We start from the raw sequence: 57671 nt of genomic DNA, 5'->3' as shown, positions 1-57671 counted from the left end.
TCAAGAAGCGCACGGTCGGCAAACCGGGCGAATGGTACTACTGCCTGGAGCACAAGAAGGTCGAGGAGGGCCCGGAGTGCCCTGCCCAGAACCGGTTCGGCCCCTACACCTCCCGCGAGGCGGCGCAGCACGCGATGGACACGGCCCGCGACCGGAACCTGGAATGGGACACCGACCCCAAATGGCACGACGAGGACAAGGGCAGACCAGGCCCGTCCGGCGATTGAGGGCATCTTTCAGCCTCTCCGGGGCCTGAGGCCGCACGTCAGCCTCTCCGGCCCCTGAGGCCGCACGTCAGCCCCTCCGGCGCTGGAGAGGCGGGGTACGGAGCAGAGCCCCGGGTCACCCCTCCACCCGGGTCTCCCGCCTCCGCACCGCGTCCTCATCCGTCTCCGAGTCGTACCGCACCAGCTTCGGCAGCGCCGCCGTCAGCAGCACCACCGACGCCACGCACGCCACCCCGCCCGTCCAGATCGCCGACCGGGTCCCGGTCCAGCCCGCCATCGCCCCGGCCCGCACCTGCCCCAGCTGCGGCCCCACGCTGTACGAGAGCACCTCGATGCCCGCCAGCCTCCCCCGCAGCTCCTCCGGGATCGTCTGGTTCCAGATGGTCGAGCGCCCCAGCCCGCTCAGCATGTCCCCCGCCCCGGCCACGCCCAGGCAGACCAGCACCACCCACACGCTGGAGAACCAGCCCGCAGCCGCGATCGCCAGCCCCCAGACCGCCGCCCCGAACACCACGAACAGCCCGTGCCTGCGCACCCGGGACGTCCAGCCGCTGGTCAGCCCGAGCGCCAGCGAGCCCACCGAGCCCGCCGCGTACATCAGCCCCAGCGACCACTCCGCGTCCAGGTCGTCCGCCAGGAACGGGAAGACGGTGTTCGGGAAGGCGAAGAACATCGCCGCCAGGTCGATCGCGTACGTCCCCAGCAGCACCGGCCGGCTCCAGGCGTACCGGGCCCCCTCCACGATCCCGCGCAGCGACGGTCCGGCCGCGTCCCCGGCGGGCGGCGCGGGGGAGAGCCGCAGGCAGAGCACGACGGAGGCGGCGAACGTGCACACCGTCACCGCGTACGCCGTGCCGTGACCGGCGTACGCCACCACCAGACCGGCCAGCGCCGGGCCCGCGATCGCCCCGATCTGCCAGCGCAGCGAGTTCAGGGCGGCCGCCGCCGTCTGCTGGGCGTGCGGCACGATCCGGGCCGTCAGGGAGTCCAGCGCGGGCCGCTGGAGCCCGGCCAGCGCGGCAACCCCGCCGGCCACCACGTACAGCGGCCACAGCAGCGGCTCCGGGAGCAGCGCGTTGACCAGCAGGATCGCGGCGAGCACGCCGAGCCCCGCCTCGGTGAGCAGGATGACCCGGCGCCGGTCCACCGCGTCGGCGAGCGCCCCGCCGTACAGTCCGAAGACCACGAGCGGCACCAGCTCCACCGCCCCCATCGCCCCGACCGCGAGCGGCGAGCCGGTGAGGTGCTTGATCTGGAGCGGCAGCGCGATGAGCGCCATGAAGCTGCCGAAGTACGTGATCAGCCCCTGGATCCACAGCAGCCGGAAGTCGGGCGAGGAACGCCACGGCGAGAGGTCCGGCAGCAGGGCGCGGAGCCGCGACGGGGAAGGGGAGGCAGGGGGAGCGTCGGTCACGAGGGGCCATGATCGGTACCAGGGGGCGCTCCGGGCAAACCGATTTCCACGTCGGCCGTACGGTGAGGGCGACCGGGCCTCCGGGGCGGGATTCCGGGCCCTACCTGGCAGTAGGGTCGGCCCATGACTACACAGGACAGCGGCAGCGCGCCCAAGCCCCCCGCCAAGGACCCCTGGGACCTCCCCGACGTCTCCGCCCTGAGCGTCGGCGTACTCGGCGGAACCGGCCCGCAGGGGCGCGGCCTCGCCTACCGGCTCGCCCGCGCCGGTCAGCGGGTCACCCTCGGCTCCCGGGACGCCGGACGCGCCGCCGAGGCGGCCGCCGAGCTCGGCCACGGCGTCGAGGGCACGGACAACGCCGAGTGCGCCCGGCGCAGCGACATCGTGATCGTCGCCGTGCCGTGGGACGGCCACGCCAAGACCCTGGAGTCCCTGCGCGAGGAGCTCGCCGGCAAGCTCGTCATCGACTGCGTCAACCCGCTCGGCTTCGACAAGAAGGGCGCCTACGCCCTCAAGCCGGAGGAGGGCAGCGCCGCCGAGCAGGCCGCCGCCCTGCTGCCGGACTCGCGGGTCACCGCCGCCTTCCACCACCTCTCGGCGGTGCTGCTCCAGGACGAGTCCATCGAGGAGATCGACACCGACGTGCTGGTCCTGGGCGAGGCGCGGGCCGACACGGACATCGTGCAGGCGCTGGCGGGCCGTATCCCCGGGATGCGTGGCATCTTCGCGGGCCGGCTGCGCAACGCGCACCAGGTCGAGTCGCTGGTGGCGAACCTGATCTCGGTCAACCGCCGCTACAAGGCCCACGCGGGACTGCGCACCACCGACGTCTGACCGGCCCCCTCCCGGATCCAGAGGTCCGGGCCCGAGGCGGGGCACAACGGGGCATGGGGGACACTGGACGGGACCGTGACCGTTCCCCGACAGGAGCCGCCCCCCATGCCCCGCCTCGCTCTCTACGCTCTCGTCGTCTGCGTCCTCGCCGCCACGGCGGCCGTGGTCTCCTTCGTCCAGGGCAGCCTGCTCGGCATCATCTGGGTGCTGATCGCGGGGCTCTCGTCGAACATGGTGTGGTTCTACGTGCGCAAGCAGCGCGTGGAGGCCGCCGCCGACGCCGGCTGACCCCTCCCCGCCGCACCCTTCGCGGGCCCTGAGCCGTATGGGTCGAGGGCCCTTCCTCGTGGGCGTGTCCCGGTGACCGGACGCCGCCCGGGGCCGACCATGTGACGGCCTCGCCACGGCCGTGGCGCGCACGACGAGGGAGGACCGCGTGGCAGACGCGAGGGACGACGGCGCGAGGAACGACGGCGCGGGGTCGACCGCACAGGCCGGCAGCGGGAACAGGGGCCTCCTGGGGGAGGTACGCGACGCCGTCTCCACCCGGTCCGCGCTCGTCATGCTCGGGGTGCTCCTGCTGCAACTCGGCTTCGCCCTGTCCTACATGGGCGCCTTCCACGCGCCGAAGCCGCACCAGGTCCCGATCACCGTCGTCGCACCGCCCGCCGTCGAGCGGGACATGGTGGCCCGCCTCGACGCGCTCCCCGGCGACCCCCTCCGCGTCACCCCCGTCGCGACCCGCGCCGAGGCACGGGCACGGCTGCTGGACCGGCGCACCGACGCCGCCCTCGTCGTGGACCCGGCCGGACGCACCGACACCCTGCTCGTCGCCTCGGCGGGCGGCCCGTCGGCCACCACGGCGGCCGCGGAGATCCTCCAGGCGGTCGCGCGGGCGCAGAACCGCACGATCGTCGTGAGCGACCTCCGCGCGCCCTCGGCGGGCGACTCGCGGGGCCTGTCGTCCTTCTACCTCGTCCTCAGCTGGACCATCGGCGGCTACCTCGCCGCCTCGGCCCTGAACATGGCGGCCGGCTCCAAGAAGCCCACCCTGCGCCGCACCCTGGTCCGGCTGACGGCGATGCTCCCGTACGGCTTCGTCTCGGGCATCGGCGGCGCGATCATCGTGGGCCCGGTGCTGGACTGCCTGCCGGGCGCCTTCTGGGAGCTGGTCGGGCTCGGCACCCTGGTGGTGTTCGCCTCCGGCGCGGTGGGCGTCGCCCTCCAGTCGGTGGCGGGGACGGTCGGCCTGGGCCTCACCATCCTGATCTTCACGGTCCTGGGCAACCCCAGTTCCGGCGGGGTGTACCCGTCCTCGCTGCTGCCACCGTTCTGGAGCGCGATCGGCCAGGCGCTGCCTCCGGGGGCCGGTACGACGGTGGTCCGCAACACCGTCTACTTCGACGGCAACGCCACCACCGGTGCCCTGTGGATCCTCGGCGCCTGGGCGTTCGGCGGTGTGGCCGTGGCGATCCTCGCCGCCGCCCTGCGCGAGGGGCGGAAGCGGCGAGGACCCCGTACGGAGCCGGCGGCCGCCGCCGTGTGAGGACGGCCGCGCGGTCACCCCACCGCGCACACCGGGTTCTGCTCGCCGAAGAACGCCTTCCAGAAGCGGTAGAGGTCGTAACCGCAGTACCGCTGTGCGTCATCGACGCCGAGGGCGCCCAGCAGCCCGTCGATCACGTCGAAGAACGCGATGTTCACCCCGGGGATCCACAGGAGCCCGAACACGGCGATGAGCCCGAACGGCGCGATCGGCTCGACCTGACGCCGGATCCTGTACGACAGCCAGGGCTCGATCACCCCGTAGCCGTCCAGCCCCGGGATCGGCAGGGAGTTCAGGATGGCCGCCGTCACCTGGAGCATCGCCAGGAACGCCAGCGCGTACCGGAAGGCGAGCGGGACCCCGTCGAGCGCGTCCAGCCAGAACGGGGCCGTGCACACGACGGCGAACGCCACGTTCGTCAGCGGGCCGGCCGCGGAGATCAGACTGTGCTTCCACCGCCCGTGGATCCGGGCCCGCTCGATGTAGACGGCGCCGCCGGGCAGGCCGATCCCGCCCATGACGACGAAGAGGACGGGCAGCACGATGCTGAGCAGGGCGTGGGTGTACTTCAGCGGGTTGAGCGTCAGATAGCCCTTCGCACCCACCGAGAGGTCCCCGCTGTGCAGTGCGGTGCGGGCGTGGGCGTACTCGTGGAGACAGAGCGAGACGATCCATGCCCCGGTGACGAAGAGGAAGACCGCGAAACCGGTGGCGCCTCCGGAGCCGGCCCACACGGCCCAGCCCGCGACGGCGGTGACGGCGGCGATCCCGAGGAAGACCGGGCTGACTCTCCGGTCGCCACGGGTGGCTGCGGTGGTCATCGGCACACAACTCCTGGGGCTGGGGGAACGGCGACGGTCGTACGTGCGCCGTCACGGCGGGAACAGCGACGAGCGAAGACGGCCGACACGGCCGACACGGCCGACACGGCGGGAACGACGACGACCGGGGCAGGAGTTCCACCCGGTCGACACCGTGACCGTGTCCGTCGCGGACAATGGGCCCGTGCGCTACTGCATCCTCGGCACCACCCGGGCACTCCGTGACGACGGTACGGCCGTCGTCCTCGGCGGGGCGCGGCTGCGCGCCCTGCTCACCGCCCTCGCCCTGCACCCGGGACGGACCGTCCCGGCCGGGGTCCTCGTGGGCGAGGTGTGGGACGGCGACCTGCCCGCCGACGCGGCCGGCGCACTCCAGGCGCTGGTCGGGCGGCTGCGGCGGGCGCTGGGCCGGAACGCCGTCGAGTCGGTGGAGAACGGCTACCGGCTGGCCGCCGAGCCGGACGCCGTGGACCTGCACCGGTTCGAACGGCTGGCGGGGGAGGGGAGCCGGGCACTGGAGCGGGGCGACGCGGAGAAAGCCGTCACCGTCCTCGACGAGGCCCTCGCACTCTGGGGCGGGCCGCCGCTCGACGACCTGCCCGACCGCGCGGCGCCCGCCTCCCGCCTGGAGTCCCGCAGGCTCGCCGCCCGGCGGGCCCGGCTGGAGGCGCTGCGTGTCCTCGGGCGGGCGGACGAGGCCCTGTGGGAGCTGGCCGCGCTCTGCGCCGCCCACCCGCTCGACGAACCGCTCCAGGCCCTGCACATCAGGGCCCTGCGCGACGCCGGGCGCACGGCCGAGGCGCTGGCGGCGTACGACGAGGTGCGCACCGTCCTCTCCGACCGCCTCGGCACCGACCCCGGGCCGGAACTGCGCGGCCTGTACGCCGAACTCCTCCACCAAGGACCGGCCGCGCCCGAGTCCGCGAAGCCGCCCGCCCCGCAGCCCGCACCGGCCCCCCAGCAGTCACCGGCCCCTCAGCCGACCCCCGCCGCCCGGAAGCCGCCCCCGCCCGCCCCCGGCAACCTCCGCGCCCGGCTCACCAGCTTCGTCGGCCGGGACGGCGACATCGCGGCCCTGAGCGAGGACCTCACCCACGCCCGGCTCGTCACCCTCCTCGGTCCCGGCGGCGCGGGCAAGACCCGGCTGTCGCAGGAGACCGCGGAGGCCGTCGCCGACGCCTGGCCCGACGGCGTCTGGCTGGCGGAGCTGGCGCCCGTGGACGACCCGGAAGCCGTGCCCGAGGCCGTCCTGAGCGCGCTCGGCGCCCGGGAGACCGTGCTGCGGGGGGCCGGCGCCGAGGAGCTGCGGGCCGTCGACCGCACCGGCGACGACGCCCTCGTACGTCTCACCGAGCACTGCGCCCCACGCCGGATGCTGCTGCTCCTCGACAACTGCGAGCACGTCGTCGGGGCGGCGGCCGCCCTCGCCGACCACCTGCTCACCCACTGCCCGCAGCTCACCGTCCTCGCCACCAGCCGCGAACCCCTCGGCGTACCGGGCGAGTTCGTCCGCCCCATCGACCCGCTGCCCGACCCGATGGCGCTGCGCCTGCTCGCCGAGCGCGGGGCGGCGGCCCGGCCCGGGTTCCGTACCGACACGGACGAGGGGACCGCGGCCGCCTGCGCCGAGATCTGCCGACGGCTCGACGGGCTGCCGCTCGCCATCGAACTGGCCGCCGCCCGGCTGCGGATGCTCACCCCGCGCCAGATCGCCGACCGGCTGGACGACCGCTTCCGCCTCCTCACCAACGGCAGCCGGACCGTGCTGCCCCGCCAGCAGACCCTGCGCGCGGTCGTCGACTGGTCCTGGGAGCTGCTGGACGGAGCCGAACGGGCCGTACTGCGCCGCCTGGCCGTCTTCGCCGGCGGCTGCTCCCTCGCGGCCGCCGAGGAGGTCTGCGCCCTGCCAGGGCAGGACGGGAGCGTCGCCGTGGACTCGCTCGACGTCGCGGACCTGCTCGGCTCGTTGGTCGACAAGGCGCTCGTCGTCGCCGCGCCCGGCGAGGACGCGGAGATGCGCTACCGGCTCCTGGAGACGGTCGGGGAGTACGCCGCCGAACGCCTCGCGGAGACCGGGGAGCGGGCGGCGGTGGAGCGAAGCCACCTCGTCCACTACCGGGAGCTGGCCCGTACGACCGGGCCGGCCATGCGCGGGGCGGGGCAGCGCGCGGCCATCGCGGTCATCCGCCGCGAGTACGAGAACCTGCGCACCGCGTTCCGCCACGCCGTCGCCGCCCGGGACGAGCACGAGGCGCTGTGCCTGGTGCTCTCGCTGTCCTGGTACTGGATGCTGCGCGACCTGCGCTCGGACGCCCGCCAGTGGGCCGAGGCCGCCTCCTCGCTCGGCCCCGACCCGTTCGCCCGGCCCGGCGTCCGGGCTCCCTCGCTGCCGGAGCCGGCCATCGACCGGCCGCCGCCGATGGACGGCAGCCAGCTCGCGGAGGCACGGCGCGGGTCCGCCCTGATCCAGGTGGCCAGCGTGGACGACGCGATCTCCGCGTGGTCGGACGCCGCGGGGCAGGAGCGGCTGATGATCATCGCCGACGCCTACCGGCCGGGCCAGCCGCAGACTTGCCGCATGCCCGGTACCTTCTGGATGTACGCGATCATGTTCACCGGGGACATGGACCGGACGCGCGAGGCCCTCGACGAGACGGTCCGGGCCTCCCGCGCCTACGGCTACGAGTGGGAGCTGGCGGCCGCCCTCCAGCTGCGCGCCAACTTCCTGGCCGGTCACTCCGGCCACGCGGACCTGGCACGCGCCGACGCCGAGGAGAGCCTGGGAATCTTCACCCGGCTCGACGACGACTGGGGCACGGCCGAGGCGCTGGCGTCCCGGGGCGAGGCCAACGAGCGGACCGGTCACTTTGCCGAGGCCCTGGACGACTACGCCGCCGCCGTGGAGTACGCGCGGAAAATCGGCGCCAGCTCCCAGGTGGCGCTGTTGCGCGCCCGGTACGCCGGGCCGCTCGCCGAGCTGGGCCGACTGCCGGAGGCCGAGGCCGCGCTGCGGGAGGTGTGCGAAGGAGGACCGCCCCCGAGCCCCGAGTCCGTGGCGATCGCCCGGATGCATCTGGCCTTCGTCCTCGGCGCGCAGGGCCGGACGGCGGAGGCCCGCGAACAGGTGGACATGATCCGCGCGCGCCTCACCTTCGGCGATGTAGCCGTCTTCGACGGGTTCGTCTTCGGGGTGCTGGCCTGGCTGGACAACCTGGAGGGCGGGTACACCGCCGCCCTGGGCAACGCGTTGACGGCGCTGCGGTGTTCGCGGGAACGGCTGTCGATGATGATCGCCCCGCACATGCCCTCGGGCCATCTGGCGGCGATCGCCCGCGCCCTGGCCGGGTCCGCCGCCGCGGGTGCGACCGGGGCCTGCGCGGACGCCGCCCGGCTGCTGGGCCTCCAAGCGGCGCTGCTGCCCGGAGGGTATGTTCCGACCACGGTCGAGCGCCGCACCTTGACCGAGGCCGAGGAGGCCGCCCGGGTCCACCTCGACGAGGCGGCGTACGCCCGGGCGTACGAGGAGGGCGGCGGCCTCACACTCGACGAGGCCACCGCCCTGGCGGAGGCGTACCGGCAGGTGCCCCCGACGTGACGACGCGCGACGAGGCGCACCGGTCGGCGCCTCCGCGTTCAGGTCTTCTTGCGGAACTTGGCCACCGCCAGCGGAGCCATCACCAGCGTGATGCCGGCGGCCCAGGCCAGCGTCGTCCAGACGGAAGCGGCGACCGGGCCGCCCATCATCAGACCCCGCACCGCGTCCGCCAGATTGGACAGCGGGTTGTAGTCGGTGAAGGTCTGGAGCCAGCCCGGCATGGTCTGCGGCGGCGCGAAGATCGAGGAACCGAACTGCAGCGGCATCAGCACCAGCATCCCCATCCCCTGGACCGCCTGAGCCGTCTTCATGGCCAGCCCGAGCACGATGAAGATCCACATGATGGCCGCGCCGAACACCGCCGCCAGCGCGACGGCCCCCAGGAGTCCGAGCACGGACGTCCCCAGCGTCATACCGAGGGCGAAGCCCATCGCGAGCAGGATGACGATGGCGACCGTCATCCGGCCCAGCTCGACCACGATCTTGGCGATGAGGACCGAGGAGCGGGCGATCGGCATCGTCCGGAACCGGTCCATGACCCCCTTGCGGAAGTCGTCGTTGACCCCGGTGCCGACGGCCATGGCGATGTTCATGCCCATCATCGCCATCAGCCCCGGCACCAGGTAGTTCAGGTAGTCCTGCCGGTCACCGCCGAGGCTGCCGCCGACCGAGCCGCCGAAGACGTACACGAACAGCAGCGTGAAGATGATCGGCATCAGAAGGACGTCGAACATCGACTCCGGGTCCTTCTTGATCTGGAGCAGATTGCGCCGTACCAGGGCCCCGATGTGCCGCAGGTCGGCCCGCAGCCCGATCCGGCCCTCGCCGGCCACAGCGGCCTTCGTCGGTACAGGGCCCGCGGGGCCGGCAGGCGCGGGAGTCAGCGTCGTGGTGGTGCTGCTCATGCGGCGACCTCCTGGGGAACGGCGTCGGTGAGGGGAGCGGCCTTGTCGCCGGTGATCGCGAGGAACACCTCGTCCAGGCTGGGCAGGGCGGTGGAGACGTGGGCGAGGGAGATCCCCCGGGCGCCCAGCAGCCCGATGACGGCGGTCAGCTGCTCGTCGGTGAGGATGGGCACGTACAGCAGCCCCTCGTCCGGTACGGTCTGCGCCCCGGCGACGCCGTCGAGTCCGGCTTCCCGGATCGCCTGGCCCATCGCGGCCAGCTCCGCAGGGTCCGAGGGCCGCAGGTGCAGGGTGCGGCCGCCGACCTTGGCCTTCAGCTCGTCGACCCCGCCGCGGGCGATGATCTTCCCCTTGTCGATGACCGTCAGCTCCTTGGCGAGCTGCTCGGCCTCCTCCATGTACTGGGTGGTCAGCAGGACGGTCGCACCCTCGGCCACCATCCGCTGCACCTCGTCCCACACTTCGTTACGGGTCCGGGGGTCGAGGCCGGTCGTCGGCTCGTCGAGGTACAGCACGGACGGGCTGCCGGTCATCGATGCGGCCAGGTCGAGGCGGCGGCGCATCCCGCCGCTGTACTCCATGCAGGCCCGCTTGGCGGCCTCGGTGAGCGAGAACCGCTCCAGCAGCTCGTCGGCCCGGGCCCGCGCCTGCTTGCGGGGCAGATCGAGCAGCCGCCCGATCATGTAGAGGTTCTCCCAGCCGGAGAGCTTCTCGTCGACCGAGGCGTACTGCCCGGTCAGACCTATCCGGCGGCGCAGCTGGCGGGGCTGCTTCACCACGTCGTAGCCCGCGACGACCGCGTGTCCGGCGTCGGGGGTGATCAGCGTGGAGAGGCAGCGTACGAGCGTGGTCTTGCCGGCGCCGTTGGGGCCGAGCACGCCGAGGACGGTGCCTTCGCGGACGTCGAGGTCCACGCCGTCCAGTGCCTTGGTCTGGCCGTAGTGCTTGACCAGCCCCCGTACCTCGACGGCGTTGGTGCCGCTCCTGGGGTTCTTGTCGATTCGTTCCATGTCCACCATGGGACCAGCGCCCGCCGACAGCTCGCCGACAGCCGGCCGACACGGACCGGCACCCGCTTCCCCACGCGCGACAGCCCGCCGGTGGGGGTGTCGGCGGGCTGTCGGTGGTGCGGGAAATGGTCGATGAGGACCGGGTGGGTCAGTGGAAGGAGTGAGGGACCGGGTGGGTCAGTGGAAGGGGTGAGGGACCGGGTGGGTCAGTGGAAGGTGTGCTCCGGCGCGGGGAACGTACCGCCCACGACCTCCTCGGCGAACTCCTTCGCCGCGTCCCCGAGCACCTTGCGCAGGTTCGCGTACTGCTTGGTGAAGCGCGGTACCTTGCCGCCGGTCAGCCCGACCATGTCGGTGTAGACGAGCACCTGGGCGTCGGTCCCGGCACCGGCGCCGATGCCGACGGTCGGGATGTGCAGGGTGCGGGTGACCTCGGCGGCCAGCTCCTCGGGGACGAGCTCCAGCACGACGGCGAACGCGCCCGCGTCCTGGACCGCCTTGGCGTCGCGCAGCAGCTGGTGGGCCGCCTCGTCGCCGCGGCCCTGCACCCGGTAACCCATGGCGTTGACGGACTGCGGGGTCAGGCCGATGTGGGCCATGACCGGGATGCCGGCCTCGACCAGCAGCCGGATCTGCTCCAGGGACCGCTCCCCGCCCTCCAGCTTGACCGCGCCGACGCCCGACTCCTTGATCAGCCGGGTGGCGTTGCGCAGCGCCTGGACGGGGCCTTCCTGGTACGAGCCGAAGGGCAGGTCCGCGACGATGAGGGCGCGCTTGGTGCCCCGTACGACGGCGGCGGAGAGGATGGCGATCTCGTCCATCGTGACGGGCACGGTGGTCTCGTAGCCGAGGTGGACGTTGCCCATCGAGTCGCCGACGAGCATGACCGGGATCCCGGCCTCGTCGAAGACGGAGGCGGTCATCGCGTCGTAGGCGGTGAGCATGGGCCACTTCTCGCCGCGCTCGGTGGCAGCGGCGATGTCGTGGACGGTGACGCGGCGGGTGGACTTCCCTCCGTACAGTGCCTTGCTGCTGTCGGGGGACGCACCCGCGGGGGCGGACGGGCTCTGTGCAGACGGATTCTGTGCAGCCGAAGGTGACATGGCTGGTGAACTCCTTCGTCATCTCGAGGCGCCCTGACGGCGTCCCCGGATCGCTTCCATGGTGGCATCCCGCCCGGGCATACGGGAAGTGGGCCCGCACCGGCCGTCCGTTCGGCGATGCGTCGGACGGTTCTTCGCCGGCCTCGTACGGAACGTGGAACCCGTCGGTCCGCCCGTCTCCGGCACCGTTGGCCTCCCCGGCGACCTCGTCGACCGCGTCATCACGACGCTGCTCCAGGGGCCGGCCCCGGAAGCCCGGCGAGTGTGATCGTTCTGTCACAGACGTCCACCGGCCGGGCCCGAACCGGAACCTCCCGTCCCGCTCCGCTCGTCCTGCTGACGGAGAGCCGCCGTCGACGGCACGGAAGTCGGCGGCGGGAAAGACGCCGCCCATCACCTAGGGTCGGGGGGCGCGGCGATGTGTACGGCAAGGCAGTGAGGACGAGCGCGATGGTGCAGGCGTACGGGGCGGACACGGGCAACGGCAGCGCGGAGCGGCCGCAGCCCGACGGGAGCCGCTTCCGGAGCCTTCTGAAAAGAGCCGCCCGGGACCGGGGAATCTGGCGGCGCGGGATCGTGCTGGCCCTCTGCTCGGTGGTGCTGACCCTCGTGATGGTCGTCCACGCGCAGATTCCCAACCGGGTCGGCAACCTCGGCAGCCTCGTCGAGACGTTCCTGCCGTGGATAGCGCTCTTCATCCCCTTCCTGCTGCTCCTGGCCCTGCTGCGCCGCTCCGCCACCGCGCTGATCGCCCTGCTGCTCCCCGCGGTGATCTGGCTCAACATCTTCGGCGGTCTGATCACCGACAAGTCCGGCACGGGCGGCGACCTCACCGTCGCCACCCACAACGTCAACGCGGGCAACCCCGACCCCGCGGGCACCGCCCAGCAGGTCGCGGGCTCCGGGGCTGATGTCGTCGCCCTGCAGGAACTGCCGGGCGGGCAGGTGTCCACGTACGAGAAGTCGCTGGCCGCCCGCTACCCGTACCACTCGGTCCAGGGCACCGTCGGGCTGTGGAGCAAGTACCCGCTCAGCAACACCAGGCCGGTCGACATCAAGATGGGCTGGACTCGGGCCATGCGTTCCACGGTCAAGGCGCCGCAGGGCGAGGTGGCGGTGTACGTGGCCCACCTGCCGTCGGTCCGGGTGAAGCTGCACGCGGGCTTCACCGCCAACCAGCGCGACAACAGCGCCGACGCCCTCGGCGAGGCCATCGCCGACGAACCGGTCAAGCGCGTCGTCCTGCTCGGCGACCTCAACGGCACGATGAACGACCGTTCCCTGAACGCGGTCACCTCCCAGATGCGCTCCACCCAGGGCGCGGCGGGCGACGGCTTCGGATTCAGCTGGCCGGCGTCGTTCCCGATGGCCCGGATCGACCAGATCATGGTCAAGGGTGTCGAGCCGAAGTCCTCCTGGACCCTGGCGGCGACCGACAGCGACCACCTGCCGATCGCGGCGCGCGTGGAGCTGTGACCACGGTCGCGCAACCGTCCGTTCACCTCGCGGCATAAAACGTCTGCGACAATTTGTTCCAGTCGCATACATAAAGAAGACGCAGCCGTCGCCCGGCGTCCACGCCGAGGCGACGGCTCTCTGTTCTGCCCGCCCCCGCGTGATCGTGAAAGGTTCTCCCCCATGCCCCTGGCCCTGCTCGCCCTGGCCGTGAGCGCCTTCGGCATAGGCACGACCGAGTTCGTCATGATGGGCCTGCTGCCCAACGTGGCGGACGACCTCGGAACCTCCGTGCCGACCGCCGGATACCTCGTGTCGGCGTACGCGATCGGCGTCGTCCTGGGTGCACCGCTGCTCACCGGCCTCGGCTCCCGCGTCCCGCGCAAGAAGATGCTGCTGCTCCTGATGGCGCTGTTCACCGTCGGCAATCTGGCCTCGGCGCTCGCCCCCGACTTCGGCTGGCTGCTCGCGGGCCGCTTCCTCGCCGGGCTCCCGCACGGCGCGTTCTTCGGCGTCGGCGCGGTCGTCGCCGCCCGGCTGGTCTCCGAGGGCCGACAGGCGCGGGCGGTGGCGACGATGTTCCTCGGCCTGACGGTCGCCAACATCGTCGGCGTACCCGCCGCCACCCTGCTCGGCCAGCACCTCGGCTGGCGGGCCACCTTCCTCGTGGTCGCCGTGATCGGCCTGACCGCGATGGCGGCCCTGGCCCGCCTGGTGCCCCGCATCCCGGTCGAGGCCCACCAGGACGTACGCCGCGAGCTCCGCGCCCTCGGTGACCGTCAGGTGCTCCTCGGCCTGCTCACCGCGGTCTTCGGCTTCGCCGGGGTCTTCGCGGTGTACTCGTACCTCTCGGCGATGACCACGAAGGCGATGGGCTTCGGCGAGTCCTCGGTCACCGTCGTCCTCGCCCTCTTCGGCATCGGGATGACACTGGGCGCCCTGGCCGCTGGCCCCCTCACGGACCGGGCGCTGCGCCCGACCCTGTACGGCTCGCTCGGCGCCCTCGCGGTGGTGCTGGTGGCGTTTCCGTTCACGGTGCACGTGCAGTGGGCGGCGCTGGTGATGGTGGTGCTGCTGGGCGGAGTCGGGTTCATGACGACGACCCCGCTCCAGATGCTGGTCATGAACAAGGCGAAGGACGCCCCGACCCTGGCCTCCGCCTCCAACCACTCGGCCTTCAACCTGGCCAACGCGGGCGGCGCATGGCTGGGCGGCGTGGCGATCGCGGCCGGCTGGGGCTGGACGTCCCCGGCGCTGGTGGGCGCGGTGCTCGCGGTGATCGGCCTGGCGGTGGCGGCGACGGCGGGCTTCCTGGACCGGGGGCCGGGGAGGGCGTCGCGGGTGGTGGCGGGCACGTCCACGACCCCGCCCGGGACGGACCGGGCATCCGTTTCCAGCGGGACCGGCACCTTTTCCGGCCCGTCCGGCGCTTGAGGGCCAACGAAGCGCCGGACGAGCCAGGTCCACACCCGGCCCGTCCGGCGTTTGAGGACCAAGCGGCCACCGGACGCCCCCGGTAACCACCCGCCCCGCTAAGACGACTCGCGCCACCGGTTCGTGATCGGCAACCGCCGGTCCTTCCCGAACCCCTTGGGCGAGATCTTCGTCCCCGGCGGATACTGCCGCCGCTTGTACTCCGCGGTATCCACCATCCGCAACGTCTTGGCCACCAGCTCCGCATCGAACCCGGCCGCCACAATGGTGTCCATGCCCTGATCCCGGTCGACATACATCTCCAGGATCGCGTCCAGCACGTCGTAGTCCGGCAGCGAGTCCGTGTCGACCTGCCCCGGACGCAGCTCCGCGCTCGGCGGCTTGGTGATCGAGGCCTCGGGGATCGGCGGCGTCTGCCCGCGCTCCTCGGCGGCCCGGTTGCGCCACTTCGCCAGCCGGAACACCGACGACTTGTAGACGTCCTTGATGGGCCCGTACGCGCCGACCGCGTCGCCGTACAGCGTGGAGTAACCGACGGCCAGCTCCGACTTGTTGCCGGGCGCCAGCACGATCTGCCCCTCCTGGTTGGAGATGGCCATCAGCGTCGTACCGCGCAGCCGCGCCTGGAGGTTCTCCTCGGCGAGCCCGGTGAGCTCCAGCGACCCCATGTACGCGTCGAACATCGGCGCGATCGACACCGTACGGAAGTTGAGCCCGGTCCGCCGGGCCAGCTCGGCCGCGTCGCCCTTGGAGTGGTCCGAGGAGTACTTCGACGGCATGGACACGCCGTACACGTTCTCCGCGCCGAGCGCGTCGCACGCGATGGCCGCACAGATCGCCGAGTCGATCCCGCCGGAGAGCCCCAGCAGCACACTGCTGAAACCGTTCTTCGCAGCGTACGCACGCAGACCCACGACCAACGCCGAGTAGACCTCCTCGTCGTCGTCCAGCCGCTCCGCGTACCCGCCCGCGAACTCCGGCTCGTACGCGGCCACGGGCCGGTCGGAGAGCACCACATGATCGATGCGCAGCCCGTCGTCCACCACACCCGAGGGCGCGACGGCCTCGGCGGCGGGCAGCTCCAGATCGAGGATCACGCTGCCCTCGGAGAACTGCGGGGCACGGGCGATGACCTCGCCCTCCTTGTCGACGACGATCGAGTCGCCGTCGAAGACCAGCTCGTCCTGCCCGCCGATCATCGCCAGGTACGCGGTCGTGCAGCCGGCCTCCCGGGCCCGCTTGCGGACGAGGTCGAGCCGGGTGTCGTCCTTGTCCCGCTCGTACGGCGAAGCGTTGATCGAGAGCAGCAGCCCGGCCCCGGCGGACCGGGCGGCCGGGACGCGCCCGCCGTCCTGCCAGAGGTCCTCGCAGATCGCGAGGGCCACATCGATGCCGTGGACCCGTACGACGGGCATCGAGTCGCCCGGCACGAAGTACCGGAACTCGTCGAACACCCCGTAGTTGGGCAGGTGGTGCTTGGCGAAGTTGAGCGCGACCCCGCCGCGGTGCAGCACGGCCGCCGCGTTGCGCGGGGACCCGGCGGGCTGCCCGTACCGCGCGGCGGCGTACTCGGAGCGGTCCAGGTAGCCGACGACGACCGGCAGCTCGCCGAAGCCCTCCGCGTCGAGCCGGGCGGCGAGCGCGCGCAGCGCCTGCCGCGAGGCCTCGACGAAGGACGACCGCAGGGCCAGGTCCTCGACGGGGTATCCGGTCAGTACCATCTCGGGGAACGCCACGAGGTGGGCGCCCTGCTCGGCGGCGTGCCGGGTCCAGTGGACGATCGCCTCGGAGTTGCCGGCGAGGTCGCCGACGGTCGAGTCGATCTGATTCAGTGCGAGGCGTAGTTGAGGCACGCCGCCCAGTGTAATCGTCTTTCTGACGCGATGTCCCGGTGGCCCGGGCAAAATCTGCCCGGGCCGACCGAAACCGCAGGTGGGACCCACTGCCGGCGCCGACCCGCTGAGGCCTTGAGGCTCCGAGGCGCTGACGGTCCCGAGGCGCTGACGGTCCCGAGGCGCTGACCGTGCTGAGGCCCCGAGGTCTGAGGCTCAGCTGCGGTATCCGAGGACCGTCATCATCCCCGCCTCCGCGTGGTAGACGTTGTGGCAGTGGACCATCCACAGCCCTGGGTTGTCGGCGTCGAACTCCACGGTCAGCGACCGGTGCGGCAGGACGATCGCGGTGTCCTTGCGGGCCCCGGCGGCGTTCCCGCCCAGTGCGAACGTGTGCCCGTGCAGATGGAGGGGATGCCACATGGCGGTCCCGTTGTCGAAGACGACCCGCACCCGCTCCCCGGCCTCCACCGGCCGCCGCTGCCCGGCGGTGTACGGCTGCCCGTCGAAGGCCCAGTCGTAATCCGCCATCCCGCCGGTGAGCCGCATCCGGATGGTCCGGTCCGGCGCACGGTCGGCCAGGGCCACCGACGGATCCGGCACCAGCCGCCCCGCCTCGACGAGCTTCCCGTCCAGCTCCTCGGGCCGTACGGAGGCGCCGGGCGCCGCACCGCTCCCGGTCCGCAGCACGGCGAGGGCGGCCGCCTTCTTGCCCTCCGCCAGAGCGACGAGCGGGAAGACCCCGTCCCCGGCGGTGACGAGGACGTCGTACCGCTCGCCCATCCCCAGCAGCAGCGCGTCCCCCTCGGCGTGCCGGACGGGGAAGCCGTCGGTGTGGGTGACGGTCAGCCGGTGCCCGCCGAGCGCGACGCGGAAGGCGGTGTCGCCACCGGCGTTGATGATCCGCAGCCGGATACGGTCACCGGGGCGAGCGCGACACGTCTCCGGATCGTCCGCGACCCGCCCGTTGGCGAGGTAATGCGGATAGGCGACATCACCCGCGTCCCCGCCGAGCAGCTCACTGCGGGCACCCATCATCATCCGCGAGGGCCCGTCACCGCCCTCGTCCTCCTCGGCCCCCGACATGCCGTGCGCGCCATGATCCATCCCGGCTCCGCCGTCACCCATCCCCCCGGACAGCTCCTTCAGTACGGCCTCAGGCGTCGACCCCGCCACCCCGTCGACCCAGTCGTCGAGGACGACGACCCATTCCGTGTCGTACGCCAATGGCTCCTTCGGGTCCTCCACGATGAGCGGCGCGTAAAGCCCCCGGTCCTGCTGGACGCCGGAGTGCGGGTGGAACCAGTACGTCCCCGGGTGCGGCACCGCGAACCGGTACCGGAAGTCGGCCCCCGGCGCGATGGCCCGCTGGGTGAGCCCGGGGACGCCGTCCATGTCGTTGCGCAGGGCGAGCCCGTGCCAGTGCATCGAGGTGGGCTGGGGCAGGTGGTTGGCCAGGGTGAGGTCGATGGTGTCCCCGGCGTTCACCCGCACCTCGCGCCCGGGCAGCCGGCCCCCGTACGCCCAGGAGGTGACGGTGGTGCCGCCGCCCAGATCGAGCCGGGTGCGGGTGGCGGTGAGGGAGACCTCGCGTACGGGACCGGAGCCGCGCGCCGCCTCGGCCGCCGCGACCTCCTCGCCGCCGGGAGAAACGTACGTACCGGAGTCCTGGGCACCGCCGGGGGCGTGGGAACCGCCGAGGCCGCCGCCGTCGGAACAGGCGGCGAGGGCTCCCGTACCGGCGACGGCGAGAGCGGCGCCGAGCACGGCGCGTCGGGTGGGTTGCGTGGGCATGCTGGAATACACCTCTGGGAACTGCTGGTCGGTCAGATCAGGGAGAAGGGCGGAGGTGAACGCCCACTCCTAGATACGCAGCACCGAAACGCTGGCGAGCACCGATATCGGGGGAGGCGGATCCGGCCGCAGCACCCGCCGGAGCCCCGAACCCACCGGCGTACCGAGGGGCCGTCCGTCCGCGCGCCGCCCGAGCAGCCAGGCGCCGACGAGGCCCCAGGCGCCGAGAACGGCGAGGCAGACGGAGAGCGGATCCATGCCGCTCATGGGGGAGTCGCCGGGGGAGCGGTGTGCGGGATGCGCGGCGTCGGAGGAGGCCCCGGGCACGGTCACGGCGTCGGACGTTGCCACAGGTGCCGAAGGCGAGGGGGCGTGCTCAGCCGGATGCCCGACCGTATGCATGGTGACGATGCCGAAGAGCAGCGCGGCGAGCAGCAGGAGCTGCCCGTGCATCACGCTCCCGTTCCGGACTCCGCCGACCCTGCCAGCCATGCAGGCCACCCTACCCCCGGTGGGTATACGGGCGAACAGTGGCCCGACGCCTCAAGGGGCACCGGGCCACTCAGGGGAACTTGGCTTCTCAGCTGCGGGAGTAGACCTTCTCCGCCCAGGCCGCGATCTGCTCCTCGGTGAGGTGCTGCGCGAGATCGGCCTCACTGATCATGCCGACGAGCTTCTTGTTCTCGATGACGGGGAGCCGACGGATGCGGTGGTTCTGCATCTCCTCCAGGACCGCGTTCACATCCGCCTCCGCGTCGATCCAGCGCGGCGTGCCCTGGGCGAGGTCGCCCGCGGTCACCGTCGACGGGTCGTGGCCCTTGGCCACACAGCCGACGACGATGTCCCGGTCGGTGATGATGCCGACCATCCGGTCCGAGTCACCGTTGGCGGAGACGGGCAGCGCGCCCACGTTGTGCTCACGCATCAGCTGCGCCGCACGGTCGAGCGTCTCGTGGGCGGGGATCCAGCGGGCCCCGCTGTGCATGATGTCTTTGGCGGTCGTCATGGGGGATTTCCTCCTGCGTGCCGATGGCACTGCCGTGCGGCCCCGAGCGCAACCATCGTCATCGGCCCGCACGGGGCGCGCGACCGCAATCACCCGTTCGGGTGTGCTGGTACGGGGGTGGGGGCTGACACAGGGCTGATACGGGCCCCGCTCAGGTACGGGGCTTCGCCCCACGCGCGGCGAGCATGTCGTGCATGAGCCCCAGCTCGGACTGCTGGCCCTCCACCATGCCCGAGGCGAGCCGCTTCTCCACCGGCACGGCACACAGCGACACGCACGCCTCGGCCATGGCGACGCCACCGGTGTGGTGGTCGGTCATCAACTGGAGGAAGATGACCTCCGCCTGCTTACCGCTCAGCCCCCCGAGCCGCTTGAGCTCGTCCTTGGTAGCCATCCCCGGCATGAGCGCAGAGCCGGCACCGGCGCCGGACCCGTGCCCGGCCGCATGATCACCGTGCCCTTCCCTACTCTCCATCCACGCCATGGGCCCGGCTCCGCCCGGAGCGACCTTCGGCAGCTCCCACAGATCGAGCCAGCCGAGCAGCATGCCGCGCTGGTTGGCCTGGGTGTTGGCGATGTCGTAGGCGAGACGGCGTACGTCCTCGTCGTCCGTGCGGTCGCGGACGATGAAGGACATCTCCACGGCCTGCTGGTGGTGGACGGCCATGTCCCGGGCGAACCCGGCATCGGCGGAATCGACGGCCGGAACACCGCTCTCCCCGCCCCCGCGGGCGGAGGCGACGACGGCGGCCCCGGCGAAAAGGAGGGCGAGAACGGCACCCCCGGCGACCCACCGCACACGGCGCGTCCTGCGCCGCTCCTCGTTCCCGGCTTCGCTCCCGGTCCTCCGTACGGCCATGGCGGTCACCGCGGAACCGTGGCCAGCCCGCCGGTGCAGGGGGCGCCGGGTTCGGGGGTCTGCGCACCCCGGACGTACCGCGCGAGGAACTGGTCCACGCGCCGGTCCTCGGCACTGTCGACGGTGACCTGCTTGCCCCAGGCGGTCAGCACGACGGCGCCCTCCTGCTCCGCGTACGGGCTCATGAGGGTGAACGGGGTGCTCCGGACCCGCTCGGTGGCGTACAGGGGATCGCTGGGGCCGAAACGCATGACGTCGAGTCCTTCTGCGAAGGGGCGGGAGGGTGAAGGCCGGTCCGGTGACCGACGCGCGCAGGCGGGCGGGGGAGCCACCGCCGACCCCGGGCGCCATGGTCGCCGATCGTAGTGTGTGGCCGAGTGCTCTCTCTCACACCGTGTGCGTAATCTGGGGGAAATCCCGGGTCGCGATACTGAAGTGTCCCCCCTACCCCGGGCGGTGGTGCACGGACCGTCTGAACTGCAAGGATGTGGCAATGGACAAGCAGCAGGAATTCGTCCTCAGGACCCTTGAGGAGCGCGACATCCGCTTCGTGCGGCTGTGGTTCACCGACGTCCTCGGGTTCCTCAAGTCCGTCGCCGTTGCCCCGGCCGAGCTGGAGCAGGCCTTCGACGAGGGCATCGGCTTCGACGGCTCGGCGATCGAGGGCTTCGCCCGGGTATACGAATCGGACATGATCGCCAAGCCGGACCCGGGCACCTTCCAGATCCTGCCCTGGCGCGCGGAGGCCCCCGGCACGGCGCGGATGTTCTGCGACATCCTGATGCCGGACGGCTCCCCGTCCTTCGCGGACCCGCGCTACGTACTGAAGCGCATCCTCGCCAAGACGTCCGACCTCGGCTTCACGTTCTACACGCACCCCGAGATCGAGTTCTTCCTCCTGAAGAACAAGCCGGTCGACGGCACGCGCCCGACCCCGGCGGACAGCTCGGGCTACTTCGACCACACCCCGCAGAACGTGGGCATGGACTTCCGCCGCCAGGCGATCACCATGCTCGAATCGATGGGCATCTCGGTCGAGTTCAGCCACCACGAGGGTGCTCCCGGCCAGCAGGAGATCGACCTGCGGTACGCGGACGCGCTCTCCACGGCGGACAACATCATGACGTTCCGCCTGGTGATGAAGCAGGTGGCGCTGGAGCAGGGTGTGCAGGCCACGTTCATGCCGAAGCCCTTCTCGGAGTACCCGGGTTCGGGCATGCACACCCACCTCTCCCTCTTCGAGGGCGACCGCAACGCGTTCTACGAGTCGGGCGCGGAGTACCAGCTCTCCAAGGTCGGCCGCTCGTTCATCGCGGGCCTGCTGACGCACGCGGCGGAGATCTCGGCCGTCACCAACCAGTGGGTCAACTCCTACAAGCGCATCTGGGGCGGCTCGTCCCGCGCGGCCGGTGCGGGCGGCGAGGCCCCCTCGTACATCTGCTGGGGCCACAACAACCGCTCCGCCCTCATCCGCGTCCCCATGTACAAGCCCGGCAAGACCGGCTCGGCCCGCGTCGAGGTCCGCTCCATCGACTCCGGCGCCAACCCGTACCTCACCTACGCGGTCCTGCTCGCCGCGGGCCTCAAGGGCATCGAGGAGGGCTACGAACTCCCGGCCGGCGCCGACGACGACGTCTGGGCCCTCTCCGACGCGGAACGCCGCGCGATGGGCATCGAACCGCTCCCGCAGAACCTGGGCGAGGCGATCTCCCTGATGGAGAAGAGCGAACTGGTCGCCGAGACGCTGGGCGAGCACGTCTTCGACTTCTTCCTCCGCAACAAGAAGCAGGAGTGGGAGGAGTACCGCAGCGAGGTCACCGCCTTCGAGCTGAAGAACCTGCTGCCGGTGCTGTAGGGGCTGGTCCTGCCGCTGTGATGGGGGTAGGCCGTGGGGCTCCCCGAGAGACAGGGACTGGGGTCAGCGGCGCTTAGCCGCTGGCCCCAGTCGTTCTTGTCCCGTCAGCCGGCTGCACATCGCGGCCATGTCGAGCACGCCACGGGGCTGTGTCGCTGCCCACGACGACCTGGTGGCGCGATGACGTACGCACCGCCCACGGACACCGCTGTGCCGCCGTTGGGCATCTCCAGGTACCGGCCGCCACCGCCGCCGAACATGTTCATGCGGCGAGGGTGGGAGGGGATGGCCGCGCTCTCCGCCTCGTACCCTGAGCCGGACCCACGGGCCCGGGGTCTCGCACCCCTCTGCCAGAGGTGCGGCCCTGAGAAGCTCTACACCGGCGGTGTCCCCGGCGGTGACGGTGCCGGCGCTGGGTTGGGCAGCGGTGGGCCCAGGTTGGGTGGGGTCTTCGGGGGGCCGCTGCCGTGTCTGCCGTCGTTCGTCAGCTTGCGGGCGGGCAGGCCGTAGATGCCGAGCGGCGGGAACAGGTCCACGCGGCGCGGGTAGTCCGCCTCCGCGCACTCCTCGCAGAGCAGGTCCCGGCCCGTCTCCGTGTGCCGGGCCGCCGTGACCGGGGCGTTCCAGCAGGCCTCGCAGGTGCGGACGTCCGTCGCGGACAGGGCGATCACCGGTGCCTCCCGGGCGGGGCCGGAAGTGAAGCGTGACGGGCGGTACGCATGTGATGCCTCCGTCTCTCGGGGGTGGGCGGGTGGCCGTGAGGATTCATTCCGGCCGCTGCGGCTGAGACGAGGGGCCTACGGGGTGTCATCCGCGGGTCTCACGCCATGTGCGGACGAGCTTGGCCGCGGTGGGGCAGACCGCCCCCGCCCGGCAGGCGCCGCACGTCGTCGTGTGGGCGAGCAGGTCGCGATAGGCCGCGTCGGGGGAATCGGTCGTGGTCACGGTCGCCTCTCTGCTGATCTCGGCCCAGACGAATTCGGCGGTGCGGGTGAGGGTGTGCCCGAAGTGGTCGGCCGTGGCCAGAGCGGCGAGGACCGCCGCGTGCTCGGCCTCGGTGAGCCCGGCGGGGAGGTCCGCCTCGACGCGGATGCCGACCGCGGTCTCGGTGACGCGCGGTTGAGTGCCGATGGCCGCGGTGAGCATGCCGGTCAGTGCCGCTGCCCGCGCTTGTGCTGAGCGCACACTTCTCCCCTGGTGAAGCTGACATCACTCCATGTAATGCTGAATACTCAGCTTCAACCTGATGGGTTAGCTTTGTCAATGTCGAGCCCGAACGCCGCACCCCTCACGGAGCCGCCGAAATGCCTCGCGATACCCCGTACTTGCAGGTGGCCGACGAGATCCGCGCCCGGGTGCTGGCGGGTGAATGGGCCGTCGGCGACAAGCTGCCGTCCCGCGCCCGGTTCGCCAAGGAGTACGGCGTCGGTCAGTCCGTCGCCCAGCGCGCGATGGAGCGCCTGATCATCGAGGGCATCCTCGAAGGCCGCGCAGGGTCGGGCACGTACGTCCGCAAAGCCCGCGAGCGCCGCCGGATGGTCCGCTCACGCCTCCGTCAGGAGCGCAGCGGCTCCCCGTTCCGCGCCGACCTGAAGGACCAAGGATCCGCGGGCACCTGGGAGTGCAACAGCCGGGCCAGGGTCCCCGCCACCGAGGACATCGCCGCACGGCTGGCGATCGAGCCCGGCGACCTCTGCGTCATGACCCACTACGAATTTCTCGCGGACGGTCAGCCGGCCCAGCTCGCCACGAGCTGGGAGCCGATGGCCATCACCGGCGGCACGGATGTCCTGCTCCCCGAGATGGGGCCGCGAGGCAAGATCGGCGTCGTCGCCCGTATGCGCTCCATCGACGTGCACGTCTCCACCGCGCTCGAAATGCCGCGACCGGCCCGCGCCACGCGCGAGCAGGCCAACTTCCTCGGCATCTCCGTGGGCGATCTGGTCACCCAGCTGGAGCGCATCTACTTCGACGCCGAGGGCCGTCCGGTGGAGACCGCCGACATCATCGTCCCGGACATCCGCTGGGAGATCGCGTACGAGATCGAGGTCGACGACTCCCGGTTCTGAGCGGTGGGCGGTTCTCGGCGGGAGCCGGTTCCGGGGGCGGCTCCTGCGCGACGGCGCGGTGAGCCGCCTCCGGTCTGTCGGCCCGTTGCCCAGGACCGGCGTGGAGGCGGTGGAGGACAGCAGGGTCGCGGTGACGGCCCGGGTGCACCGTCCAGGGGCTTCGGCGTGGGGGCGCTCCAGGTTTCGTCCAGCTGATCATCGCCGCGATGATCAGCCCCGAGGAGCATGGCCGGTACGACGGTCACCTCGGCGGTGCCATGGCCGTCCTGACGCCGGCCGAGCTGCGCGGCAGCGTCGACCCGTAGACGGCCGAACGGCAGCCCGCGCCCACGTGGCGCGGGCTGTTGTAGTGTTACGACCCCCCGTGCACCGGTACGGGGACGGACCGGGGAGGTGAGACCCATTACCGCTGGATCAGCCTGGGTGCTCACCTCGCACGATCGCGTCGCACGACCGGCATAAGCCGGCCGGCCCGAACCGATCGCGGAGCGCCCATCGGATTTCCCGAAAGGCATTCGCCCGCATGTCCGTTCACCCCGTGAGTTCTTTTTCCGCCACCGTCGCCGCCCTGCGCCGCGCCGGATGCGTCTTCGCCGAGGACGAGGCCCTTCTCCTCCATGAGGCCGCCGCGTCTCCGGGCCATCTGGCCTCACTCGTCGAGCACCGCGTCACCGGCCTTCCGCTCGAACACGTCCTGGGCTGGGCCGAGTTCTGCGGTCGGCGCCTCGCCGTGGACACCGGCGTCTTCGTGCCCCGCCGGCGTACCGAGTTCCTGGTGGCGCAGGCCGCCGCCCTAGCCCCGGAGCGGGCCGTCGTCGTCGACCTCTGCTGCGGCTCCGGAGCGCTCGGCGTCGCCCTCGCCACGGAGGCGTCGACCACCCTGGGCCGGGTCGACCTGCACGCCTGCGACGTCGAACCCGCCGCCGTGCGTTGTGCCCGGCGCAACGTCGGTGACCTAGGGCAGGTCTACGAGGGCGACCTCTTCTCCCCCCTTCCCGCCGCCCTGCGCGGCCGCGTCGACGTGCTGCTGGCCAACGTTCCGTACGTGCCGACCGCCGACGTCGAGCTGCTCCCCGCCGAGGCGCGCGTCCACGAACCCCGGGTCGCCCTCGACGGCGGCGGCGACGGCCTCGACGTCATGCGCCGGGTCGCCGCGCAGGCCCCCGAGTGGCTCGCCCCCGGCGGCAGCCTGCTGGTGGAGGCCGGTGAGCGGCAGCGGGACGCGGCGGTACAGGTCCTCCGCGACGCCGGGCTGGTCCCGCGCGTGGCGGTCTGCGAGGAGCTGTACGCCACCGTCGTCATCGGTACGGCCGGGCGGGTCACATGAAGCGGTAGCGCGTCTGGCTGTACGGGTCCCCCTTGCCGAAGCCGAACGCCGTACGGGGGCGGACCGCGAACACGTGGGCGTGGCCCGCCTCCGCCTGGACGAAGCTGCCGTCCGCGACGTCGAAGTGCCAGCCGCTGCCGTACTTCGCCTCCCACTCCCGGGCCAGCGCCGTCAGCCGGCCGTGGTCCGTCACCCGGTCCGCCCGCCCCTCGACCACCACGTCGAAGCCTGAGTCGAGGGCGTTGGTGCCCGTCGTCAGGACCACCTCGGGGTTGGCCGTGAGGTTGCGCGCCTTGCGCTCCGCCGGGCCCGTACAGAAGTGGAGCGCGCCGCCCGACCAGACGCCGATGAGCGGGGTGACATGGGGGCGGCCGTCGGGGCGGACCGTGGAGAGCCAGTACAGGGGGGCGTCGGCGAGTACGGCGGCCGTCTTCGGCCAGGGACGGGCCGTCGCGCCCTCGCTGCTGTAGCGGGCGTCCAGCTCGGTCGTGGGGGGAGGGGTGGAAACGGGGAGCTCGGTCGTGGACATGATTCCTCCGTGGTGACGTCAGGGGGTGGTGCCATGGGCGGTGCTGCCAGAGGTGGTGCTGCCAGGGGTGGTGCTGTCAGGTGCTTTTCCCGTGGGTGGACTCCGCCCCCGCCCCGAATTCATCGGCGCAGGACTAGGCTCGAAGAGCTGTGACGCGGCGAAGGGGCGGCGTGCGGCTACGCAGAATCGGTTCGGGCGGCAGGAGAGCGTGCAATGACGACGGTGCCGGGGCGCAGAAGCAGTACGTTCACCAGGCTGCTGCGGCACGGATTCACCGACCCGTCCGCTGCCGAACAGCTCCTGGAGCTGGACGACCTCGCCTCCGTTCGGTCCGATCCCGTCCTCCTGGAGGCGCTCGGCGCCACCGCCGACCCCGATCTGGCCCTGCGCGGCCTCGTCCGGCTCGTCGAGGCCGAGGCGGCGGACGGGCGGCAGGTGCTGCTCGACACCCTCGTCACCGCCAAGCCCCTGCGCGACCGCCTCCTCGGGGTCCTCGGGGCGTCCGAAGCGCTCGGCGACCACCTGGCCCGGCACCCGCGCGACTGGCAGGCACTCGTCACGTACGAGGCGGTCGACCTGCACCCGGGGATCGCCGACTTCGAGCGCGGGCTCGCCGAGGCCGTCGACCCGGACTCGCTGCGCGTCGGGTACCGGCGCTGCCTGCTCACCCTGGCCGCCCGCGACGTCTGCGGGACCACCGACCTCGCCCAGACCGCCGCCGAACTGGCCGACCTCGCCACCGCCACCCTCCGTGCCGCCCTCGCCATCGCCCGCACGGCGGCCCCCGAGGACGCGGCGCAGTGCCGGCTCGCCGTCGTCGCGATGGGCAAGTGCGGCGGGCACGAGCTGAACTACGTCTCCGACGTCGACGTCATCTTCGTGGGGGAGGCGCGCGACGGCGTCGACGAGAACAAGGCGATGCAGGCCGCCACCCGCCTCGCCGCCCACATGATGCGGATCTGCTCCGACAACACCCCTGAGGGCACCATCTGGCCGGTCGACGCCAACCTCCGCCCCGAGGGCCGCAACGGGCCCCTCGTGCGCACCCTCAGCTCGCACCTCGCCTACTACCAGCGGTGGGCGAAGACGTGGGAGTTCCAGGCGCTGCTGAAGGCGCGCGCGGTCGCCGGTGACCCGGAGCTCGGCCAGGAGTACGTCGACGCCGTCTCGCCCCTCGTCTGGCAGGCCGCCGACCGGGAGAACTTCGTCCCCGACGTGCAGAAGATGCGTCGCCGCGTCGTCGACAACATCCCGGCCGACCGGATAGACCGTGAGCTGAAGCTGGGGCCCGGCGGGCTGCGGGACGTCGAGTTCGCCGTCCAGCTCCTCCAGCTCGTGCACGGGCGCAGCGACGCCTCCCTGCGCAGCGGCACCACGCTGGAGGCCCTGCGGGCGCTCGCCGAGGGCGGGTACGTGGGGCGCGCGGACGCCGCCCAGCTGGACGAGGCCTACCGCTTCCTGCGCTCCATGGAGCACCGCATCCAGCTCTACCGGCTGCGCCGCACCCACCTGGTCCCCGAGGACGAGCCAGACCTGCGGCGGCTCGGGCGGTCGCTCGGGATGCGCACCGATCCCGTCGCCGAGCTCAACAAAGCGTGGCGGCGGCACGCCTCGGTGGTGCGGCGGCTGCACGAGAAGATCTTCTACCGGCCGCTGCTGGACGCCGTCGCCCAGCTGGCCCCCGCCGAGTCCCGGCTCAGCGCCAAGGCGGCCGCGATCCGGCTGGAGGCCCTCGGGTACGCCGATCCGGGCGCGGCCCTGCGCCACCTGGAGGCCCTCTCCTCCGGGGTCTCCCGCAAGGCCGCGATCCAGCGCACCCTGCTGCCGGTGCTGCTCGGCTGGTTCGCCGACTCCGCCGACCCGGACGCCGGGCTCCTCGGCTTCCGCAAGGTGTCCGACGCGCTGGGCAAGACCCCGTGGTACCTGCGGCTCCTGCGTGACGAGGGGGCGGCGGCGGAGAACCTCGCCCGGGTGCTCTCCGCCGGCCGCCTCGCCCCCGACCTGCTTCTGCGGGCCCCGGAGGCGGTGGCGATCCTGGGCGACCCGGAGGGGCTGAGGCCCCGCACCCGTGAGCACCTGGAGCAGGAGGTGCTGGCGGCGGTGGGGCGTGCGGGGGGCGCGGAGTCGGCGGTCGCGGTGGTGCGCGGGGTAAGGCGGCGGGAGCTGTTCCGTACGACGGCCGCCGACATCATCGGCTCGTACGGCACCGAGGACAGCCCGGCCGAGCAGGACCACGGTGCCCTCGTCGACCGGGTCGGCTCCGCCGTCACCGACCTCAACGCCGCCACCATCGCGGGTGCGCTGCGGGCCTCCGTACGCGAGCGGTGGGGCGACACCCTGCCGACCCGGTTCGCCGTCATCGGCATGGGCCGCTTCGGCGGGCACGAGCTGAGTTACGGCTCCGACGCCGACGTCCTCTTCGTGCACCGGCCGCGCGAGGGTGTGAGCGACGAGGAGGCGGCCCGGGCGGCGAACGCGGTCGTGGGGGAGATGCGGAGGCTGCTGCAGCTGCCCACCGCTGACCCGCCGTTGCTCATCGATGCCGACCTGCGGCCCGAGGGCAAGGCCGGGCCGCTGGCGCGGACGCTGAAGTCGTACGAGGCGTACTACCGGCGCTGGTCGCTGGTCTGGGAGAGCCAGGCGCTGCTGCGGGCCGAACACATGGCGGGCGACGAGGAGCTGGGGCGCGACTTCATCGAGCTGGTGGACCCGTTGCGGTACCCGATGGAAGGGCTCGGCGAGGACGCCGTACGCGAGATCCGCCGGCTCAAGGCCCGGATGGAGTCCGAGCGGATGCCGCGCGGCGCGGACCCCACGCTCCACGCGAAGCTGGGGCGGGGCGGGCTGAGCGACGTCGAGTGGACCGTGCAGCTGATGCAGATGCAGCACGGCTCGGCAGAGCCGGGGCTGCGGACGACGCGTACGCGCGAGGCGCTGGCGGCCGCGTGTGCGGCGGGGCTCATTCCGGATGAGGACGCGGAGATGCTGGACGAGGCGTGGGTGCTCGCCACCCGGGTGCGGAACGCTGTGATGCTGGTGCGGGGGCGGCCGGGGGACACGTTCCCGTCGGACCCTCGGGAGATGACGGCCGTGGGGCGGTACCTGGGGTACGAGCCGGGGCACGTCGGGGACATGCTGGACGACTACCGGCGGATCACGCGGAGGGCTCGGGCGGTGGTGGAGGAGCGGTTCTACGGGGCGGTGGTCTAGGGCGTTCGTTCGGATCAGGCCGGATCGGGGGCCGGGGCCCGCGAGTCCGGCATGATCCGGACGAGAGGCCCCGGGCGCGCCTTCGCGGGGCGCGGCTCAGGGCCGCGCTCCGCAAGCGCCCGAGGGGCTGGGGGGCCTCAGCCGGGGCCGGGCGCCCCGGGAGACAGCGATGCGGGCGGACATCGTGTCCGCCCGCACGTCCGTGCTGCCCGTGGCTTCCGCTGCCTACGGTCTCCGCGCGCCGGCGGTCTCCGTCTCCGGCTCGGGCTCCGGCTCCGCGGCCGGCCGTGGCAGCCGTGCCGCCGCCCGTACCCCCGTCAGCCGGGCGCCCCGTTTCGACGGCACCCACTTCGGCAGGTGCTGCGGCAGAGAGCCGTACCAGACGCGGGAGACCGCGTAGCCGAAGGCGAGACAGATCATGCCGCCCACCGCGTCCAGCCAGAAGTGGTTGGCGGTGGCCACGATGACGACCAGGGTGAGCGTCGGGTAGAGCAGGCCCAGGATGCGGGCCCAGGGCGCCGAGGCCAGGGCGAATATGGTCAGGCCGCACCAGAGCGACCAGCCGATGTGCATCGACGGCATCGCCGCGTACTGGTTCGACATGTTCTTGAAGTTGCCCGAGGCCATGGAGCCCCAGGTCTCGTGCACGAGCACGGTGTCGATGAAGTTCGCGCCGTTCATCAGACGGGGTGGCGCCAGCGGGTAGAGGTAGTAGCCGAGCAGGGCCACGCCCGTCGTCGCGAAGAGCACGAGCCGGGTGGCCGCGTACCGGCCGGGGTGGCGGCGGAAGAGCCAGACGAGGACGCCGATGGTCACGACGAAGTGCAGGGTCGCGTAGTAGTAGTTCATCGACACGATCAGCCATGTCACGGAATTGACCGCGTGATTGACCGTTTCCTCGAACGCGAGGCCCAGGGACTTCTCCGCCGACCAGATCCAGTCGGCGTTGCTCAGGGCCTGGGTCTTCTGCTCGGGTACGGCGTTGCGCACGAGCGAGTACAGCCAGTAACTGACCGCGATGAGCAGGATCTCGAACCAGAGCCGGGGGCGGCTGGGCGATCGCAGGGATCGGAAGCGGTCCGACCAGCTGGTCTTCCCGTCTTCCTGCGCTGTCACGTCCGTTTCACCCATAGGCAGAGAGTCTTCCATAGAGATTCCCCTGCCCTCGATCATCCTCCGGTCGGGTTCCGGTCGCACATCCTGCACCTCAAGGACGAGGGCGGGGCGTTGAACCACCTACGGGTCCCGTGCCGGGGCCCGAGGCCGTCGTCCCGCGAACCACCAGCTCAGGCATGAAGACGAACTCGCTGTGCGGAGCCGGGGTTCCGCCGATCTCCTCCAGCAGCGTGCGCACCGCGGCCTGGCCCATCGCCGTCACGGGCTGCCGGATGGTGGTCAGCGGCGGATCCGTGAACGCTATGAGAGGCGAGTCGTCGTAGCCGACCACGGAGAGGTCCCTGGGGACTTCCTTCGACAGCCGGCGGGCCGCCCGGATCGCCCCGAGTGCCATCATGTCGCTCGCGCACACGACCGCTGTGCAGCCGCGCTCCATCAGGGCGGAGGCGGCGGCCTGGCCGCCCTCCAGTGTGTACAGGGAGTGCTGGATCAACTTCTCCACCTCGTCCGGGGCGAGGCCCAGCTGCTCCTGCACCGTGGCGTGGAAGCCCTCGATCTTGCGAAGCACCGGTACGAAGCGCTTGGGGCCGACCGCGAGGCCGATCCGGGTGTGGCCGAGCGCCACCAGGTGGGTCACCGCCAGCCGCATGGCCGCCCGGTCGTCGGGGGAGATGAAGGGGGCCTGTACCTGGGCGGAGAAGCCGTTGACCAGGACGAAGGGGACGCCCTGGCCGCGCAGCTGTTCGTAGCGCTGCATGTCGGCCGAGGTGTCGGCGTGCAGTCCGGAGACGAAGATGATGCCCGAGACGCCCCGGTCCACCAGCATTTCGGTGAGTTCGTCCTCGGTGGAGCCGCCGGGAGTCTGGGTGGCGAGGACCGGTGTGTACCCCTGCCGGGTCAGCGCCTGGCCGATGACCTGGGCCAGCGCCGGGAAGATCGGGTTCTCCAGCTCCGGGGTGATCAGTCCGACCAGGCCCGCGCTGCGCCGGCGCAGCCGTACGGGGCGTTCGTAGCCGAGGACGTCGAGCGCTGCGAGGACGGATTCGCGGGTGGTCGCCGCGACCCCCGGCTTGCCGTTCAGGACTCGGCTGACCGTCGCTTCGCTGACCCCCGCCTGAGTTGCGATATCGGCAAGCCGTGCGGTCATGTCAGTGGACTGTACCGGGCCGGTGTCGGATTGCCCACTGTGTGTCGGCCGGGCGCCCACACCCCCCTGCCGGCAGGGGCTGAGCCCTGCGCCCCGGCAAGGTCTTGCAAGCTCTTGCGGTCTTCCGCTGCGGGCTGCGGTCGGATCGTCGCACTGCGGATATGCCGTGCGTGGCCTGCCCCTGCCAGGGTTCCACCGCTTCCGTCAAGGGGCTTGACGGCAACCTTGAGGACACGCGAATGTAACGATCAGCAGGGCTTGCAGAAATCTTCCGCAAGGTCTTTCGATGGTCTTTCATCCTTGTTACGTTCACGTCGACCCGGCGCCGCGACGGAGCGGTACGGCAGTTGAAGGAGTTCAGATGCGACGTGGCATAACGGCCACCGCCCTGGTCGCGGCCCTGGCGCTCGCGGCGACAGCCTGCGGCAGCGGCGACGAGACCGGCGGCAGCAAGAGCTCGGGTGAGCTCTCCGGCACCGTGACCTGGTGGGACACCTCGAGCGTCGGCAGCGAGGACAAGGTCTTCAAGAAGCTGGCCGAAGGCTTCACCAAGAAGCACCCGAAGGTCAAGGTCAAGTACGTCAGCGTCCCCTTCGGTGACGCGCAGAACAAGTTCAAGAACGCGGCCCAGGCCGGCAGCTCCGCACCCGACGTGATCCGCTCCGAGGTCGCCTGGACGCCGGACTTCGCCTCCCTCGGCTACCTGGCCCCGCTGGACGGCACCGCCGCTCTGAAGAACCAGGACGACTTCCTGCCCCAGGCCGTCGCGTCCACCAAGTACGAGGACAAGACCTTCGCCGTCCCGCAGGTCATCGACTCCATGGGCATCTTCTACAACAAGAAGCTGATGGAGAAGGCGGGCGTCGAGCCGCCCGCCAACCTGGACGAGCTGAAGGCCTCCGCCAAGAAGATCAAGGACAAGACCGGCAAGACCGGCCTCTACCTGCGCGGCGACGACCCGTACTTCTTCCTGTCCTTCCTCTACGGCGAGGGCGGCGACCTGGTGGACGCCGAGTCCAAGACCGTCACCGTGGACAAGCCCGAGGGCGTCAAGGCGTTCAAGGCGGTCAAGGCCCTGGTCGACGACGGCACCGCGAAGACGGACGCCTCGGACGGCTGGGAGAACATGATGCAGGCGTTCAAGAACGGCGACGTCGCGATGATGATCAACGGCCCCTGGGCCGTCGCCGACACGCTGACCGGCAAGGAGTTCACGGACAAGGACAACCTGGGCATCGCCACGGTCCCGGCCGGCTCCGCCGCGCACGGCGCCCCGCAGGGCGGTCACAACCTCGCCGTCTACGCCGGTTCGAAGAACCTGGAAGCCTCCTACGCCTTCGTCGACTACATGACGTCCGTGGAGACCCAGGCCACCACCGCCGGTGAGCTGAACCTCCTGCCGACGCGCACCTCCGCGTACGCCAAGAAGGAAGCCGTCAACAGCGAGATCGTCGGCTTCTTCAAGCCGGTCGTCGAGACCGCCGTCGAGCGACCCTGGATCCCCGAGGGCGGCAGCCTCTTCGCCCCGCTCGGCATCGAGTACACCAAGGTCCTCACCGGCCAGACCACGCCGGAGAAGGCCGCCCAGGCCACCGGCGACGAGTACCGCAAGCTCCTGAAGGACTGGAAGTAACAGGAAGGTTGGCCGACTGATGGCTGTCCACACCAGCCAGTCGGTGGTGAAGGCCGCGGGCGGGAACACCGCCCGCGGCCGGAGCCGCGGTACTGGCACCCCACCACCGGCCCCCGGCCGTGTCCGGCGCGGCCTGTCGACCCACTGGTACGCCTGGACCATGGTCGCCCCGGTCGTCGTCGTGATCAGCGTGATCATCGGCTACCCGCTGCTCCGCGGGATCTACCTGTCGATGACCGACGCCAACGAGCGCAACGTCGCGCGCACCATCGGCGTCAACGAACTGCCCGCCACCTACAAGTTCGTCGGTGCCGACAACTACGTCGACGCGCTGACCGGTTCGCAGTTCCTCGGCACGCTCGGCTGGACGCTGGTGTGGACGGTCTCCTGCGTGAGCATCACGTTCGCGCTCGGCATGAGCCTCGCCAACATCCTCAACCGCCGGATCGCCGGCCGCTCCGCCTACCGCATGGCCCTGATCCTGCCCTGGGCCATTCCCGGCTTCGTCTCGGTCTTCGCCTGGCGCTTCCTCTACAACGAGGAGCGCGGCCTGCTCAACAAGATCCTCGGCGGTGCCGGCATCGACGGCATCCCGTGGCTGAACGACCCGACCTGGGCCAAGTTCGCCGTCATCGCCGTCAACGTCTGGCTCGGCATCCCGTTCATGATGGTCGCCCTGCTCGGCGGGCTGCAGTCCATCCCCTCGGAGCAGTACGAGGCCGCCGAGATGGACGGGGCCACCGCCTGGCAGCGGTTCCGCCACATCACGCTGCCCGGACTGCGCCCGGTCTCCACCACGGTGATCCTGCTCTCCACCATCTGGACCTTCAACATGTTCCCGGTGATCTTCCTGCTCACCCGCGGCGGACCCGGTGAGGCCACCCAGATCCTCGTCACCCAGGCGTACAAGTTCTCCTTCGAGATCAGCCCGCGCGACTTCGCGCAGTCCTCCACCTGGGGCGTGCTGATCCTCGTACTCCTGATGCTCTTCGCCGTGGTCTACCGGCGAGTCCTGCGCACCCAGGGAGACAACTGGTGAGCACCGCAACCACCGAAACCCCCGCGCGCCACGCCGTGCGCAAGGTCCGGCTCCGCGGCGAGCGCTCCCCGCTCGCCTCCGTCGCGCTGCACCTCACCCTGATCATCGCCTCGGTGATCGCCGTCTTCCCGGTGCTGTGGGTCCTGCTGACCTCGCTCAAGCCCGCCAGGTACGCGACCACCACGGACTTCTTCCGCGAGACGACGTTCGTCAACTACACGAACCTGATCCGCGACACCGAGTTCCTCAACTGGTTCGCCAACTCCGCGATCATCGCCGGGCTCTCCACTGTCATCGGTGTCTTCGTCGCCGCCACCACCGGCTACGCCGTCAGCCGCTTCCGCTTTCCCGGCAAGCGCGGGCTGATGTGGACGCTGCTGATCACCCAGATGTTCCCGGTCGCCGTCCTCATCGTGCCGATCTACAACATCATGGCCAACCTGGGTCTGCTCAACCAGCCCGCGGGTCTCGTCATCACCTACCTCACCATCTCGGTGCCGTTCTGCGCCTGGATGATGAAGGGCTTCTTCGACACCATTCCGCGCGAGATCGACGAGTCGGGCGAGGTCGACGGCCTCACCCCGTTCGGCACCTTCTGGCGCCTCATCCTGCCGCTGGCCAAGCCTGGCCTCGCGGTCACCGCGTTCTACTCCTTCATCACCGCCTGGGGCGAAGTGGCGTACGCCTCCGCCTTCCTGGTCGGTGACGAGAACCTGACGCTCGCCGGCGGACTCCAGAAGTTCGTCAACCAGTACGGCGCCCAGTGGGGCCCCATGACGGCGGCCTCGGTGCTCATCGCCATCCCGGCCGCCCTGGTGTTCCTGTTCGCGCAGAAGCACCTGGTCACCGGCATGTCCGCCGGAGCCGTCAAGGGCTGAGAGACCCCTCCCGGACGCCAGAACCCGCACGCACCACCGCATTCGTCACGGCGGCGCCGGAAACCCCGACCCGGCCACCGGCGCCGCTCCCCACCCAGACACCCCAGGGACGACATGACCCAGCACCTCGCTGCCCCCTCCACCGGCACGTCCGACGACGCCCCGGGCCACCGCACCGGCTGGTGGCAGGACGCGGTGATCTACCAGGTCTATCCACGGAGTTTCGCCGACGGCAACGGCGACGGCATGGGCGACCTCGCCGGCGTCACCGCCCGCCTGCCCTACCTGCGGGACCTCGGCGTCGACGCGGTGTGGCTCTCCCCCTTCTACGCCTCCCCTCAGGCCGACGCGGGTTACGACGTCGCCGACTACCGGGCCATCGACCCGATGTTCGGTACCCTGCTGGACGCCGACGCGCTGATCCGCGAGGCGCACGGCCTGGGCCTGCGCATCATCGTCGACCTGGTCCCCAACCACTCCTCCGACCAGCACGAGTGGTTCAAGCGCGCCCTGGCCGAGGGCCCCGGCTCCGCCCTGCGCGAGCGCTACCACTTCCGCCCGGGCAAGGGCGCCGACGGCGAACTCCCGCCCAACGACTGGGAGTCCATCTTCGGCGGCCCCGCCTGGACCCGTACGGTCAACCCGGACGGCACCCCCGGTGACTGGTACCTCCACCTCTTCGCCCCCGAGCAGCCCGACTTCAACTGGGAGCACCCGGCCGTCGCCGACGAGTTCCGCTCCATCCTGCGCTTCTGGCTCGACATGGGCGTCGACGGCTTCCGGGTCGACGTCGCCCACGGCCTCGTCAAGGCGGAGGGGCTGCCCGACCTCGGCGCCCACGACCAGCTCAAGCTGCTCGGCAACGACGTCATGCCCTTCTTCGACCAGGACGGCGTGCACGCGATCTACCGCAGCTGGCGCACCATCCTCGACGAATACCCGGGCGAGCGGATCGCCGTCGCCGAGGCGTGGACCCCGACCGTGGAGCGCACCGCCAACTACGTGCGCCCCGACGAGATGCACCAGGCCTTCAACTTCCAGTACCTCGGCACCGCCTGGGACGCCGCGGAGCTCCGCAAGGTCATCGACGCCTCGCTCGACGCCATGCGGCCGGTCGGCGCCCCCACCACCTGGGTGCTCTCCAACCACGACGTCACCCGGCACGCCACCCGCTTCGCCAACCCGGCGGGCCTGGGCACCCAGATCCGTACCCCCGGCGACCGTGAACTCGGCCTGCGCCGGGCCCGCGCCGCCACCCTCCTGATGCTCGCCCTGCCCGGCTCCGCCTACGTCTACCAGGGCGAGGAGCTCGGCCTGCCCGACGTCACCGACCTGCCCGACGAGGCCCGCCAGGACCCCTCGTTCTTCCGCGCCGCGGGCCAGGACGGCTTCCGCGACGGCTGCCGCGTCCCGATCCCGTGGAACCGCGAGGGAACGTCGTACGGCTTCGGCGAAGGCGGCAGCTGGCTCCCGCAGCCCGCCGGCTGGGGCGAGCTCTCCGTCGAGGCGCAGACCGGCGTGGAGGGCTCGACGCTGGAGCTGTACCGGGCCGCGATCGCCGCCCGCCGCGAGCACCCGGGCCTCGGCGCGGGCACGGACGTGGAGTGGCTGGACGGCCCCGAGGGCGTCCTCGTCCTCGCCCGCCCCGGCTTCGTCTGCACGGTCAACACCACCGGCGCCCCGGTCCGTATCACCGCCCGCGGCCGGGTGCTGCTCGCCAGCTCCCCGGTCACCGTGGACGGCGCCGGGGCCGTACTGCCCGCCGACACCACGGTGTGGTGGACGGTGTGACACTGCCCGCACCCAGGACCACGGCCGCGCCCCGCCTCTGCGACATCGCCGGTCAGGCGGCGGTCAGCGAGGCGACGGTCAGCCGGGTCCTGAACGGGAAGCAGGGCGTCGCGGACACCACGCGTCAGCGGGTGCTCGCGGCGCTCGACATCCTGGGCTACGAGCGGCCCGTACGGCTGAGGCAGCGCAGCGCCGGACTGATCGGGCTGGTGACACCCGAACTCACCAACCCGATCTTCCCGGCGTTCGCGCAGTCCGTGGAGCAGGTGCTGGCCGGGCACGGCTACACGCCCGTGCTCTGCACCCAACTCCCGGGCGGGGCAACGGAGGACGAGCTGGTCGAGCAGCTCGTGGAGCGGGGCGTGGGCGGCATCGTCTTCCTCTCCGGGCTGCACGCCGACACCTCGGCCGACCCGGCACGGTACGCCGCGCTCACCGAGCGCGGTGTGCCGTTCGTCCTGATCAACGGCTACAACGAGCGCATCAGCGCCCCGTTCGTCTCGCCCGATGACAACGCTGCCGTACGGATGGCCGTGGGCCACCTCGCCGACCTCGGCCACCGCCGCATCGGCCTCGCGATCGGCCCCCAGCGGTACGTCCCGTCCCGGCGCAAGCGGGACGGGTTCGTGGAGGCCGCGATCTCCCTGCTCGGCATGGACCGGGCGGAGGCCGAAGGACTCGTCTGCTCCACGCTGTTCAGCGTCGAGGGGGGCCAGGTGGCGGCGGGCGCCCTGCTGGACGCGGGGTGCACCGGCATCGTCTGCGGCAGCGACCTGATGGCCCTGGGCGTCGTGCGCGCCGCCCGGGGGAGGGGGCTGGACGTGCCGCGTGACGTCTCGGTCGTGGGCTTCGACGACTCGCAGCTCATCGCGTTCACCGACCCGCCGCTGACCACTGTGCGCCAGCCCGTGCAGGCGATGGCCGCGGCCGCGGTGGGCGCGTTGCTCGAGGAGATCGGCGGGAGCCCGGTGCAGCGCACCGAGTACGTCTTCCAGCCGGAGCTGGTCGTACGGGGCTCGACCGCGGCGGTACGCGCGGAGAGCTGACGAGGCACTGAGGAGACGTACAGGAGAGGCACCAGGAGTCGGCCCAGGAAGGGCCGGCGGGGAGTTGCAGCGACTCCGGGTGCCTCTCCTTGTCGTGACCGGCCCGGCCGGCCGGGCGCGTGGAGTCCGGGCACCGTGAGGTGCCGGAACCCTCGGCCGACCGGACCGGAGTCAGGTGAAACGTAACAGGCCCGCAATAACTTGCGAAAGACCTTGCAGCAAGAAACTGCGAAGAAAAATGGCTTGTTTCATGGATGTGAGCGGGGGATGTCCAAAGGGTTGACCAGTCCCTGGCGGGCTCGTACGGTCTGGTCCGCGGCAAGGTTTGCATTCTTGCAGCAAGAACCTTCAGGAGCCTTGAGGGCATGGCGCGTTGCCGACTGAGGCTGCACCGTCACCCGCGTTTCCCCCACCCCCGCAGGAGGAAAGACATGGCACGCAGACCCCTGTCTGCCGCGCTCGCCCTCGTGGCCTGCGCCGCTGCCGCTCTTGTCATCCCCACCGGATTCGGCACCGCGTCCCCCGCGCAGGCCGCCGCTCCGGGCGACAAGGACGTCACCGCCGTGCTGTTCGAGTGGAAGTTCGCCTCCATAGCCAAAGCGTGCACGGACACCCTCGGTCCGGCGGGCTACGGCTACGTCCAGGTCTCGCCGCCCCAGGAGCACATCCAGGGCGGCCAGTGGTGGACGTCGTACCAGCCCGTCAGCTACAAGATCGCCGGTCGCCTCGGTGACCGGGCCGCCTTCTCCGCCATGGTCAACACGTGTCACTCCGCCGGGGTCAAGGTCGTCGTGGACACCGTGATCAACCACATGGCGGCGGGCAACGGCACGGGCACCGGTGGCTCGGCGTACACCAAGTACGCCTATCCGGGCCTCTACTCGGACAACGACCTGAACCACTGCCAGGCGCCGATCACCAACTACAACGACCGCGCCAACGTCCAGAACTGCGAGCTCCTGGGCCTCGCCGACCTGGACACCCACGAGGACTACGTACGCGGCAGGATCGCCGGATACCTCAACGACCTGCTCTCCCTCGGCGTCGACGGCTTCCGCATCGACGCGGCCAAGCACATGCCCGCCGCCGACCTCGCCGGCATCAAGTCCCGGCTGACCAACCCGAACGCCTACTGGAAGCAGGAGGCGATCTACGGAGCGGGCGAGGCGGTCTCGCCCTCCGAGTACCTCGGCACCGGGGACGTCCAGGAGTTCCGGTACGCGCGCAGCCTCAAGCAGGTCTTCCTCAACGAGAACCTCGCCAACCTGAGGAACTTCGGCGAGGGCTGGGGCTTCATGCAGTCCGGCAAGTCCGCCGTCTTCGTCGACAACCACGACACCGAGCGCGGCGGGGACACCCTCAGCTACAAGAACGGCTCCGCCTACACCCTCGCCAACGTCTTCATGCTGGCGTGGCCCTACGGCTCCCCGGATGTCCACTCCGGCTACGAGTTCAGCAACCACGACGCCGGACCGCCGAACGGTGGCCAGGTGAACGCCTGCTACGCCGACGGCTGGAAGTGCCAGCACGACTGGCGCGAGGTCTCCTCCATGGTCGGCCTCCGCAACGCCGCACGCGGCCAGGCGGTCACCAACTGGTGGGACAGCGGCGGCGACCAGATCGCCTTCGGCCGGGGCACCAAGGCGTACGTGGCCATCAACCACGAGGGGTCCTCGCTGACCCGGACCTTCCAGACCTCGCTGCCCGCCGGTGACTACTGCGACGTGCAGAGCGGCAAGGGCGTCACGGTGAACGGTTCCGGCCAGTTCACCGCCACCCTCGGAGCCGGTACGGCCTTGGCCCTGCACACAGGCGCCCGTACGTGCTCCGGCGGGGGCGGTCCGACCCCGGGCCCCGGCAACGGCCAGTCCGGCGCCTCCTTCGGCGTCAACGCCACCACCCAGCCCGGCCAGAACATCCACGTCACCGGTGACCAGGCAGCCCTCGGCGACTGGAACCCGGCGGGCGCCCTGAAGCTCGACCCGGCCACGTACCCCGTCTGGAAGCTGGACGTGAACCTGCCCGCCGGGACGTCGTTCGCGTACAAGTACGTCCGCAAGGACGCGAGCGGCAACGTCACCTGGGAGAGCGGCGCCAACCGCACCGCCACCGTCCCGGCCTCCGGAAAGGTCACGCTGACCGCCGACGTCTGGCGCAGCTGACCCATATCTCCCGTGGGCCGGAGGCGCGCTGCCTCCGGCCCACGGTCAACCCTCCTGACATCAGCCGAGGAGCAACCCTTCCGTGTCCCGAACCACTCTCAGGCGAGGGGTCGTCGCCGCACTCTGCGCGGCGCTGCTGCCCGTCGTCCCGGCGGCCACCGCCGCCGCATCGCCCAGACCACCCGCGCCGCCCACCGACGCCCAGCTGGCGCGCGAGGCGGCCCGGCACGATCTCACACGTGAGCAGTTCTACTTCGTGCTGCCGGACCGGTTCGCCAACGGCTCCACCGCCAACGACCGCGGCGGACTGAAGGGTTCACGCCTGGAGCACGGCTTCGACCCCACCGACAAGGGGTTCTACCAGGGCGGCGACCTCAAGGGCCTGACCCAGAAGCTCGACTACATCCAGGGCCTCGGCACCACAGCGATCTGGCTCGCCCCGATCTTCAAGAACCGGCCCGTCCAGGGCACCGGCAAGGACGCCTCGGCCGGCTACCACGGGTACTGGATCACCGACTTCACCCAGGTCGACCCGCACTTCGGCACCAACGCCGACCTGGAGAAGCTGATCGACAAGGCCCACGCCAAGGGCATGAAGGTCTTCTTCGACGTCATCACCAACCACACCGCCGACACCGTCGACTACGCGGAGAAGGCCTACGGCTACAAGCCCAAGGGCGCCTTCCCCTACCTCGACAGCACCGGCCGCCCCTTCGACGAGCGCGACGGCGTCAAGAAGGTCGACCAGGACTCCTTCCCGTACACCCCGGTGCAGACCCCCGGCACGGGCAAGAAGGTCCCGTCCTGGCTCAACGACCCGACGATGTACCACAACCGGGGCGACTCGACGTGGGCCGGCGAGTCCAACGAGTACGGCGACTTCTCCGGCCTCGACGACCTGTGGACCGAGCGTCCCGAGGTCGTGAAGGGCATGGAGAAGATCTACGAGAAGTGGGTCCGCGACTTCGGCATCGACGGGTTCCGCATCGACACGGTCAAGCACGTCGACCTGGACTTCTGGACCCAGTGGGCCACCGCGCTCGACGCGTACGCCGCCAAGCGCGGCCGGGACGACTTCTTCATGTTCGGTGAGGTCTACTCCGCCGACCCGGCGATCACCTCGCCGTACGTCACCCGGGGCCGGCTGGACTCGACGCTGGACTTCCCCTTCCAGGAGGCCGCCCGCCAGTTCGCCTCCCAGGGCGCCCCGGCCGGCCGGCTCGCCTCGGTGTACGGCAACGACTACCGCTACACCACCGACAAGGCCAACGCCTACGAGCAGGTCACCTTCCTCGGCAACCACGACATGGGCCGCATCGGGACCTTCCTCAAGCAGGACAACCCGCAGGCCGATGACGCGGAGCTCCTGAAGCGGGCCCGGCTCGCCAACGAGCTGATGTTCCTCGGCCGGGGCAACCCGGTGATCTACTACGGCGACGAGCAGGGCTTCACCGGCGCGGGCGGCGACAAGGACTCCCGCCAGACCCTCTTCGCCTCGAAGACCGCCGACTACCTGGACGACGACCAGCTCGGCACCGACCGCACCCACGCCTCGGACGCGTACGACACCAAGCACCCGATCTACCGCTCCATCGCCGGGCTCGCCAAGCTCACCAAGGAGCACCCGGCGCTGCGGGACGGCGTGCAGAGCGAGCGCCACTCCGACGGTTCGGTGTACGCCACCTCGCGTATCGACGCCAAGCGGCCGTACGAGTACCTCGTCGCCTCCAACAACGCGGCCACCCCGAAGAAGGTCCAGCTCTCCACCGAGTCGGCCGGGGTCAACTTCCGTACGGTCTACGGCGGTTCCGGCGCGGTCCGCAGTGGCGCCGACAAGAAGGTCACCGTCACCGTGCCCGCCCTCTCCAGCATCGTGCTGCGGGCGGAGAAGCCGCTGGGCTCGCCGGCGGCCAAGCCCGCCATCGCTCTGAAGGCCCCGGCCGCCGGCGCCACCGGCACCGTCGAGATCACCGCCGACGTGGACGGCGGCCAGCTCAACCGGGTCGTCTTCGCCGCTCAGGTGGGCAACGGGAAGTGGCAGACGCTCGGTTCGGCCGACCACGCCCCGTACAAGGTCACCCAGTACCTCGACGAGAACGTGAAGGCCGGAACGTCCCTGCGCTACAAGGCCGTTGTCGTCGACCGGGCCGGCCGCACCTCCAGTGCGCTCGCCACGACCACCGCAGGCCGGACCCCGCCGACGCCGAAGCCCGTCGCCGTGGAGCGAGACCGGGCCGTGGTCCACTACCAGCGCGCGGACGGTGACTACGAGGGCTGGCAGCTCACGACCGGTGACAAGACCGCCGAGTTCGTCGGGCGGGACGCGTTCGGTGCGTTCGCCTGGATCGACCTGGAGGAGGGTGCGAGCTCGGTCCCGTACACCGTCGAGAAGAACGGCACGGCGGACGGGCCGCAGCGGACCATCGACCTCGGGGTGACCGGGCAGGTCTGGATCCAGCAGGGCAAGGACGAGCAGGCGGTTCAAGCTCCGGAAGCGCCGCCGCGGGACACCACGAAGGCCGTCCTCAACTACCACCGTGCCGACGGCGATTACGACGGCTGGGGTCTGCACACCTGGACCGGCGCCAAGGAGCCCACCGACTGGGCCAAGCCGCTGATGCCGGTCAGGAAGGACACCTACGGGGTCACCTTCGAGGTGCCGCTCGTCGACGGGGCCGCCTCGCTCAGCTACATCCTGCACAAGGGCGACGAGAAGGACCTCCCCAGCGACCAGTCCCTCGACCTCGCGACGTACGGCCACGAGGTCTGGATGCTCGGCGGCAAGCCCGGCTATCTGCTCCCGCAGATCGGTGGGGGCGCGGCCCCCGACCTCACCAAGGCCGAGGCGCAGTGGATCGACACGAACACCGTCGTCTGGAAGGTGAAGACGACCGACGCCACCAGCCAGCAGCTCGTGTACGCCAAGAAGGGCGGCATCTCCGTCGTCGACGGGGCGCTCTCCGGCGAGGGCCAGTGGCTGCGGCTCACGCAGGCCGCGCTCAGTGACGCGCAGAAGGCCACGTTCCCGCACCTGAAGGACTATCCCGCCTTCACCGTCGACCCCCGCGACCGGGACCGCGTCCGTGCATCCCTGCGCGGCCAGCTCATCGCCACCCAGCGCGCGGCCAACGGCGCTCTGCTCGCCGCCACCGGCGTACAGACGGCGGGCATCCTGGACGACCTGTACGGGAGGAACGCGGCCTCCGCGTCCCTCGGACCGGTCTTCCGTGGCGGTACGCCCACGCTCTCCGTCTGGGCCCCGACCGCCGCGACCGTCACCCTCGAACTCGACGGCCGTACGCACCCGATGAAGCGCGACGACCGCACCGGCGTCTGGTCGGTCACCGGAAGCAAGGACTGGCGGGGCAAGCCCTACCGGTACGCCGTCACCGTCTGGGCGCCCACCGTCCAGAAGCTGGTCACCAACAAGGTCACCGACCCTTACTCCACCGCCCTGACCGCCGACTCCGCCCGCAGCCTCGTCGTCGACCTCACCGACCCGAAGCTGGCGCCGCGCGGCTGGTCCGGCCTGAAGAAGCCCGCCGCCACCCCGCTGCGGGACGCCCAGATCCAGGAACTGCACGTCCGGGACTTCTCCATCACGGACCGCACGGCCAAGCACCCCGGTGAGTACCGGGCCTTCACCGACACCGGGTCCAAGGGCATGCAGCACCTGAAGAAACTGGCCGGATCCGGCACCAGCTACGTCCACCTGCTGCCCGTCTTCGACATCGGGACCATCCCGGAGAAGAAGGCCGGCCAGGCCGAGCCCGCCTGTGACCTCCACGTCTACGCCCCCGACTCCGAGGAGCAGCAGGCCTGCGTCTCCGAGGCCGCCGCCAAGGACGGCTTCAACTGGGGCTACGACCCCTTCCACTACACCGTCCCCGAGGGCTCGTACGCCTCCGACCCCGACGGCACCCGGCGCACGGTCGAGTTCCGGCAGATGGTCCAGGGCCTCAACCAGGCCGGGCTGCGCACGGTCATGGACGTCGTCTACAACCACACCGTCGCCTCCGGCCAGGACGACAAGTCGGTCCTCGACCGCATCGTGCCCGGCTATTACCAGCGGCTCCTGGAGGACGGCACCGTCGCCACCTCCACCTGCTGCGCCAACACCGCGCCCGAGAACACCATGATGGGCAAGCTCGTCGTCGACTCGATCGTCACCTGGGCGAAGGAGTACAAGGTCGACGGCTTCCGCTTCGACCTGATGGGCCACCACCCCAAGGACAACGTCCTCGCCGTCCGCGAGGCGCTGGACCGGCTCACGCTCGCCAAGGACGGCGTCGACGGGAAGAAGATCATCCTGTACGGCGAGGGCTGGAACTTCGGCGAGATCGCGGACGACGCCCGCTTCGTCCAGTCCACCCAGAAGAACATGGCCGGCACCGGCATCGCGACCTTCTCCGACCGGGCCCGTGACGCCGTACGCGGCGGCGGCCCCTTCGACGAGGACCCCGGCGTCCAGGGCTTCGCCACCGGCCTCTACACCGACCCCAACTCCTCTCCGGCCAACGGCACCCGCGCCGAACAGAAGGCCCGGCTCCTGCACTACCAGGACCTGATCAAGGTCGGGCTCTCCGGCAACCTCGCCGACTACACCTTCACCGACACCTCCGGCCGCAGGGTCAAGGGCTCGGACGTCGACTACAACGGGGCGCCCGCCGGATACGCGGCCGTCCCCGGCGACGCGCTGGCCTACTCCGACGCCCACGACAACGAGACGCTCTTCGACACCCTCGCCTTCAAGCTCCCGGCCGGTACGACGGCCGCCGAGCGGGCCAGGGCCCAGGTGGTGGCCATGGCCGCCTCCGTCCTGTCGCAGGGCCCCTCGCTCTCCCAGGCGGGCACCGACCTGCTGCGTTCCAAGTCGCTGGACCGCAACTCCTACGACAGCGGCGACTGGTTCAACGCCCTGCACTGGGACTGCCGCGACGGCAACGGCTTCGGCCGGGGTCTGCCGCCCGCCGCCGACAACCAGGACAAGTGGTCGTACGCGAAGCCGCTGCTGACGGCCTCCGCCACGGTCGCCCCCAACTGCGCCCAGATCGAAGGCGCCTCGGCCGCCTACCGCGACCTGCTCACCATCCGCTCCACCGAGAAGGAGTTCTCGCTCTCCACCGCCGGGCAGGTGCAGTCCGCCCTGTCCTTCCCGCTCTCCGGCAAGGACGAGACCCCCGGCGTGATCACCATGCGCCTGGGCAAGCTCGCCGTCGTCCTCAACGCCACCCCGGACACCGCCACCCAGCGGCTCGCCGCACCCGCGGGGAAGACGTACGCCCTGCACCCGGTCCAGGCCAAGGGAGCGGATCTTACGGTCAAACGAGCCAGGTACGACGGGAAATCAGCCAGTTTCACCGTACCGGGACGCACGGCGGCGGTCTTCGTCCTGCGGTGACACCCACCGGCACTACGGTGACGGCAGACGTCGGCGATGGAGCCGCGACAGCCGTCCTGGTCCACCACCGGGCCGGTCCCGCCTCCCCGACAGAGGGAGGCGGGACCGGCCCGGTTCGTGCGGCAGGAGTTCCGCCGGCGGCGGGCCGGCTCACCGGCGCCCTCTGCCCCAGCGTGCCGGACGGTGATGATGACCAAGGTGGGATTCCTTCCTGAGGAGACGAGCAGCTTCGTCGGGAGGCGGGCCGAACTGGCCCGGCTGGAGGCATCGTTGGCCACGCGGCGGATGACCACCCTGATCGGGTCCGGCGGTGTCGGCAAGACCCGGCTCGCCGTCCGGGCCGCCCGCGCCGCCGCCGACCGCTACCCGGACGGCGCCTGGTGGGCCGACCTCTCCCCGCTCTACGACGACGCGCTCCTTCTCCCCACCGTCTCCGACGCGGTCGGGCTCGCCGACCACACCCTGCGAATGCCCGTCGAGGCGCTCTGCGAATGGCTCGGCGACAAACGCCTCCTGCTCGTCCTCGACTCCGCCGAACACCTCCGTGCCCCCTGCTCCCATCTGCTGGCCGAGCTCCTCACCACCTCGCCCGGCCTGACCGTCCTGGTCACCAGCAGGCAGCCGCTGGGCACCCGGGGCGAGCACGCCGTACGCGTCCAGCCGCTCCCGGTCGACGGCGCCCCCGACGCGCTCCAGCTCTTCGAGGACCGGCTGCGCGCGGGCGACCCCCGGGCGGGCCTGGACGCGCCGGGCGACCGGGCGGCCGCCGCCGACATCTGCCGCCGCCTCGAGGGCATCCCGCTCGCCATCGAACTGGCCGCCGCGGGCATCGGCCGCCACACCGTGACCCAGCTGGCCACCCGCATCGGGACCCGCTTCGACGCCCCGGCCGGCGCCGATGACCTCACCGCCTCCCGGCTCGACCTCCTCGCCGACGACTCCCTCTGGCCCCGCCGCCACCGCACCCTGCGCACGACGATCGGCTGGAGCCACGAGCTCTGCACCCCGCTGGAGCGGCTCCTGTGGGCCCGCCTCACCCTGCTCCGTACGGACTTCGACGAGGAGGTCGCCCGCGAGGTCTGCACCGGGGGGCCGCTCACCCCGGGCGAGGTGGACCGCGCACTGCAAGGGCTCGTCGCCCAGTCCGTCGTCCAGCGCGACGGCACCCGCTACCGGATGCTCGACACCCTGCGCGAGTACGGCCGTATGTGGCTCGGCGAACTCGGCGAGGAGCGGGCGGCCGCCGACCGGCACGCCGCGAGCTTCCTCGGACTCGCACGCCGCGCCCACGACGGGTGGACCGGCCCGGACCAGGTCTCCTGGTACCACAAGATCGCCGACACCCATCTGGACCTGTGCGCCGCCCTGGACCACCTGCTCGCCCACGATGTGGCGGGAGCCCAGGAGATGGCGGGCCGGGTCGGCTTCTTCTGGGCCTGCTGCGGCCATCTGTCGGAGGCGCGCGGCTACGCCCAGCGCGCCCTGGACGCGGGCCCGGTGGACGGCCCGCACCGGACCCGGCTGCAGTGGGTGCTCGGCGTCGCGGCGCTGCTCCAGGGGGACTTCGCGACCGCCGAGAAGTACGGGGCGCTCTGCACAGCCATCGCGCTGTACGACCGCGACGACGAGGGCATGCTCGGCGCCACCTACCTCTCCGGCCTCACCCAGCTGATGACGGGGGAGCCCGCGGCGGCACTGGAAGCGGCCGAACGGGTGCTGCGGATGACGGAGACGGCCCCCTCCGACGGGACGGTCTCCGAAAGCGCCTCCCGGGAGGAGGTTTCCGAGCCCGTCGCGTCCCTCTCCGAACCCGGCGGGGACACCGCTCCCGTCGAGTTCCCCTGCGAACCCGGCGGGGACCTCTCCCCCCTGGAGTCCGCCCACCGGCTGCGCTGCCGCCTCATCACCGTCTTCGCGCTCACCGCGCTGGGCCGGCTCACCGAGTCCGGGCGGGCCGCCGCCGCGCTGCGCCGGTCCTGCGAGCGGGGCGGCGAGTTCTGGACCCGCTCCTACGCCGACTACCAGCTCGCCCTGATCGCCCTGCTCCAGGGCCGCCCGGAGGCCTCCGCCACGCACGCCCGGGCGATGCTCGCGGGCAAGCACCGGCTGCGCGACAGCTTCGGCATCGCGCTGGGCCTGGACATCCTGGCCGCCGCCATCGCCGCCCGGGGCGCGGGCGCCCAGGCCGCCAGGGTCTACGGCACCGGGCACGCGTACTGGCGGATGGTGGGCCACCCCCAGCGCGGTACGCCGGAGCTGGGCCCGGTCCGCGAGACCTGCGAGCTCCAGGCCCGGGCCGCTGTGGGCGACGAGGCGTACCAGCGAGCCTTCGAGCGCGGCCAGGCGGACAACGCGGAGGTCGGCCTCGCAGCGGCGTTGCGGAGCGAGCTCGAGCTCTGAGGGGATGAGGGGGCGCTCGGGGGGAGTGATGCGGACGTGCGGGTTCTGACGGCGGGCTACCCGCCCCGCACGTCGTGAGTTAGGTTAGGCATACCTAAGTGACCGCTTGGGTTTCCTGACCGCCTCTGGAGAACTCGGATGCGTCCTTTCAGCGCCCGTGCCACGCAGCCGACCCGCGCCGAGCGCGTCCGGTCGATCCTCGTCGTCGCCCACTCGATGACGGTGGTGAGCGACGGGGTGCAGACCGAAGTCCGCCGGCTGGACGGCACGGGGGCGATGGGCCACATCCACCTGCACGCCCCCACCGAGGGCGGTCACGCCCCGGCCGGCGAGCGGGTCCCGGCCCGCCTGGAGTTCACGGACATCGCCCCCACCCCCGTCCGCGAACGGCTGCGCGCCCGGGTCACGGTGACCGGTCTGCTGGCGGCCCCGTACAGCACGGACACCGAGAGCTCCACCTGCATGGAGTTCGGCCAGGCGGTCCTGGAGGACGCCGAGGGCCGTACGTTCATCACGCTGGAGGAGCTGGAGCGGACGGAGACCGACCCGGTCGCCGCGTGCGAGGCTGGCATGCTGACCCACCTGGTCGACGACCACGGCGAGCTCGTGCCGCTGCTGCTGCGCCTCGTCCGCCCCCACCCGGAGCGGGGGATGGTGCGGGCGGTGCCGCTGGCGATGGACCGCTACGGCGTGACGCTGCGCCTGGAGTACCCGCGCGCCCACCGCGACGTACGGCTGCCCTTCCCCACGCCCGTGACCGGCATCGACCAGGCGGGCCCGCAGATCCACGCCCTGCTGTCCGCCGCCCGCCGCCTCTCGCACAGCAACGGCCTGCCGGCGTAGGGGGGTTGTCGACCTAGGGGCTCTTGCGCCGCAGTCGCTGCGCCGGGACGGCCGGTACGGCGGGGGCGAGTGCGGAGAGCCGGCCCAGCAGGTCCCCGAACGGCCCCTCCGCCGGCTCCTGGGAGAGCACCCGCAGCACGATGCCCGCCATCTCCTGGTCGTACGCGGCGCTGACGGCCGCCAGCGCGGCGAAGTCGTGCACGAGCTGGATCTCCAGCTCCTCGCGCGGGATGCGCCGCCCGTCGAGCCAGATCAGCGCGGTCGACTCGGCGAGCGAGACCCAGGAGCGGACCACCAACTCCAGCCGGGCGGGAGGGTCTTCCACCCCCAGGTGCGTGATGATCTGCTCGTACGCGGCCTGCCGCACCCCGTCGATCATGGCGGTCGCCGTGGACGAACCGACGGCGGGGCCGCCGCGCATCAGCGCCGAGAAGCCCGGGCCGTGCTCGTCGACGAAGTCGAAGAACCGCCCCATCACCCGCAGCAGCCGTGCCCCGAGGGGCCCTTCGAGCGGCTCCAGGAAACGGGCGGCCAGCTCGTCGGCCGCCCGCCGCAGCGCGGCCTCGTACAGACTCTGCTTCCCCGGGAAGTAGTGGTAGACCAGCGGCCGTGAGATGCCCGCAGCGGCGGCGATCTCGTCGATCGACACATCCTCGGGGGAGCGCCGGCTGAACAAGTCCAGCGCGACGCCGATCAGTTGCTGCCTGCGCTCGTCGACGCCCATCCTGCGCCGTACCCCGGTCGTCATCCCGACAGCCTAACCGGGGTGGGGTCGCGCGTCGTCCCTGGACCGGCGTGGCGGCGCCCCGGTCTCCGGTCCGCCCCGGGAGCCGCGCCGGGGGTGGCCGATTACCGACCGGCCGGTCCGGTAAGCGGATCCGGTGGCCCCCGGGCTCTCCGCCGCGAAGGCGGCCGCGGATCACGGGAAGTCCCCTGGTCACCGCTGACGTGCGGGTACGCGGTGTGCGCAGCCGAAGTGATCCGCGGGGAGGGGGTGGGCCCGGGATGCGTCTTTACGTGAGCTGAACAAGCGACCGGGGGGGTCTGTTTTCCGTGTGATACCCCACGGCCCGTGTGTGCCACCGATCCACGTGGTGCACAAGGCGTGTGAAGGGGGGCGTGGTGCCAGGGTCGGCAGAAGGAGGCGTTCGTGCGGAAGCGCGAGGGCCGCACCGCGGGCGGGCAGCCGCCCCGGTGACACGGGCGGTGCCCGTCGCCCCGCCCCCGCGGTCCTGTACGGGGGGCGAGCCCGGCGCGGTTCGCCCCGGACACCTCAGCCGGAGGCCGCTGCGGGATTCCCGGCGGGCCGGCGTCCCCGGCGAGGGGAAGCTCCCGACGAGCCACCACACCATCATCATCAGAGTCCGCGGAACGTCTGTCGCAGGACGTCCGTGACCCGTACACGGGCGAGGCATGTACACAGAAGACAGCACATCCGAAACGGCGCCGGCAGCAGGGAACCGCGGTTCCTGATCCTCGGTCCGCTGGAAGTCTCCGTCGACGGGACCCGGCTCTCGCTCGGCGGAGCGGTCCAGGAGCGGGTGCTGTCCGTCCTGCCCCTGGAGCCGGGACGGGTGGTTCCCATGGCGCGCCTCATCGAGGCGGCGTGGGAGGGCGATCCGCCCACCACGGCCTCGCACCAGGTCCGCAAGGCCGTCTCGGAACTGCGGCGGCGCATCCCCGGTGACGCGGTCGTCTCGACCGAGGGCAGCGGCTACCGCGCCACCGTGACCACGGCGCAGCTCGATCTTCTGGAGTTCAACGACCGGATCCGTGCAGCCGAGCAGGCTCTGCGGGAGAACCGGCGGACCGACGCCGTCGCCGCGCTGGAGGCCGCGCTGGCGCTGCGGCGCGGGAGCGGCCTCGCCGGCCAGGGCGGCACGGTCATCGAGTCCGCGGTCACGGTCCTGGAAGAGCGCTGGCTGGTGGCCACGGAGGAACTCTTCACCCTGCGCCTGGGCATGGGGCTCAGCGGCGAACTGGTGGCCGACCTGCGGATCGTGGTCTCCGAGCATCCGCTCCGCGAAACGCTCCACGGCCACCTGATGCTCGCCCTGTACCGCACCGGGCGGAAGGCCGAGGCGCTGCACGAGTACGCCCGGCTCCGTGAGGTCCTTGCCGATCAGCTCGGCGTCGAGCCCGTCCCCCAACTGGCCCGGCTCCACGAGGAGATCCTGCGCGACGACCCCGGCCTGGTGCTGCCGCAACCCCCTCGGCCTCCGGCCGCCCCGGAGCCTCCGGAGGCCCGGCCCGCCCAGGTCTGCACCCTGCCCCAGCCGCTGTCCGACTTCACCGGCCGCAGCAGGGAACTGTCCGAGCTGCTGGCCTGCGTCGACGAGTCCGACACATCCGACGACCGGTCCACCCGGGTCGTGGCGGTGGACGGCATGGGTGGTTCGGGGAAGACCTCCCTCGCGGTCCGGGCCGCCCACCAGCTGGCCGACCGCTTCCCTGACGGCCAACTCCACGTCGACTGCGCGGATGCACCCCGGGTGAGCAGCCGCTGGTGTCGCCCGGCACGGCACTCGGCCATTTGCTGCGCGCGTACGGCGTCAGCGACGACCGCATCCCCAGCGACACGGAGGCCAGGGCCAACATGTGGCGCGCCACGGTCGCCGGCCGCCGACTGCTGCTGCTCCTGGACAACGCCGCCCAGGCCGAACAGGTGACGCCGGTGATCACCGCGTCGCCCGGCTGCCTGGTCCTGATCACCAGCCGTTCCCGGCTGCTGGACCTCGACGGCGTCCGGTGGGTGTCCGTGGGGCTCATGACGCCCGAGGAGAGCGCAGCCCTGGTCGCGACGACGCTCGGGCCCGACCGGGCCGCGGCCGAGCCCGAGTCGGCGGCGGAGCTCGCCGAGCTCTGCGGGCACCTGCCTCTGGCCCTGCGCATCGCCACCGCCCGGTTGCGCAACCGCTCCTCGTGGACCCTGCGTTACCTCGCCGAACGGCTCGGTGGCCGCCTCTTACGCGGCCAGCCGGCCCTCCTACCCGCCCGCCCTGCTGGACGCGATCGAAAAGCTGTCCGGCCGCCCGCTGGCCGGAGCGCGGGTCGCCGACGTCGGGGCCGGCACCGGCATCTCCACCGCCCTGCTGGACGGCCGCGGCGCCCGGGCGGTGGCCGTGGAGCCGGGCGACGGGATGGCCGCGCAGCTCCGCCGGGGTCTGCCGCACGTGCCCGTGGTCCGGGGCGACGGCAACCGGCTGCCGCTGCGGACCGGGTCGCTGGACCTGATCACGTACGCCCAGTCATGGCACTGGACCGACCCGGCCCGCTCCGTCCCCGAGGCGCGCCGGGTGCTGCGGCCCGGCGGGGCGCTCGCCCTGTGGTGGAACGACTCCGACCCGCGCGTGGCGTGGATCGGGGACCAGAGGCGGCGGGTGCTGGACACCTTCGGCGAGGGACAGGAGGACCAGCACGTGGCGGCGTACGACGCCGACGCCCGGCTCCGGGCCGGGCTGCCCGCCGGGGTGGACTTCCGCACCCGGCAGGTGGAGTGGAGCCGGGAGGTGACGCTCGACGTCCACCTCGCCAACCTCGCCAGCCACTCGGTCTTCCTGGTCGCGGAACGGGCGGTGGCCGCCGGGGTCCTGGAGCGGGAACGCGCCCTGCTGGCCGCTGCGTTCCCAGGCGGGACGGTCCGCGAGTCCTATGTGACGAGCCTGGCCGTCGCCCGTACCTGAGACCGGTTTTGGGTGCAGGATGGACCGATGGCGACAGAACCGGAATGGCGATGCGCAGCCGGCGCTCGGGCCGCGGGTACCCTCCTGGCAGCGGTGCTGCTCCTGAGCGGATGCAGCGCGGACGGCAAACAGGACGCGGCCGACGGCGCCGGGAGCGACCGTCCCTCGGCACCGCCGACCGCGACGGGAACCCTGGAGCAGCTGGCCGAGAAGGCCGGCTGCGACCCCAACGTACAGACCGACGCCCAGGAGCTCCGACAGGCCAACTGCAAGACGGCTACAGGGCGTTACATACTGACCACCTTCGCCACCGACCGCGGCCAGCGCGAGTGGATCAACGAGGCCAAGAACTACGGCGGTTCGTACCTCGTCGGCCGGCGCTGGGTCGCCGTCGGGGACGCGAAGGTGGTCGTGGCGCTGCGCGGCCGGCTCGGGGGGACGGTGGAGACCGCCTCGCCGCACCACTCGGGGGAGAGCGGTGATGGGGGGAGCGAGGAAGGGCACTCCGGTCACCACGGGAGCTGACCGCGCAGGTTGAGGGGGACGGGCGTCACGGGGGCCGGTGCCGGTGCCGAATCAGCGGCACCGGCACCACCCACCGGCGTAGGTGCCGGTCTCGGTGTCGTGTCAGCGGCACCTGCGCCCGTCGTTGATGCACCGCACCATCTTGTTCATCAGCCGCTGGTCGAAGACGTTGATGAAGTCGCCGTGGTCGGTGATCGGCTTGTGCAGCTGCTCGGGGAAGGAGTCGACGGCGAACCCCGGCCCCGGCGGCACGTCGTACACGATCCGCTGGACCAGCTGCGGAACCGCCCGGAACCCGTTGGGGCAACGCCCGTCGGCCTGTGCGAACGCCACATGGGTGCGGTGGTTGGCGCTGTCGGCGTTCTGCCCGTCCCAGCAGTTCTGGAAGGCGAACGTACGTACCACCTGGCTGCCCTCGGGGCAGATCGGGTACTTGTCCTTCAGCTGGCGGTCCTCGAAGCCGGTGCAGCTCCAGGAGGCGTTGGCATTGGCGTCGCCGTTGGTGAACGCCTTCGCGTCCCCGGTGATGATCCGCAGGAAGCGCGGCATCGCGCTGACCTTGCCGACGGGGGAGCCGACGAACTTCAGGGTCACCTGGGACGGCGTCTGGATCTGGCCGACGTTCTGGTCCTTGCCACCGCCGTCGGCGTTCACGTCGGCCTCGTCCTGGCCGTTCTGCAGGCGCAGCACGGGCCAGTAGTAGGTCGACCGGTCGCCCTGGTTACGGCAGGTGGTGGCGCCGTTCGCCAGGTCGTCGTCGCTGGCGAAGGCGTCGTTGGCCTGGTTGCCGATGTAATCGTGCATGTGGTGCGCGCCGTTGCTCACGCCGGGAGCGACGATGACGTTGTCCGGGTTGAACTTCCCGTTCTCGTTGCGGCCGCAGTCGGTGGTGAAGGTGCCGCGGGAGGCGCCGCGGCGCTGCCGGGGGCGCTGGACATTGGGCTGGACGGACTGGATGTCGACAAAATCGGCCGGCTCGGGCCCGTTGCCACCCTGGCCACCCTGACCAGGGTCCTGACCGTCACCAGGGTCCTGACCGTTGCCCTGGTCATCGCCTTGGCCCTGGTTGTCACCTTGGCCCTGGTCATCGCCCTGGCCTTGGTTCTGGCCCTGGTCCTGCCCCTGGCCGTCGTCCTGGCCACCGTCGCCGTTACCGCCATTGCCGCCGTCGCCGCCGTCACCCGTATCGTCCCCGGGGCTGCCGGAGGCGCTGTCGTCGGCGCGCAGGCTGCACCCGGCGAGACCTTCGATCCCCGCCGGCCGCTCTCCGACGCGCCCGATCGCGATGCCGATGCGGTCGAGACTCGCCGTCCGCTTGTTCCGCAACGGGCCGAGCACGGCGTTCTCGGCGAGCCCGGGATCCCGGGATATCTGCTCCTTCCGGTCGGCGAACTGCCGGTAGGCATCGGTGATCTGGGTATCCATCGCCGCGAGTTCGCGGTCGACCTCGGGGCGTGCCTGCTCGGGCACGTCGGGCAGTTCGTTACCGGCATCGGGACAGTCGATCGTGGACATCTGGCGGCCCGCGTTCTGGGTCCGGGAGGTCGGCGGCGAACCGGACGGCCCTTCCCCCGCGGAGGCGTAGACATTGACCGCCACCAGCCCGCCCCCGCCCAGGATCAGGGCGGCGGAGGCAGCTATGGCGCGGTTGGCCAGGCTGGAGCGTTTCTTGCGGGACGTACGGGGTGTACGTGCTGTGCGTCGCATGGGACTCCTCTGCTTCGAGGGAGAAGCGTGACGTCCCATACGCGCGGCCCGGGCTTCCTGTTCAGCCCTCCTGCCGATTCGTGCGAAGCTCCAGCAGGAAAGCGGCCCGAATGCCCAACTCTCAGGCGAAGGCGGCCAATGGGGCGTCCACCGGCGCTCAGCCGTGGTCCAGATAGGCCAGCACCGCGAGCACCCGGCGGTTGTCGTCGTCGGAGGGCGGCAGGCCGAGCTTCCCGAAGATGTTCGAGGTGTGCTTGGCGATCGCCCGTTCCGTGATCACCAGCTGGGCGGCGATCGCCGTGTTGGACCGGCCCTGGGCCACCAGCTCCATCACCTCCCGCTCGCGCGGCGTGAGGCCGCCCATCGGCTTGTCCTGCGAACGGCGGGACAGGAGCTGGGAGATCACCTGCGGGTCCATCGCCGTGCCGCCCGCCGCCACCCGCCGTACGGCGTCGATGAACTGGTCGGCGTCGAAGACCCGGTCCTTCAGCAGATAGCCGGTCCCCCCGTTGCCGTCGGCCAGCAGTTCCCGGGCGTACAACTGCTCCACGTGCTGGGAGAGCACCAGCACCGGCAGCCCAGGCCGTGCCCGCCGGGCGGCCAGGGCGCACTGCAGCCCCTCGTCCGTGTGGGACGGCGGGAGCCGGACGTCGACGACCGCGACATCCGGCTCCAACCCAGCCAGAGCCCTGCTCAGTTCGGGACCGGTCTCCACCGCGGCGGCGATCTCGAACCCGTACGCCTCCAGCATGCGCACCAGTCCGTCGCGCAGCAGGAAGAGGTCTTCGGCTAGGACAACACGCAAGGCAGCTCCATGGTGACCATGGTGGGGCCGCCCGCAGGGCTGCTGACGGCCAGGACGCCGTCGAATGTACCGAGTCGTCGTTCGATTCCGCTCAGCCCGGAGCCCGATCCGATCCGCGCACCGCCCCCGCCGTTGTCCGTCACGGAGATCCGGAGCATGCCCTCGCCGTGGTGCAGGTCCACCCAGATCCGGTCTCCGCCGGCGTGCTTCACCGCGTTGGTCAGGGCCTCGCTCACCGCGAAGTATGCCGCCGACTCCACCGACGCCTCCGCCCGTCCCGGCAGCTCCACCGTGACCTCCGTGGCCACCGGCAGCCGCAGGGCCAGCGCCCTGACCGCGTCGCCGAGGCCCCGTTCGGCGAGGACCGGCGGGTGGATGCCCCGGACCAGGTCACGCAGCTCGGTCAGCGCCTCCGCCGACGACTCCCGGGCCGTCGCAAGCAACTTCTTCGCCTGCGCCGGGTCCTTCTCGATGAGCGCCTCGATCGTGCCCAGGTTCATCCCCATCGCGACCAGCCGCGCCTGCGCCCCGTCGTGCAGATCCCGCTCGATGCGCCGCAGTTCGGAGGCGGCGGTGTCCACCGCCTCGTGCCGCGTCTCGGTGAGCCGGTCCACCCGCTGCGCGAGCGTCTGCTCGGGCGTCGGCGCCAGCAGGGTGCGGGCCAGCAGGAAGTGCGCCCGCAGCACCGGCTCGGCGGCCCGCAGCCCGAGGTGGAAGAGCGCGATGCCGAACGCCAGGGCGACCAGCCCCGTGAGCTGGCTGCTCACCGGCACGAACCCGTACCAGTACGGGTCGTCCTGGAACACCCGCCACAGCCCCGCAGCCAGCACCACCGACTCGATCGGGTAGATCATCAGCGCGGCGGCCACCACGGCCAGCACGGTCCCGGCCGTCATGTCGACCAGCAGCCACTGGAGGTCCCGCCAGGTCGCCGGGTCCTTCAGCAGCAGCGTGGTCCGCTCCACCTGCCCGGTCACACCCCTGCGCAGATCCGGCGGGAACGGGCGGTACGGCACCGGTATCCGTACGCCGGACCAGTCGGCCGCCCACAGCCGCCGCTGGTTGGCGTGCCGGCGCACCGCCTCCAGCACGACCGGGGTGGTGAACACCCCGATGCCCAGCAGGATGAAGGCGATCGAGAGCACCGCGAGGACGCACAGGGTGATGGAGACCGCCAGCCCGTAGACCGACAGGACCAGTCCTCGTCCCGCCGCCAGCATCGGCGGCCGTATCCGTGTCGCGAGTGCGTTCATCGTGTTCCCTCTTCCCTCACGGGACCCGAGCCGGCCCCCGTCGTGCTGCAAGTCTCGCCCCCTCCCGCCCCGCAGCGGCAGCCGGTACGCCACCCACCCGGGGGTGTAGCCAGCACCACCCCGGGGCCTCGTGCCGGCCCCTCGCGAAGGGGGGGCTCCGACGGCTGGGGCGGGCGGGCCCCGTTCCTGGATTCGAAGCGTTCCGACGTACGGATCTGCTCGATGCTCGATACCTGGGGGCGAGACCGCATGAAGCGCGACGGCACGAGGCGCAACGGTACGAGGCGAGGCCGCGCGAGGAACGACCTCGCCGCACGCATCGGTGTGTGGAGCACACTCGGCGACCTGCTGGTTCCGTGAAGCTGCTCCTCGGCGAGCGAACGGGCTTATGCCCACGGGCCTCTCGAAGCTGCCGAGCCTGGAGGGCGATGAACCGGACCTCAGGGCGGACGCCACCCCCGTGACCCAGGGGTGTGACACACGGGGACGGCCCCGGACCACGGCGGAGACCGTGGTCTGGGGCCGCCGGACGCGCAGGGACATCAGGCCGGTCAGGGCGTGTACTTGTACCCCACCCGGCGGACCGTCTGGATCGAACGCCGGTGCTCCGCACCGAGCTTGCGGCGCAACCGGGCGACATGGACGTCCACGGTGCGCCCGTCGCCCACGTGCCCGTACCCCCATACCGTCGTCACCAGCTGGTCGCGGGTGTGCACCCGGTGCGGGTGCGCCACCAGGTGGGCCAGCAGCTCGAACTCCAGGTAGGTGAGGTCGAGGGCCACCCCGTCGACGGACGCCGTACGCCGGGTCGAGTCGATCCGGACCGGCCCGGGCGACGCCGCCTCCTCGACCGGTTCCGGCGCCGGCTGCTGGTCGGCCGGCACGAGCACCAGGTAACCGATCATCGGCGGCCGGCCCGGCAGGGCGGGAAGCGTGTGCTGGGGGGCGGGCAGCCAGGTCGCGCCCGGCGGCAGGAAGCCGGCCACGTCGGAGAGCCGGGCGACCTCGTCACGGTCGACGGCGCGCAGACCGTGCCGGTTGGGGGAGAGGGAGCGGGAGCGGGTGGTGGGGTCGGCCGCAGCGGGCGCCGGAGAGGCTGCGGTGACAGCGGAAGCGGCAGAGAAGGTAGGGGTGTTCGCCATGGAGGGTCAGCTCTTTCGCGCGAGGAGTCGTCGAGGACGGACCTACGTCGTGCGCGCGGACCGAAGGCCGGGTGAGCGGCTTTAGAGGGCCTGCGCGTTCCACGCGCGGCAACACACCCGGTCGAAATCATGGTGCTGACGGGAAGGCCAGAACGGCTCGAGGTCGCTGCGACCCGACGCGATGTACTGGAAGCTGGCCATGGCTCTATTGAAGCAGACATTGCGGCAATGCATCAGGCTCCTCTCACCCGCCGATACGGCCTCTTGGCGTTACC

Annotated in this window: 43 protein-coding genes and 2 pseudogenes (1 of these 45 only partly in view); 24 read left to right on the top strand and 21 right to left on the bottom strand. The window is 71.6% G+C overall.

What is annotated here, in order from left to right; all coding sequences use genetic code 11:
* Positions 1–227: the 3' portion of a hypothetical protein gene (locus ABZ154_RS08745; protein WP_356830385.1), read on the top strand. The gene continues 10 nt to the left of window position 1, outside the view; only the last 227 of its 237 coding nucleotides appear in the window; its start codon lies off the left edge, out of view; its stop codon occupies positions 225–227.
* Between the two features lie 115 nt (positions 228–342).
* On the opposite strand, the gene ABZ154_RS08740 is transcribed toward ABZ154_RS08745, so the two are convergent.
* Positions 343–1641 (bottom strand): MFS transporter, encoded by a 1299-nt coding sequence (locus ABZ154_RS08740; RefSeq protein WP_356830383.1) that lies wholly within the window; start codon positions 1639–1641, stop codon positions 343–345.
* Positions 1642–1764: 123 nt separating this feature from the next.
* On the opposite strand from ABZ154_RS08740, the gene npdG reads away from it, so the two are divergent.
* The 3 genes from npdG (at position 1765) to ABZ154_RS08725 (ending at position 4021) form a co-directional block, all read left to right on the top strand.
* Positions 1765–2475 carry an NADPH-dependent F420 reductase gene (gene npdG / locus ABZ154_RS08735; protein WP_018511810.1) on the top strand — a complete coding sequence of 237 codons (711 nt, stop codon included), beginning with the start codon at positions 1765–1767 and terminating at the stop codon, positions 2473–2475.
* A gap of 105 nt (positions 2476–2580) precedes the next feature.
* Positions 2581–2763: a hypothetical protein gene (locus tag ABZ154_RS08730; RefSeq protein ID WP_356830381.1), complete on the top strand. Its 183-nt coding sequence runs from the start codon at positions 2581–2583 to the stop codon at positions 2761–2763.
* 148 nt (positions 2764–2911) lie between these two features.
* Entirely contained in the window at positions 2912–4021 is a 1110-nt protein-coding gene (locus tag ABZ154_RS08725; protein ID WP_356830379.1) for an ABC transporter permease, read from the top strand.
* A 14-nt stretch (positions 4022–4035) separates the two neighbouring features.
* Here ABZ154_RS08725 and ABZ154_RS08720 read toward each other — a convergent pair whose 3' ends face one another.
* Entirely contained in the window at positions 4036–4842 is an 807-nt protein-coding gene (locus ABZ154_RS08720; RefSeq protein WP_356830377.1) for a site-2 protease family protein, read from the bottom strand.
* A gap of 184 nt (positions 4843–5026) precedes the next feature.
* Between ABZ154_RS08720 and ABZ154_RS08715 the strand changes: the two genes are divergently transcribed.
* Positions 5027–8437 (top strand): BTAD domain-containing putative transcriptional regulator, encoded by a 3411-nt coding sequence (locus ABZ154_RS08715; protein ID WP_356830375.1) that lies wholly within the window; start codon positions 5027–5029, stop codon positions 8435–8437.
* Between the two features lie 38 nt (positions 8438–8475).
* On the opposite strand, the gene ABZ154_RS08710 is transcribed toward ABZ154_RS08715, so the two are convergent.
* The 3 genes from ABZ154_RS08710 to panB form a co-directional block, all read right to left on the bottom strand.
* Positions 8476–9342 carry an ABC transporter permease gene (locus ABZ154_RS08710; RefSeq protein ID WP_356830373.1) on the bottom strand — a complete coding sequence of 289 codons (867 nt, stop codon included), beginning with the start codon at positions 9340–9342 and terminating at the stop codon, positions 8476–8478.
* Positions 9339–10361 (bottom strand): ATP-binding cassette domain-containing protein, encoded by a 1023-nt coding sequence (locus tag ABZ154_RS08705; protein ID WP_356830371.1) that lies wholly within the window; start codon positions 10359–10361, stop codon positions 9339–9341. Before ABZ154_RS08705 ends, ABZ154_RS08710 begins: the two co-directional genes overlap by 4 nt.
* Positions 10362–10558: 197 nt before the next feature.
* A complete protein-coding gene (panB, locus tag ABZ154_RS08700) occupies positions 10559–11455 on the bottom strand; it encodes a 3-methyl-2-oxobutanoate hydroxymethyltransferase (protein ID WP_356830369.1) in 897 nt (298 codons plus the stop codon).
* A 450-nt stretch (positions 11456–11905) separates the two neighbouring features.
* Between panB and ABZ154_RS08695 the strand changes: the two genes are divergently transcribed.
* Together ABZ154_RS08695 and ABZ154_RS08690 are read left to right on the top strand one after the other, a co-directional pair.
* The gene (locus tag ABZ154_RS08695; protein ID WP_356830367.1) at positions 11906–12931 is read left to right on the top strand and encodes an endonuclease/exonuclease/phosphatase family protein; all 1026 of its coding nucleotides are present in this window, start codon (positions 11906–11908) and stop codon (positions 12929–12931) included.
* Positions 12932–13093: 162 nt separating this feature from the next.
* Entirely contained in the window at positions 13094–14344 is a 1251-nt protein-coding gene (locus ABZ154_RS08690) for an MFS transporter (protein ID WP_356830365.1), read from the top strand.
* A 98-nt stretch (positions 14345–14442) separates the two neighbouring features.
* Here ABZ154_RS08690 and ABZ154_RS08685 read toward each other — a convergent pair whose 3' ends face one another.
* The 6 genes and pseudogenes from ABZ154_RS08685 to ABZ154_RS08660 all read right to left on the bottom strand — a co-directional run.
* The gene (locus ABZ154_RS08685; protein WP_356830363.1) at positions 14443–16197 is read right to left on the bottom strand and encodes an NAD+ synthase; all 1755 of its coding nucleotides are present in this window, start codon (positions 16195–16197) and stop codon (positions 14443–14445) included.
* 195 nt (positions 16198–16392) lie between these two features.
* Positions 16393–17970, bottom strand: coding sequence for a multicopper oxidase family protein (locus ABZ154_RS08680; protein ID WP_356830361.1), 1578 nt, complete (start codon positions 17968–17970; stop codon positions 16393–16395).
* A gap of 69 nt (positions 17971–18039) precedes the next feature.
* Positions 18040–18462 carry a hypothetical protein gene (locus tag ABZ154_RS08675; protein ID WP_356830359.1) on the bottom strand — a complete coding sequence of 141 codons (423 nt, stop codon included), beginning with the start codon at positions 18460–18462 and terminating at the stop codon, positions 18040–18042.
* 88 nt (positions 18463–18550) lie between these two features.
* Positions 18551–18976: a CBS domain-containing protein gene (locus ABZ154_RS08670; protein WP_356830357.1), complete on the bottom strand. Its 426-nt coding sequence runs from the start codon at positions 18974–18976 to the stop codon at positions 18551–18553.
* A 151-nt stretch (positions 18977–19127) separates the two neighbouring features.
* Positions 19128–19835 (bottom strand): DUF305 domain-containing protein, encoded by a 708-nt coding sequence (locus tag ABZ154_RS08665; RefSeq protein WP_356830476.1) that lies wholly within the window; start codon positions 19833–19835, stop codon positions 19128–19130.
* Positions 19836–19840: 5 nt separating this feature from the next.
* Positions 19841–20050: pseudogene (locus ABZ154_RS08660) on the bottom strand (DUF3105 domain-containing protein); the annotation flags it as partial.
* Positions 20051–20328: 278 nt separating this feature from the next.
* Between ABZ154_RS08660 and glnA the strand changes: the two are divergent.
* On the top strand, positions 20329–21690 hold the full coding sequence (gene glnA, locus ABZ154_RS08655; RefSeq protein ID WP_003969536.1) for a type I glutamate--ammonia ligase: 1362 nt from the start codon (positions 20329–20331) through the stop codon (positions 21688–21690).
* Positions 21691–22064: 374 nt separating this feature from the next.
* Here the strand turns inward: glnA and ABZ154_RS08650 are convergent, their stop codons facing one another.
* A complete protein-coding gene (locus tag ABZ154_RS08650) occupies positions 22065–22361 on the bottom strand; it encodes a hypothetical protein (RefSeq protein ID WP_356830355.1) in 297 nt (98 codons plus the stop codon).
* Positions 22362–22497: 136 nt separating this feature from the next.
* Positions 22498–22836, bottom strand: coding sequence for a hypothetical protein (locus ABZ154_RS08645; RefSeq protein ID WP_356830474.1), 339 nt, complete (start codon positions 22834–22836; stop codon positions 22498–22500).
* Positions 22837–22994: 158 nt separating this feature from the next.
* Between ABZ154_RS08645 and ABZ154_RS08640 the strand changes: the two genes are divergently transcribed.
* Complete coding sequence (locus ABZ154_RS08640; RefSeq protein WP_356830353.1) at positions 22995–23759, top strand: GntR family transcriptional regulator; 765 nt, start codon at positions 22995–22997, stop codon at positions 23757–23759.
* Between the two features lie 523 nt (positions 23760–24282).
* Entirely contained in the window at positions 24283–25086 is an 804-nt protein-coding gene (locus ABZ154_RS08635) for a putative protein N(5)-glutamine methyltransferase (RefSeq protein WP_356830351.1), read from the top strand.
* On the opposite strand, the gene ABZ154_RS08630 is transcribed toward ABZ154_RS08635, so the two are convergent.
* Entirely contained in the window at positions 25079–25615 is a 537-nt protein-coding gene (locus ABZ154_RS08630) for a pyridoxamine 5'-phosphate oxidase family protein (RefSeq protein ID WP_356830349.1), read from the bottom strand. The two genes, ABZ154_RS08635 and ABZ154_RS08630, sit on opposite strands and share 8 nt — an antisense overlap.
* A 213-nt stretch (positions 25616–25828) precedes the next feature.
* On the opposite strand from ABZ154_RS08630, the gene ABZ154_RS08625 reads away from it, so the two are divergent.
* Positions 25829–28825, top strand: coding sequence for a bifunctional [glutamine synthetase] adenylyltransferase/[glutamine synthetase]-adenylyl-L-tyrosine phosphorylase (locus ABZ154_RS08625; RefSeq protein ID WP_356830347.1), 2997 nt, complete (start codon positions 25829–25831; stop codon positions 28823–28825).
* 225 nt (positions 28826–29050) lie between these two features.
* Here the strand turns inward: ABZ154_RS08625 and ABZ154_RS08620 are convergent, their stop codons facing one another.
* On the bottom strand, positions 29051–29974 hold the full coding sequence (locus ABZ154_RS08620; protein ID WP_356830345.1) for a phosphatase PAP2 family protein: 924 nt from the start codon (positions 29972–29974) through the stop codon (positions 29051–29053).
* Positions 29975–30032: 58 nt separating this feature from the next.
* A complete protein-coding gene (locus ABZ154_RS08615; protein WP_356830343.1) occupies positions 30033–31088 on the bottom strand; it encodes a LacI family DNA-binding transcriptional regulator in 1056 nt (351 codons plus the stop codon).
* 361 nt (positions 31089–31449) lie between these two features.
* Here ABZ154_RS08615 and ABZ154_RS08610 point away from each other — a divergent pair, with 361 nt between their 5' ends.
* The 9 genes from ABZ154_RS08610 to ABZ154_RS08570 all read left to right on the top strand — a co-directional run bounded on the left by ABZ154_RS08610 (position 31450) and on the right by ABZ154_RS08570 (position 48281).
* Positions 31450–32721, top strand: coding sequence for an extracellular solute-binding protein (locus ABZ154_RS08610; RefSeq protein WP_356830341.1), 1272 nt, complete (start codon positions 31450–31452; stop codon positions 32719–32721).
* A 19-nt stretch (positions 32722–32740) separates the two neighbouring features.
* A complete protein-coding gene (locus ABZ154_RS08605; RefSeq protein ID WP_356830339.1) occupies positions 32741–33760 on the top strand; it encodes a sugar ABC transporter permease in 1020 nt (339 codons plus the stop codon).
* Positions 33757–34638: a carbohydrate ABC transporter permease gene (locus ABZ154_RS08600; RefSeq protein ID WP_356830337.1), complete on the top strand. Its 882-nt coding sequence runs from the start codon at positions 33757–33759 to the stop codon at positions 34636–34638. Before ABZ154_RS08605 ends, ABZ154_RS08600 begins: the two co-directional genes overlap by 4 nt.
* A gap of 114 nt (positions 34639–34752) precedes the next feature.
* The gene (locus ABZ154_RS08595; protein ID WP_356830335.1) at positions 34753–36429 is read left to right on the top strand and encodes a glycoside hydrolase family 13 protein; all 1677 of its coding nucleotides are present in this window, start codon (positions 34753–34755) and stop codon (positions 36427–36429) included.
* On the top strand, positions 36414–37475 hold the full coding sequence (locus ABZ154_RS08590) for a LacI family DNA-binding transcriptional regulator (RefSeq protein WP_356830333.1): 1062 nt from the start codon (positions 36414–36416) through the stop codon (positions 37473–37475). The genes ABZ154_RS08595 and ABZ154_RS08590 overlap by 16 nt, the downstream gene beginning before the upstream one ends.
* Positions 37476–37906: 431 nt before the next feature.
* Positions 37907–39637, top strand: a complete 1731-nt coding sequence (locus ABZ154_RS08585; RefSeq protein ID WP_356830331.1) for a carbohydrate-binding module family 20 domain-containing protein — start codon at positions 37907–37909, stop codon at positions 39635–39637.
* Between the two features lie 82 nt (positions 39638–39719).
* Entirely contained in the window at positions 39720–45038 is a 5319-nt protein-coding gene (pulA, locus tag ABZ154_RS08580) for a pullulanase-type alpha-1,6-glucosidase (protein ID WP_356830329.1), read from the top strand.
* A 186-nt stretch (positions 45039–45224) separates the two neighbouring features.
* Positions 45225–47438 carry an NB-ARC domain-containing protein gene (locus ABZ154_RS08575; protein WP_356830473.1) on the top strand — a complete coding sequence of 738 codons (2214 nt, stop codon included), beginning with the start codon at positions 45225–45227 and terminating at the stop codon, positions 47436–47438.
* A gap of 138 nt (positions 47439–47576) precedes the next feature.
* The gene (locus ABZ154_RS08570) at positions 47577–48281 is read left to right on the top strand and encodes a DUF2470 domain-containing protein (RefSeq protein WP_356830327.1); all 705 of its coding nucleotides are present in this window, start codon (positions 47577–47579) and stop codon (positions 48279–48281) included.
* A 13-nt stretch (positions 48282–48294) separates the two neighbouring features.
* Here ABZ154_RS08570 and ABZ154_RS08565 read toward each other — a convergent pair whose 3' ends face one another.
* Positions 48295–49029: a TetR/AcrR family transcriptional regulator gene (locus tag ABZ154_RS08565; RefSeq protein WP_356830325.1), complete on the bottom strand. Its 735-nt coding sequence runs from the start codon at positions 49027–49029 to the stop codon at positions 48295–48297.
* Between the two features lie 643 nt (positions 49030–49672).
* Between ABZ154_RS08565 and ABZ154_RS08560 the strand changes: the two genes are divergently transcribed.
* The 4 genes and pseudogenes from ABZ154_RS08560 to ABZ154_RS08545 all read left to right on the top strand — a co-directional run bounded on the left by ABZ154_RS08560 (position 49673) and on the right by ABZ154_RS08545 (position 52489).
* Positions 49673–50950 carry an AfsR/SARP family transcriptional regulator gene (locus ABZ154_RS08560; protein WP_356830323.1) on the top strand — a complete coding sequence of 426 codons (1278 nt, stop codon included), beginning with the start codon at positions 49673–49675 and terminating at the stop codon, positions 50948–50950.
* A pseudogene (locus tag ABZ154_RS08555) lies at positions 50878–51138 on the top strand (transcriptional regulator); the annotation flags it as partial. The gene ABZ154_RS08560 and the pseudogene ABZ154_RS08555, both read left to right, overlap by 73 nt.
* Positions 51139–51235: 97 nt before the next feature.
* Complete coding sequence (locus tag ABZ154_RS08550; RefSeq protein WP_356830321.1) at positions 51236–51964, top strand: class I SAM-dependent methyltransferase; 729 nt, start codon at positions 51236–51238, stop codon at positions 51962–51964.
* A gap of 27 nt (positions 51965–51991) precedes the next feature.
* Positions 51992–52489, top strand: coding sequence for a hypothetical protein (locus tag ABZ154_RS08545; RefSeq protein WP_356830319.1), 498 nt, complete (start codon positions 51992–51994; stop codon positions 52487–52489).
* Between the two features lie 102 nt (positions 52490–52591).
* Here ABZ154_RS08545 and ABZ154_RS08540 read toward each other — a convergent pair whose 3' ends face one another.
* From ABZ154_RS08540 to ABZ154_RS08525, 4 genes are all read right to left on the bottom strand, one after another.
* Positions 52592–54196 carry a DUF1996 domain-containing protein gene (locus tag ABZ154_RS08540; RefSeq protein ID WP_356830317.1) on the bottom strand — a complete coding sequence of 535 codons (1605 nt, stop codon included), beginning with the start codon at positions 54194–54196 and terminating at the stop codon, positions 52592–52594.
* A 157-nt stretch (positions 54197–54353) separates the two neighbouring features.
* Positions 54354–55001 carry a response regulator transcription factor gene (locus ABZ154_RS08535; RefSeq protein WP_356830315.1) on the bottom strand — a complete coding sequence of 216 codons (648 nt, stop codon included), beginning with the start codon at positions 54999–55001 and terminating at the stop codon, positions 54354–54356.
* Positions 54986–56254, bottom strand: coding sequence for a sensor domain-containing protein (locus tag ABZ154_RS08530; protein WP_356830313.1), 1269 nt, complete (start codon positions 56252–56254; stop codon positions 54986–54988). The genes ABZ154_RS08535 and ABZ154_RS08530 overlap by 16 nt, the downstream gene beginning before the upstream one ends.
* 551 nt (positions 56255–56805) lie before the next feature.
* Positions 56806–57396: a winged helix-turn-helix domain-containing protein gene (locus ABZ154_RS08525; RefSeq protein ID WP_356830311.1), complete on the bottom strand. Its 591-nt coding sequence runs from the start codon at positions 57394–57396 to the stop codon at positions 56806–56808.
* Positions 57397–57671: the final 275 nt, after the last annotated feature.

Origin of the sequence: Streptomyces sp. NPDC006261, assembly GCF_040613515.1 — a bacterium.
In the GTDB taxonomy this organism is placed as follows: Bacteria; Actinomycetota; Actinomycetes; order Streptomycetales; family Streptomycetaceae; genus Streptomyces.
This window is presented reverse-complemented; position numbering and strand designations above follow the sequence as displayed.

Bases quoted from the DNA above. Each gene is read 5' to 3' on its own strand.
- ABZ154_RS08585 (WP_356830331.1), top strand. From the start codon at position 37,907: ATGGCACGCAGACCCCTGTCTGCCGCGCTCGCCCTCGTGGCCTGCGCC.
- ABZ154_RS08605 (WP_356830339.1), top strand. From the start codon at position 32,741: ATGGCTGTCCACACCAGCCAGTCGGTGGTGAAGGCCGCGGGCGGGAAC.
- ABZ154_RS08625 (WP_356830347.1), top strand. From the start codon at position 25,829: ATGACGACGGTGCCGGGGCGCAGAAGCAGTACGTTCACCAGGCTGCTG.
- ABZ154_RS08680 (WP_356830361.1), bottom strand. From the start codon at position 17,970: ATGCCCACGCAACCCACCCGACGCGCCGTGCTCGGCGCCGCTCTCGCC.
- panB (WP_356830369.1), bottom strand. From the start codon at position 11,455: ATGTCACCTTCGGCTGCACAGAATCCGTCTGCACAGAGCCCGTCCGCC.
- glnA (WP_003969536.1), top strand. From the start codon at position 20,329: ATGGACAAGCAGCAGGAATTCGTCCTCAGGACCCTTGAGGAGCGCGAC.
- ABZ154_RS08620 (WP_356830345.1), bottom strand. From the start codon at position 29,974: ATGGAAGACTCTCTGCCTATGGGTGAAACGGACGTGACAGCGCAGGAA.
- ABZ154_RS08720 (WP_356830377.1), bottom strand. From the start codon at position 4,842: ATGACCACCGCAGCCACCCGTGGCGACCGGAGAGTCAGCCCGGTCTTC.
- ABZ154_RS08695 (WP_356830367.1), top strand. From the start codon at position 11,906: ATGGTGCAGGCGTACGGGGCGGACACGGGCAACGGCAGCGCGGAGCGG.
- ABZ154_RS08565 (WP_356830325.1), bottom strand. From the start codon at position 49,029: ATGACGACCGGGGTACGGCGCAGGATGGGCGTCGACGAGCGCAGGCAG.
- npdG (WP_018511810.1), top strand. From the start codon at position 1,765: ATGACTACACAGGACAGCGGCAGCGCGCCCAAGCCCCCCGCCAAGGAC.
- ABZ154_RS08635 (WP_356830351.1), top strand. From the start codon at position 24,283: ATGTCCGTTCACCCCGTGAGTTCTTTTTCCGCCACCGTCGCCGCCCTG.
- ABZ154_RS08710 (WP_356830373.1), bottom strand. From the start codon at position 9,342: ATGAGCAGCACCACCACGACGCTGACTCCCGCGCCTGCCGGCCCCGCG.
- ABZ154_RS08525 (WP_356830311.1), bottom strand. From the start codon at position 57,396: ATGGCGAACACCCCTACCTTCTCTGCCGCTTCCGCTGTCACCGCAGCC.
- ABZ154_RS08690 (WP_356830365.1), top strand. From the start codon at position 13,094: ATGCCCCTGGCCCTGCTCGCCCTGGCCGTGAGCGCCTTCGGCATAGGC.
- ABZ154_RS08610 (WP_356830341.1), top strand. From the start codon at position 31,450: ATGCGACGTGGCATAACGGCCACCGCCCTGGTCGCGGCCCTGGCGCTC.
- ABZ154_RS08545 (WP_356830319.1), top strand. From the start codon at position 51,992: ATGGCGACAGAACCGGAATGGCGATGCGCAGCCGGCGCTCGGGCCGCG.
- ABZ154_RS08640 (WP_356830353.1), top strand. From the start codon at position 22,995: ATGCCTCGCGATACCCCGTACTTGCAGGTGGCCGACGAGATCCGCGCC.
- ABZ154_RS08730 (WP_356830381.1), top strand. From the start codon at position 2,581: ATGCCCCGCCTCGCTCTCTACGCTCTCGTCGTCTGCGTCCTCGCCGCC.
- ABZ154_RS08675 (WP_356830359.1), bottom strand. From the start codon at position 18,462: ATGGCTGGCAGGGTCGGCGGAGTCCGGAACGGGAGCGTGATGCACGGG.
- ABZ154_RS08615 (WP_356830343.1), bottom strand. From the start codon at position 31,088: ATGACCGCACGGCTTGCCGATATCGCAACTCAGGCGGGGGTCAGCGAA.
- ABZ154_RS08630 (WP_356830349.1), bottom strand. From the start codon at position 25,615: ATGTCCACGACCGAGCTCCCCGTTTCCACCCCTCCCCCCACGACCGAG.
- ABZ154_RS08595 (WP_356830335.1), top strand. From the start codon at position 34,753: ATGACCCAGCACCTCGCTGCCCCCTCCACCGGCACGTCCGACGACGCC.
- ABZ154_RS08570 (WP_356830327.1), top strand. From the start codon at position 47,577: ATGCGTCCTTTCAGCGCCCGTGCCACGCAGCCGACCCGCGCCGAGCGC.
- ABZ154_RS08705 (WP_356830371.1), bottom strand. From the start codon at position 10,361: ATGGTGGACATGGAACGAATCGACAAGAACCCCAGGAGCGGCACCAAC.
- ABZ154_RS08665 (WP_356830476.1), bottom strand. From the start codon at position 19,835: ATGGCCGTACGGAGGACCGGGAGCGAAGCCGGGAACGAGGAGCGGCGC.
- ABZ154_RS08645 (WP_356830474.1), bottom strand. From the start codon at position 22,836: ATGCTCACCGCGGCCATCGGCACTCAACCGCGCGTCACCGAGACCGCG.
- ABZ154_RS08575 (WP_356830473.1), top strand. From the start codon at position 45,225: ATGATGACCAAGGTGGGATTCCTTCCTGAGGAGACGAGCAGCTTCGTC.
- ABZ154_RS08670 (WP_356830357.1), bottom strand. From the start codon at position 18,976: ATGACGACCGCCAAAGACATCATGCACAGCGGGGCCCGCTGGATCCCC.
- ABZ154_RS08540 (WP_356830317.1), bottom strand. From the start codon at position 54,196: ATGCGACGCACAGCACGTACACCCCGTACGTCCCGCAAGAAACGCTCC.
- ABZ154_RS08530 (WP_356830313.1), bottom strand. From the start codon at position 56,254: ATGAACGCACTCGCGACACGGATACGGCCGCCGATGCTGGCGGCGGGA.